This is a genomic window from Campylobacter sp. BCW_6463 (assembly GCF_001762785.1).
Classification (GTDB): domain Bacteria; phylum Campylobacterota; class Campylobacteria; order Campylobacterales; family Campylobacteraceae; genus Campylobacter_D; species Campylobacter_D jejuni.
The window spans coordinates 1-57,316 of record NZ_MJXL01000040.1 but is presented as its reverse complement, the minus strand read 5'-3'; the positions used below and the strand labels follow the sequence as shown (position 1 = coordinate 57,316).

61 protein-coding genes, 1 tRNA gene and 3 pseudogenes (1 of these 65 cut by a window edge) are annotated in these 57,316 nt (G+C 29.9%); 44 read left to right on the top strand and 21 right to left on the bottom strand.

Going from position 1 to position 57,316, the window contains the following annotated elements:
• Window positions 1-504 carry the 3' portion of a nicotinate phosphoribosyltransferase gene (locus AJ884_RS04045; RefSeq protein ID WP_074470018.1) on the top strand. Its footprint begins 870 nt before the window's first position, so 504 of the gene's 1,374 nt are visible here — the last part of the coding sequence; its start codon lies beyond the left edge, outside the window; the stop codon is at window positions 502-504.
• Here AJ884_RS04045 and AJ884_RS04040 read toward each other — a convergent pair.
• Complete coding sequence (locus AJ884_RS04040; RefSeq protein WP_002861022.1) at window positions 473-1,021, bottom strand: gamma carbonic anhydrase family protein; 549 nt, start codon at window positions 1,019-1,021, stop codon at window positions 473-475. The genes AJ884_RS04045 and AJ884_RS04040 overlap by 32 nt on opposite strands.
• Before the next feature lie 88 nt (window positions 1,022-1,109).
• Between AJ884_RS04040 and AJ884_RS04035 the strand changes: the two genes are divergently transcribed.
• Window positions 1,110-1,739, top strand: a complete 630-nt coding sequence (locus AJ884_RS04035; protein ID WP_002861021.1) for a protein-L-isoaspartate(D-aspartate) O-methyltransferase — start codon at window positions 1,110-1,112, stop codon at window positions 1,737-1,739.
• Between the two features lie 19 nt (window positions 1,740-1,758).
• Here the strand turns inward: AJ884_RS04035 and AJ884_RS04030 are convergent, their stop codons facing one another.
• The 10 genes from AJ884_RS04030 to AJ884_RS03985 all read right to left on the bottom strand — a co-directional run bounded on the left by AJ884_RS04030 (window position 1,759) and on the right by AJ884_RS03985 (window position 13,438).
• Window positions 1,759-2,946, bottom strand: coding sequence for an aspartate aminotransferase family protein (locus AJ884_RS04030; protein ID WP_079860136.1), 1,188 nt, complete (start codon window positions 2,944-2,946; stop codon window positions 1,759-1,761).
• Window positions 2,947-2,949: 3 nt separating this feature from the next.
• Window positions 2,950-3,795 (bottom strand): acetylglutamate kinase, encoded by an 846-nt coding sequence (argB, locus tag AJ884_RS04025; protein ID WP_079396354.1) that lies wholly within the window; start codon window positions 3,793-3,795, stop codon window positions 2,950-2,952.
• A 3-nt stretch (window positions 3,796-3,798) separates the two neighbouring features.
• Window positions 3,799-4,245 carry a GNAT family N-acetyltransferase gene (locus AJ884_RS04020; RefSeq protein ID WP_070233473.1) on the bottom strand — a complete coding sequence of 149 codons (447 nt, stop codon included), beginning with the start codon at window positions 4,243-4,245 and terminating at the stop codon, window positions 3,799-3,801.
• A gap of 9 nt (window positions 4,246-4,254) precedes the next feature.
• Window positions 4,255-5,283, bottom strand: coding sequence for an N-acetyl-gamma-glutamyl-phosphate reductase (argC, locus tag AJ884_RS04015; RefSeq protein WP_070233474.1), 1,029 nt, complete (start codon window positions 5,281-5,283; stop codon window positions 4,255-4,257).
• A 163-nt stretch (window positions 5,284-5,446) separates the two neighbouring features.
• Complete coding sequence (locus AJ884_RS04010) at window positions 5,447-6,538, bottom strand: DNA adenine methylase (RefSeq protein WP_070278514.1); 1,092 nt, start codon at window positions 6,536-6,538, stop codon at window positions 5,447-5,449.
• Between the two features lie 38 nt (window positions 6,539-6,576).
• Window positions 6,577-7,095 (bottom strand): translation initiation factor IF-3, encoded by a 519-nt coding sequence (infC, locus tag AJ884_RS04005; RefSeq protein ID WP_070233476.1) that lies wholly within the window; start codon window positions 7,093-7,095, stop codon window positions 6,577-6,579.
• Window positions 7,092-8,900 (bottom strand): threonine--tRNA ligase, encoded by a 1,809-nt coding sequence (gene thrS, locus AJ884_RS04000; RefSeq protein ID WP_070233477.1) that lies wholly within the window; start codon window positions 8,898-8,900, stop codon window positions 7,092-7,094. The genes infC and thrS overlap by 4 nt, the downstream gene beginning before the upstream one ends.
• A 130-nt stretch (window positions 8,901-9,030) precedes the next feature.
• On the bottom strand, window positions 9,031-9,834 hold the full coding sequence (locus AJ884_RS03995; RefSeq protein WP_002860630.1) for an undecaprenyl-diphosphate phosphatase: 804 nt from the start codon (window positions 9,832-9,834) through the stop codon (window positions 9,031-9,033).
• Between the two features lie 73 nt (window positions 9,835-9,907).
• Window positions 9,908-11,905 carry an OPT family oligopeptide transporter gene (locus AJ884_RS03990; RefSeq protein ID WP_074470014.1) on the bottom strand — a complete coding sequence of 666 codons (1,998 nt, stop codon included), beginning with the start codon at window positions 11,903-11,905 and terminating at the stop codon, window positions 9,908-9,910.
• Window positions 11,906-12,088: 183 nt separating this feature from the next.
• Window positions 12,089-13,438: a CitMHS family transporter gene (locus tag AJ884_RS03985; protein WP_070233478.1), complete on the bottom strand. Its 1,350-nt coding sequence runs from the start codon at window positions 13,436-13,438 to the stop codon at window positions 12,089-12,091.
• Window positions 13,439-13,753: 315 nt separating this feature from the next.
• Here AJ884_RS03985 and AJ884_RS03980 point away from each other — a divergent pair, with 315 nt between their 5' ends.
• The 5 genes from AJ884_RS03980 (at window position 13,754) to purF (ending at window position 18,674) form a co-directional block, all read left to right on the top strand.
• Window positions 13,754-14,101, top strand: coding sequence for a hypothetical protein (locus AJ884_RS03980; RefSeq protein WP_002915799.1), 348 nt, complete (start codon window positions 13,754-13,756; stop codon window positions 14,099-14,101).
• A gap of 134 nt (window positions 14,102-14,235) precedes the next feature.
• Window positions 14,236-15,363 (top strand): hypothetical protein, encoded by a 1,128-nt coding sequence (locus AJ884_RS03975; protein WP_002915802.1) that lies wholly within the window; start codon window positions 14,236-14,238, stop codon window positions 15,361-15,363.
• Window positions 15,363-16,544 carry a replication-associated recombination protein A gene (locus AJ884_RS03970; protein ID WP_057036093.1) on the top strand — a complete coding sequence of 394 codons (1,182 nt, stop codon included), beginning with the start codon at window positions 15,363-15,365 and terminating at the stop codon, window positions 16,542-16,544. Before AJ884_RS03975 ends, AJ884_RS03970 begins: the two co-directional genes overlap by 1 nt.
• Window positions 16,545-16,606: 62 nt before the next feature.
• Complete coding sequence (dapB, locus tag AJ884_RS03965; RefSeq protein ID WP_070233479.1) at window positions 16,607-17,335, top strand: 4-hydroxy-tetrahydrodipicolinate reductase; 729 nt, start codon at window positions 16,607-16,609, stop codon at window positions 17,333-17,335.
• 1 nt (window position 17,336) lies between these two features.
• Complete coding sequence (gene purF / locus AJ884_RS03960) at window positions 17,337-18,674, top strand: amidophosphoribosyltransferase (RefSeq protein ID WP_070233480.1); 1,338 nt, start codon at window positions 17,337-17,339, stop codon at window positions 18,672-18,674.
• A gap of 2 nt (window positions 18,675-18,676) precedes the next feature.
• Here purF and fliI read toward each other — a convergent pair whose 3' ends face one another.
• Both fliI and folE read right to left on the bottom strand, forming a co-directional pair.
• A complete protein-coding gene (fliI, locus tag AJ884_RS03955; RefSeq protein ID WP_002854283.1) occupies window positions 18,677-20,062 on the bottom strand; it encodes a flagellar protein export ATPase FliI in 1,386 nt (461 codons plus the stop codon).
• The gene (gene folE / locus AJ884_RS03950) at window positions 20,062-20,634 is read right to left on the bottom strand and encodes a GTP cyclohydrolase I FolE (RefSeq protein ID WP_002880936.1); all 573 of its coding nucleotides are present in this window, start codon (window positions 20,632-20,634) and stop codon (window positions 20,062-20,064) included. The genes fliI and folE overlap by 1 nt, the downstream gene beginning before the upstream one ends.
• Window positions 20,635-20,777: 143 nt before the next feature.
• Between folE and tig the strand changes: the two genes are divergently transcribed.
• The 10 genes from tig (at window position 20,778) to AJ884_RS03900 (ending at window position 29,551) form a co-directional block, all read left to right on the top strand.
• A complete protein-coding gene (tig, locus tag AJ884_RS03945; RefSeq protein ID WP_070233492.1) occupies window positions 20,778-22,112 on the top strand; it encodes a trigger factor in 1,335 nt (444 codons plus the stop codon).
• The gene (gene clpP, locus AJ884_RS03940) at window positions 22,112-22,696 is read left to right on the top strand and encodes an ATP-dependent Clp endopeptidase proteolytic subunit ClpP (RefSeq protein ID WP_002861003.1); all 585 of its coding nucleotides are present in this window, start codon (window positions 22,112-22,114) and stop codon (window positions 22,694-22,696) included. The genes tig and clpP overlap by 1 nt, the downstream gene beginning before the upstream one ends.
• 35 nt (window positions 22,697-22,731) lie before the next feature.
• Window positions 22,732-23,259 carry a peptide deformylase gene (gene def, locus AJ884_RS03935; RefSeq protein WP_002861002.1) on the top strand — a complete coding sequence of 176 codons (528 nt, stop codon included), beginning with the start codon at window positions 22,732-22,734 and terminating at the stop codon, window positions 23,257-23,259.
• Complete coding sequence (locus AJ884_RS03930; protein ID WP_070286471.1) at window positions 23,256-24,761, top strand: YifB family Mg chelatase-like AAA ATPase; 1,506 nt, start codon at window positions 23,256-23,258, stop codon at window positions 24,759-24,761. The genes def and AJ884_RS03930 overlap by 4 nt, the downstream gene beginning before the upstream one ends.
• A 1-nt stretch (window position 24,762) precedes the next feature.
• The gene (locus tag AJ884_RS03925; protein WP_070233482.1) at window positions 24,763-25,452 is read left to right on the top strand and encodes an NYN domain-containing protein; all 690 of its coding nucleotides are present in this window, start codon (window positions 24,763-24,765) and stop codon (window positions 25,450-25,452) included.
• A complete protein-coding gene (locus tag AJ884_RS03920) occupies window positions 25,436-26,806 on the top strand; it encodes a bifunctional ADP-dependent NAD(P)H-hydrate dehydratase/NAD(P)H-hydrate epimerase (RefSeq protein WP_070233483.1) in 1,371 nt (456 codons plus the stop codon). Before AJ884_RS03925 ends, AJ884_RS03920 begins: the two co-directional genes overlap by 17 nt.
• On the top strand, window positions 26,797-27,363 hold the full coding sequence (gene purN, locus AJ884_RS03915; protein ID WP_002870679.1) for a phosphoribosylglycinamide formyltransferase: 567 nt from the start codon (window positions 26,797-26,799) through the stop codon (window positions 27,361-27,363). The genes AJ884_RS03920 and purN overlap by 10 nt, the downstream gene beginning before the upstream one ends.
• 72 nt (window positions 27,364-27,435) lie before the next feature.
• Complete coding sequence (locus AJ884_RS03910; RefSeq protein ID WP_002851673.1) at window positions 27,436-28,155, top strand: TerC family protein; 720 nt, start codon at window positions 27,436-27,438, stop codon at window positions 28,153-28,155.
• Window positions 28,148-28,357, top strand: coding sequence for an alkylphosphonate utilization protein (locus tag AJ884_RS03905; RefSeq protein WP_002857271.1), 210 nt, complete (start codon window positions 28,148-28,150; stop codon window positions 28,355-28,357). Before AJ884_RS03910 ends, AJ884_RS03905 begins: the two co-directional genes overlap by 8 nt.
• Before the next feature lie 9 nt (window positions 28,358-28,366).
• Window positions 28,367-29,551: a metallophosphoesterase gene (locus AJ884_RS03900; protein WP_070286470.1), complete on the top strand. Its 1,185-nt coding sequence runs from the start codon at window positions 28,367-28,369 to the stop codon at window positions 29,549-29,551.
• 12 nt (window positions 29,552-29,563) lie between these two features.
• Here the strand turns inward: AJ884_RS03900 and AJ884_RS03895 are convergent, their stop codons facing one another.
• On the bottom strand, window positions 29,564-30,922 hold the full coding sequence (locus AJ884_RS03895) for a hemolysin family protein (RefSeq protein ID WP_070286469.1): 1,359 nt from the start codon (window positions 30,920-30,922) through the stop codon (window positions 29,564-29,566).
• 98 nt (window positions 30,923-31,020) lie between these two features.
• A complete protein-coding gene (locus AJ884_RS03890) occupies window positions 31,021-32,220 on the bottom strand; it encodes a putative transporter (protein ID WP_070210606.1) in 1,200 nt (399 codons plus the stop codon).
• Window positions 32,221-32,429: 209 nt separating this feature from the next.
• On the opposite strand from AJ884_RS03890, the pseudogene AJ884_RS03885 reads away from it, so the two are divergent.
• The 5 genes and pseudogenes from AJ884_RS03885 (at window position 32,430) to AJ884_RS03865 (ending at window position 37,295) form a co-directional block, all read left to right on the top strand.
• Window positions 32,430-32,545 (top strand): annotated as a pseudogene (locus AJ884_RS03885) (hypothetical protein).
• Window positions 32,542-33,546 (top strand): Fe(3+) ABC transporter substrate-binding protein, encoded by a 1,005-nt coding sequence (locus AJ884_RS03880; RefSeq protein WP_070210605.1) that lies wholly within the window; start codon window positions 32,542-32,544, stop codon window positions 33,544-33,546. Before AJ884_RS03885 ends, AJ884_RS03880 begins: the two are co-directional and overlap by 4 nt.
• On the top strand, window positions 33,546-35,162 hold the full coding sequence (locus AJ884_RS03875) for an ABC transporter permease (protein WP_070286468.1): 1,617 nt from the start codon (window positions 33,546-33,548) through the stop codon (window positions 35,160-35,162). The genes AJ884_RS03880 and AJ884_RS03875 overlap by 1 nt, the downstream gene beginning before the upstream one ends.
• Window positions 35,146-36,054, top strand: coding sequence for an ABC transporter ATP-binding protein (locus AJ884_RS03870; protein ID WP_002860649.1), 909 nt, complete (start codon window positions 35,146-35,148; stop codon window positions 36,052-36,054). Before AJ884_RS03875 ends, AJ884_RS03870 begins: the two co-directional genes overlap by 17 nt.
• 35 nt (window positions 36,055-36,089) lie before the next feature.
• A complete protein-coding gene (locus tag AJ884_RS03865; protein ID WP_070210603.1) occupies window positions 36,090-37,295 on the top strand; it encodes a saccharopine dehydrogenase family protein in 1,206 nt (401 codons plus the stop codon).
• A gap of 12 nt (window positions 37,296-37,307) precedes the next feature.
• Here the strand turns inward: AJ884_RS03865 and AJ884_RS03860 are convergent, their stop codons facing one another.
• Together AJ884_RS03860 and sodB are read right to left on the bottom strand one after the other, a co-directional pair.
• A complete protein-coding gene (locus AJ884_RS03860) occupies window positions 37,308-37,997 on the bottom strand; it encodes a class I SAM-dependent methyltransferase (RefSeq protein WP_070211435.1) in 690 nt (229 codons plus the stop codon).
• Window positions 37,998-38,066: 69 nt separating this feature from the next.
• On the bottom strand, window positions 38,067-38,729 hold the full coding sequence (gene sodB, locus AJ884_RS03855; protein WP_002851662.1) for a superoxide dismutase [Fe]: 663 nt from the start codon (window positions 38,727-38,729) through the stop codon (window positions 38,067-38,069).
• A 267-nt stretch (window positions 38,730-38,996) separates the two neighbouring features.
• Between sodB and AJ884_RS03850 the strand changes: the two genes are divergently transcribed.
• Window positions 38,997-39,179 carry a hypothetical protein gene (locus AJ884_RS03850; RefSeq protein WP_070210602.1) on the top strand — a complete coding sequence of 61 codons (183 nt, stop codon included), beginning with the start codon at window positions 38,997-38,999 and terminating at the stop codon, window positions 39,177-39,179.
• 134 nt (window positions 39,180-39,313) lie between these two features.
• On the opposite strand, the gene AJ884_RS03845 is transcribed toward AJ884_RS03850, so the two are convergent.
• Window positions 39,314-39,388, bottom strand: a tRNA-Glu gene (locus tag AJ884_RS03845).
• 147 nt (window positions 39,389-39,535) lie between these two features.
• Here AJ884_RS03845 and AJ884_RS03840 point away from each other — a divergent pair.
• The gene (locus AJ884_RS03840) at window positions 39,536-40,099 is read left to right on the top strand and encodes a manganese efflux pump MntP family protein (RefSeq protein ID WP_070210601.1); all 564 of its coding nucleotides are present in this window, start codon (window positions 39,536-39,538) and stop codon (window positions 40,097-40,099) included.
• Here the strand turns inward: AJ884_RS03840 and miaA are convergent.
• On the bottom strand, window positions 40,085-40,954 hold the full coding sequence (gene miaA / locus AJ884_RS03835; RefSeq protein ID WP_070233486.1) for a tRNA (adenosine(37)-N6)-dimethylallyltransferase MiaA: 870 nt from the start codon (window positions 40,952-40,954) through the stop codon (window positions 40,085-40,087). The two genes, AJ884_RS03840 and miaA, sit on opposite strands and share 15 nt — an antisense overlap.
• 70 nt (window positions 40,955-41,024) lie before the next feature.
• On the opposite strand from miaA, the gene mqnP reads away from it, so the two are divergent.
• From mqnP to trxB, 19 genes are all read left to right on the top strand, one after another.
• Window positions 41,025-41,909, top strand: coding sequence for a menaquinone biosynthesis prenyltransferase MqnP (gene mqnP / locus AJ884_RS03830; RefSeq protein ID WP_002851905.1), 885 nt, complete (start codon window positions 41,025-41,027; stop codon window positions 41,907-41,909).
• Window positions 41,900-42,397: a hypothetical protein gene (locus tag AJ884_RS03825; RefSeq protein ID WP_002851641.1), complete on the top strand. Its 498-nt coding sequence runs from the start codon at window positions 41,900-41,902 to the stop codon at window positions 42,395-42,397. The genes mqnP and AJ884_RS03825 overlap by 10 nt, the downstream gene beginning before the upstream one ends.
• Window positions 42,394-42,909: a DUF6115 domain-containing protein gene (locus AJ884_RS03820; RefSeq protein WP_002851715.1), complete on the top strand. Its 516-nt coding sequence runs from the start codon at window positions 42,394-42,396 to the stop codon at window positions 42,907-42,909. Before AJ884_RS03825 ends, AJ884_RS03820 begins: the two co-directional genes overlap by 4 nt.
• A gap of 12 nt (window positions 42,910-42,921) precedes the next feature.
• Window positions 42,922-43,884, top strand: a complete 963-nt coding sequence (gene moaA, locus AJ884_RS03815; RefSeq protein ID WP_002868437.1) for a GTP 3',8-cyclase MoaA — start codon at window positions 42,922-42,924, stop codon at window positions 43,882-43,884.
• Between the two features lie 2 nt (window positions 43,885-43,886).
• Window positions 43,887-44,630: a 7-carboxy-7-deazaguanine synthase QueE gene (locus AJ884_RS03810; RefSeq protein WP_002851883.1), complete on the top strand. Its 744-nt coding sequence runs from the start codon at window positions 43,887-43,889 to the stop codon at window positions 44,628-44,630.
• Window positions 44,627-45,208, top strand: a complete 582-nt coding sequence (locus AJ884_RS03805; protein WP_002858675.1) for a 6-pyruvoyl trahydropterin synthase family protein — start codon at window positions 44,627-44,629, stop codon at window positions 45,206-45,208. The genes AJ884_RS03810 and AJ884_RS03805 overlap by 4 nt, the downstream gene beginning before the upstream one ends.
• Complete coding sequence (locus tag AJ884_RS03800) at window positions 45,208-45,633, top strand: c-type cytochrome (protein WP_002851842.1); 426 nt, start codon at window positions 45,208-45,210, stop codon at window positions 45,631-45,633. Before AJ884_RS03805 ends, AJ884_RS03800 begins: the two co-directional genes overlap by 1 nt.
• Window positions 45,633-46,040, top strand: a complete 408-nt coding sequence (locus AJ884_RS03795; RefSeq protein ID WP_002851635.1) for a membrane protein — start codon at window positions 45,633-45,635, stop codon at window positions 46,038-46,040. The genes AJ884_RS03800 and AJ884_RS03795 overlap by 1 nt, the downstream gene beginning before the upstream one ends.
• 1 nt (window position 46,041) lies before the next feature.
• A complete protein-coding gene (locus tag AJ884_RS03790; RefSeq protein ID WP_002851903.1) occupies window positions 46,042-46,698 on the top strand; it encodes a 16S rRNA (uracil(1498)-N(3))-methyltransferase in 657 nt (218 codons plus the stop codon).
• Between the two features lie 78 nt (window positions 46,699-46,776).
• Window positions 46,777-46,977 (top strand): 50S ribosomal protein L31, encoded by a 201-nt coding sequence (gene rpmE, locus AJ884_RS03785; protein ID WP_002860655.1) that lies wholly within the window; start codon window positions 46,777-46,779, stop codon window positions 46,975-46,977.
• Between the two features lie 2 nt (window positions 46,978-46,979).
• Entirely contained in the window at window positions 46,980-47,804 is an 825-nt protein-coding gene (gene rsmI, locus AJ884_RS03780) for a 16S rRNA (cytidine(1402)-2'-O)-methyltransferase (RefSeq protein ID WP_070233487.1), read from the top strand.
• 13 nt (window positions 47,805-47,817) lie between these two features.
• Window positions 47,818-48,501: a 23S rRNA (guanosine(2251)-2'-O)-methyltransferase RlmB gene (rlmB, locus tag AJ884_RS03775; protein WP_070210175.1), complete on the top strand. Its 684-nt coding sequence runs from the start codon at window positions 47,818-47,820 to the stop codon at window positions 48,499-48,501.
• The gene (locus AJ884_RS03770) at window positions 48,494-49,432 is read left to right on the top strand and encodes a hypothetical protein (protein ID WP_070233488.1); all 939 of its coding nucleotides are present in this window, start codon (window positions 48,494-48,496) and stop codon (window positions 49,430-49,432) included. Before rlmB ends, AJ884_RS03770 begins: the two co-directional genes overlap by 8 nt.
• Complete coding sequence (locus AJ884_RS03765; RefSeq protein ID WP_070233489.1) at window positions 49,426-50,232, top strand: hypothetical protein; 807 nt, start codon at window positions 49,426-49,428, stop codon at window positions 50,230-50,232. Before AJ884_RS03770 ends, AJ884_RS03765 begins: the two co-directional genes overlap by 7 nt.
• 11 nt (window positions 50,233-50,243) lie before the next feature.
• Window positions 50,244-51,446 (top strand): LL-diaminopimelate aminotransferase, encoded by a 1,203-nt coding sequence (locus AJ884_RS03760; RefSeq protein WP_070233490.1) that lies wholly within the window; start codon window positions 50,244-50,246, stop codon window positions 51,444-51,446.
• Between the two features lie 3 nt (window positions 51,447-51,449).
• Entirely contained in the window at window positions 51,450-52,697 is a 1,248-nt protein-coding gene (locus tag AJ884_RS03755; RefSeq protein ID WP_044778705.1) for a homoserine dehydrogenase, read from the top strand.
• A complete protein-coding gene (locus tag AJ884_RS03750; protein WP_002851874.1) occupies window positions 52,697-53,035 on the top strand; it encodes a YraN family protein in 339 nt (112 codons plus the stop codon). The genes AJ884_RS03755 and AJ884_RS03750 overlap by 1 nt, the downstream gene beginning before the upstream one ends.
• Before the next feature lie 56 nt (window positions 53,036-53,091).
• Window positions 53,092-53,406, top strand: coding sequence for a thioredoxin (gene trxA, locus AJ884_RS03745; protein WP_002778629.1), 315 nt, complete (start codon window positions 53,092-53,094; stop codon window positions 53,404-53,406).
• A 133-nt stretch (window positions 53,407-53,539) separates the two neighbouring features.
• On the top strand, window positions 53,540-54,478 hold the full coding sequence (gene trxB / locus AJ884_RS03740; RefSeq protein WP_070233491.1) for a thioredoxin-disulfide reductase: 939 nt from the start codon (window positions 53,540-53,542) through the stop codon (window positions 54,476-54,478).
• Between the two features lie 37 nt (window positions 54,479-54,515).
• Here trxB and AJ884_RS03735 read toward each other — a convergent pair.
• Window positions 54,516-56,256 (bottom strand): annotated as a pseudogene (locus tag AJ884_RS03735) (PhoX family protein).
• Window positions 56,257-56,275: 19 nt separating this feature from the next.
• Here AJ884_RS03735 and AJ884_RS10295 point away from each other — a divergent pair.
• Window positions 56,276-56,359: pseudogene (locus AJ884_RS10295) on the top strand (hypothetical protein); the annotation flags it as partial.
• 42 nt (window positions 56,360-56,401) lie between these two features.
• Here the strand turns inward: AJ884_RS10295 and AJ884_RS03730 are convergent.
• Window positions 56,402-57,316 (bottom strand): methyl-accepting chemotaxis protein (locus tag AJ884_RS03730; protein WP_002934477.1); only part of this gene is annotated, 915 nt, incomplete at its 5' end.

Below are 57,316 nucleotides of genomic sequence, written 5' to 3'. Positions count from 1 at the left end.
GCCCTTGATGAATGGAGCATTAAAAAACTCAAAGAACAAAACGCACCTATTGATATCTTTGGTGTAGGCGAAAGATTGATCACTGCTTCAAGCGATCCTATTTTTAGTTGTGTTTATAAACTCGCAGCCTTAGAAGATCAAGGTATAAAACCTAAAATAAAAATCAGTGAAAATAACGAAAAATCAACCCTACCTCATTTTAAAAAACTTTTTAGAGTTTATGATAAAAACACGCAAAAAATCCTTTTTGATGAGCTTTATGTTTTTGACGAAAACCCAAATCAAGATGAAAATTTAGAACGCAAAGAACTTTTAGAATTAGTCTACAAAGAAAAAAGACTTCTTAAAAAGTCATCTTTAAATACTATTCAAGATTATACAAAAGAGCAAATCTCAAAACTCGATGAGAGTTTTTTAGATCTTGATCGTTTTGTGAAATTTGAAGTAAAACTCTCGCCTAAACTTCAAAATATCACTGAAGATCTTTTAAAAACTCGTTTTTAAAATCCACATAATTTAAAGCGGATTGTTTTAGAAAGCTTATTTCTTCATCGTTTAATTCACGCACAAATTTTGCAGGATTTCCAAGTATCAAAGAGCGTGGCGGAAATTTTTTACCCTTTGTTACAACGCTTCCAGCACCCACTATGCTATCTTCTTCTATCAAAGCATTATCCATGACAACAGCATTCATTCCGATTAAAACACGATTTTTTATCACACAAGCATGGATAACGCAATTATGTCCTATGGTTACATCATCTCCTATTATTGTAGGAAAACCAGCATCTTTTAACTTTCCTTTTTCGTCAAATTCCCTATGCCAAACATGCACCGTGCTAAGATCTTGAATATTGGTTCTTTTGCCAATTTTTATAAAATTAACATCAGCTCTTAAAACACAATTAAACCAAATGCTACTTTCATCTCCTATTTCTATTTCTCCTATGATTTTAGCTCCCTCTGCAACAAAAACATTTTGACCTAGTTTGGGACTATGATTTTTAAATTTTATAAGCATTTTTTTCCTTTTTATTTAAGTATAGCTAAGTTTAACTCTATTTCAACTTTTTTAGTTACAATTTTTATTTAAATTTATAGGAGAAGTAATGAACGCATTTGAACAAAAAAGATGTCAAAATATGGCTGAAGAAATTGCACAAAAAGTTTTTATCAATGAAGAGCTTTTTAATGCTTTTTGTCAAATTCCGCGTGAAATTTTTTCTCCTTTAAAAGCCCATGCTTATCGCCTTGATGCTTTGCCTTTGGCAAATTCTCAATGGATTAGTTCACCTTTAACTGTAGCTAAAATGACTATGGCTTTAGATTTTAAAAATGCTGATAGTATTTTAGAGATAGGTTGTGGAAGCGGCTATCAAGCTGCGATTTTAAGCAAAGTCATAAGGCGTGTTTTTACCATAGAACGCATAGAAAATTTAGCCAAAAAAGCCGCTCAAACTTTCAGAGAATTAGAACTTTTTAATATCAATGTAAAATTTGATGATGGACAAAATGGCTGGAAAAATTATGCTCCTTATGATAGAATTTTATTTTCTGCTTATGCGACACAAATTCCTGAAATTTTACTCGATCAATTAAGCGATGGCGGGATTTTAGTCGCTCCTATTTTACACAATGGCAAACAATTCATCACACGCCTTAGAAAAAATGGCACAAATTTACAAAAAGAAATTTTAGAAGAATGTTTATTTGTGCCTATAGTAGATGGAAAAGAATAAACTTTTTTTACAAAATTTATTAAAAACTCTTTAGAGCCTTTCTTAACTTTTCACTCATTTCATCAATATGTTCTTTTTGCAAAATCAAAGGAGGTAAAAATCTCAAATCATTCTCCCCGCAACTTATCAGCAAAAGTGCATTTTCTTGGCATTTTTGAATGACCTTGGACACTTTTACACTTTTATCAAGACTAAGCCCTTGCATAAACCCTAAGCCTTTGCGTTTTTTACAAAAATCAAATTCTTTTATCAACTCATCTAAACTTTGCTCTAAATAAGGCGTGAGTTTATTGACATTTTCTAAAATTTTTTCTTCTTTAAAAATTTCAAAAACTGCATTCACTCCTGCGCAAACCAAAGGATTTCCCCCATAAGTGCTACCATGATCGCCTGCTTCTAAAGAATTGCTTGCTACTTTTTGATTTATTACAAAAGCACCCACACTAAGCCCACAACCTAAGGCCTTAGCTGAAGTCATAATATCAGGCAAAATTTGTGCGTGCTCATAGGCAAAAAATTTTCCACTTCTACCCATGCCACATTGAATTTCATCAGCGATTAATAATATATCTTTTTCATCGCAAAGCTTTCTTAAGGCTTTGTAAAAATCTTTATTTGCAGGATTTATCCCACCTTCTCCTTGCACGCTTTCTAAGATAATGGCGCAAGTTTTTTCATTTACTAGTTTTTCAACGCTTAAAATATCATTATATTTTGCAAATTTAACCCCTGAAATTAAAGGTTTAAAAGGCTTTTGATATTTTTCATTAGCAGTAAGCGATAAAGCCCCTAAAGTACGCCCATGAAAAGAATGCTTAAAAGCGATAAATTGTCCGCCCTTAATACCTTTGTTAAAGGCGTATTTTCTAGCTGTTTTCATCGCTCCTTCTATACTTTCTGTGCCAGAATTTGTAAAAAAAACACGCTCTAAAGCACTAGCTTTGGCTAAATTTTTAGCTGCAGCGGCTATGTTTTCATTATAATATAAATTGCTAGTATGTAAAAGCTTATCCACTTGAGCTTTGATTTTAGCATTAAATTTAGCATGATTATATCCTAAAGCACAAACGCCTATACCACTTGAAAAATCAAGATATTTTTTAGCCTTATCATCAAAAAGATAAACCCCCTGCCCTTTTTCTAAAACTATATCAAAACGCTTATAAGTAGGGATAATATGACTTTGTTCTTTATAATCCATTTTCATTCTTTAACCCACCAAAGTGCCTATACCTTCATCAGTAAAAAACTCAAGCAACAAAGAATGCTTCACGCGCCCATCTAAAATATGCACCTTTTTAACTCCATTTTCACAAGCATCAATGCAAGATTTTAATTTTACATGCATACCGCCTTCTATTTTAGGAGCTAAAATTTTAGCTTGTTCAAGACTGATTTTAGAAATCAAAGAATTTTTATCATTAAAATCCTCATAAAGCCCTGCAGTATCGGTTAAAAAAGCAAGTTTTTCAGCCCTTAAAGCCTTAGCAATCGCACAAGCTGCGTCATCAGCGTTAATATTATAAGTATTAAAATCCTCATCCATGCCAATAGGAGCAATGATAGGTAAAAAATCTTTTTCTAAAAGCTCTTCTAAAATTTTCGAATTTACCTTTTGTATCGTGCCAACAAAAGCTAAATTTACATCTTTTTTCACACATTCTAAAAGTGCACCATCTTTACCACAAAGCCCTATGGCTTTAACTCCTAAATTTTGCAAACTATGAACTAAATTTTTATTGATATGATTTAAAACCATGCTTGCTACTTCAGTAGTGGCTTTATCACTAACTCTAAGACCGTTTTTAAACTCACTCTTTACGCCTAATTTTTCACACATAGCAGAAATATCTTTTCCTCCGCCATGTACAATGATAGGCTTTAAACCCACGAGTTTTAAAAGAGCTATATCTTGCATCACACAATGCTTTAGCTCTTCATCTTCCATAGCTGATCCACCGTATTTTATAAGTATAATCTTAGAATTAAATTTGCGTATATAAGGTAAAGCTTCGATTAAGACATTGGCTTTTTCTAAATATTTTTGCATGATCATTCCTTAAACATTAAAGCTAGTTTGATTATACTCATTTAAAGAAAGATCGTAATAATTCGCATCTTCTCTTAAAGTAAAACCATAATGTTTCCAAAACTCATTGCCCAAATCATTGTTTTTAAAGGCGATTAAGGCGATTTTATTGATCTTTTGAGCTTTTAAAGCCTCAAGACAAAATTTCGTCATCTCGTGTGCTATACCCTTTTTTCTATGATCTTTATGTACACATACATGATAAAATCCCCCTGTGCGTCCATCATGCCCGCAAAGTATACTTCCTACAATTTCTTCATCAATCACTGCTACAACGCTAAGATTTGGGTTTCTATCTAAAAAATTTTCTATATTTTCTTTGCTATCATCAATGCTTCTTATCCCAAAGCCTTTTATCTCGCACCAAAGCTTATAAACGACTTCATAATCGCTTTTTTGCATAGCTCGTATTAACATTTTTATCCTTTACAAATTTGCAAAGAATTTAAGTCCTTCATCTTCATCAAAATCAAACATTAAATTCATATTTTGAACAGCTTGTCCTGCTGCGCCTTTAATTAAATTATCAATAGCACCAAGCACAATAACACGCCTTGTGCGTTGATCTATACTAACATTGATATCCGCAAAATTGCTTGATTTAACCCACCGAGTCTGCGGAAACGACTGCGGCGGTAAAAGCCTTATGAATTTATTGTTTTGATAGTATTTTGTATAAATATCGCGTATATCTTGTTCTTGCAAATTCTCTTTTAAATTTGCATAAGCACTGATTAAAATTCCTCTTTGCATAGGTACAAGATGAGGGGTAAATTGTAAAGTGATTTTCTCTTTGGCCGCATAGCTTAAATGTTCTTCAATTTCAGGAGTATGACGGTGTGAAGCCAAACCATAAGCTTTGATATTTTCATTAACTTCACAAAAAAGATTTTCCACCTTTGCACTTCTTCCTGCTCCGCTTACCCCACTTTTTGCATCAATAATAACTGAGTTAAAATCAATGATTCTTTCTTTAAAAAGCGGATAAAGACTTAAGATCGAACAAGTGGTATAACAACCTGGATTTGCCACTAAACTTGCTTTTTTTATCTCTTCTTTATAAAGCTCGCAAAGTCCATAAACCGCATTTTGCAAAAGCTCTTGATTAGGATGAGTGAATTTATACCAAAGCTCATAATCTTTAGGATTTTTAAGACGAAAATCTGCGCTTAAATCAATGATTTTCATCTTTTTTAACAAATTCTCATTTAAAAGCTTAGCGCTAAATTCATGCGGAGTAGCCAAAAACAAAAGATCAAGTTCAAGCTCATCTAAATTTTTATTTTCAAAACATAAATTTAAAGGGATATTAGGATAAAGATCTTGATAATTTTGCCCCACGCTAGAACTCGAACATAGATAAGAAATTTCAACTTTGGGATGATTAAGCAAAATGCGTACAAGCTCATTACCTGCATAACCACTCGCTCCTAAAATCCCAACTTTTATTTTCATCTTTATCCTTCAAATGTAAAAGCAAGTATTATAAACAAAAAAAGTTAAAAATTTTAACTATTATTCTCTTTAACCTTATCTTTATTGCTCGAAAATCAAAACATCTGAAAAAATAAAATTAATTTAATCATGCAAAATAAAAAATAATTTTAGCAACAAGAATTTAATTTTTAACTAAAATATAAAGTTGTTCATGAAGATGGATATTACGATTTTTAAGATTGCGAGAAGCTCTAAAAGTATTATATTTTTGTTCTAAAATCCGACATTTTCCAAGAGTACTTAAACGCTTTAAAAAAATTTCTTTTTTTACAAAACCTTCACAATTATAAGAAAGTAAAATCACTCTTGCTTTTAAATCATTAATAAGTTCAAATAAAGCATCTTGGGCAAATTTTGACTTATTAAAAGTACTACGATTCCAATCTTTTGGAATGCCACTGATTTTAGAAATTTCTTCAGGTTTTTTATAATTTGCGATTAAATTTAACATAAAGTAATTAGAGCTATAAGGATGTTGATTATAAGGAGGATCAAGATAAACCACATCAAAAAAATCAAGTTCTTTTGCAAGCATGCTTGCATCCTTTTGCATCACTTCAAATTCACAAGAAAAATTTGAAAAAATAGGCATTTTAAGCTCTATTTCCCCTTTAATGCGTTTAAGTGCATTTTGTCCTTCGCCACCAAATTTTCCGATGCCATCCTTACCCTTATAAAAACCTTTAAAAACTCCACTAGTATTTGAATGCACACTAGCTTCATAAATTAAAGGGGCTATAAAAAAATGCTTTAATTCTTTTGGAATTTCATTTTCAATTCTTTGTCTCATAGTATCAAGATATAAAGCATTTTTAAAAGTATAAAAAACCCTTTCATTTTTTTTAATATTATCATCATCTTTTGGAGCATAAAGCTCACTGATAAAACCTTTTTGAAAATCTAAATTTTGGGTTAAATTTTTATAACACTTTTTTAGATTTTGGAGCAAATCTTTATCTTTATTAGCAAGATAACACTTATTGATAAGTTTTGAATAATCTTCTAAATCATTAGCTAAAATATAACTCGAGTATGCCTTTGCAAAACGACTGACAACACCTGAGCCACTAAACATATCACAAAAACTAAATTTATCCTTGCCGAGTTCTTTTTTAGCTACATTAAAGCCCTTATTTAAAAAACTTAAAAGTGCTCTTTTATTTCCAAGATAAGTTATGATTTGCTCTTTTAAAAAAAAAGGATTTTCTTTCAAAATTTAAAACCTTTAAAAGCTTTATCCACAAAAATGGATTAAGCTTTTTTTGGAGTTACAAGCATATTTACATAGCGACCTTCAAAATTTGGCTCTTTATCACGATTAGCTTCATTTTCTATCATGATCCAAATTTTTTTAAGTAAGGCTACACCTGCTTCAGGAGTTGCCATTTCACGACCTTTTAAGAATACACGAAATTTCACATGCTTACCTTGTTCTAAAAATTCTAAAGCATGTTTTACCTTGTAATTAATATCATTTTGAGCAATTTTTACAGAAAGTTTGATTTCTTTTATATCAATCACTTTTTGTTTTTTCCTTGCTTCTTTTTGTTTTTTCTCTTGTTGATAACGGAATTTACCATAGTCCATGATCTTGCAAACAGGCGGCTTAGCGTCCGCGGCTATCATTACAAGATCAAGCCCTAAACGGTTTGCAATTTCTAAAGCTTCATTGCTACTGATAATACCATAAACCTTACCATCATCGCCAACACATCTGATTTCATCCGCTCTTATTTCTTCATTAAGCAATACTTCTTTTTCCTTACTCAAAAGTGCACCTCACTCATTTTCTCCTTAACTAATTTAATAAATTCGTCCAAGCTAAGATTTTTTTGTTCTTTAGCTCTTCTATCTCTTAAAGCAACGCTACGCTTTGTCACCTCATCATCACCTAAAACTAGAATCATAGGTAATTTTTGTTTTTCAGCGATACGAATTTTTTTACTCAAGCTCTCATTTTTTTCATACACCTCACTATCGATATTAAGCTCTAATAATTCTTTTTGAATTTCTTTTGCATAAGCAATATGTGCTTCGCCTATTGGTACTATACCCACAGCAGTTGGTGCAATAAAAAATGGAAACTCGCCCGCACAATGCTCGGTTAAAATTCCTATAAATCTTTCAAAAGAACCTAAAATCGCACGATGCAACATTACAGGTTGTTTTTTTTCATTATCACTATCAGTATATTCGAGTTTAAAACGACTTGGCAGGTTAAAATCTACTTGTATGGTTCCGCATTGCCACTTTCTTTTTAAAGCATCGGTGATTTTAATATCGATCTTTGGACCATAAAAAGCCCCACCACCTTCGTCAATACCGTATTTTAAACCTTGTTCATCTAAAGCTTCTTTTAAAGCCTTAGTTGCTACTTCCCAAATTTCATCATCACCTATGGCTTTTTCAGGTTTAGTTGAAATTTCCATCTCATAGCTAAAATCAAATAATTTCATCAAATTATCCACAAAAGCTAAAATTTCTAAAACCTGCTCTTTAATCTGACTTGGCATACAAAAAATATGTGCATCATCTTGAGTGAATTCTCTCACTCTAAAAAGCCCATGCAAAACCCCACTTTTTTCATGACGATGTACCACGCCATATTCAAAAAATTTCAAAGGCAAATCACGATAACTTCTTACATCACTTTGATAAATTTTAATATGTCCCACACAGTTCATAGGCTTAATGCCATATTCTTGTTCATCAATTTGTGTAAAATACATATTTTCTTTATAGTTTGCATAATGCCCACTGATTTTCCATGCATCTGCTTTTAAAAGTTCAGGCCCACGCACAGGCTCATAACCATGTAAACGATGGATCTTATAAAGCATATGTTCAAGTTTAGATCTAAGTCTTGCACCGTTACTCAACCAAATAGGAAGACCTCCTCCGATCTCATCATCAAAAGTAAAAAGCTTAAGCTCTGTTCCAAGCTTTCTATGATCGCGTTTTTTAGCTTCTTCGATAATGGTTAAATACTCTTTTAAACTTTCCTTATCTGCAAAAGCGGTACCATAAATTCGAGTAAGCATTTCTCTTTTTTCATCGCCACCCAAATACGCTCCTGCAACACGAGTGAGTTTAAAAAAGCGTAAAAATTTCGTATTTGGAACATGAGGACCACGACACAAATCTTCAAATTCACCTTGTTTATAAATACTTACAGCTCCATCAGGAATACGCAATAAAACTTCTTGTTTTAAATCATCATTTTGAAATTTAGCCAAAGCTTCGTTTTTTGTGATTTCATATTTTAAAATTTCAATCTTTGCTTCAGCAAGTTCTTTCATCTTTTTTTCAATTTTTACTAAATCTTCTTCGCCAATCTTACTTTCCACACGAAAATCATAATAAAATCCATCTTCTATAACAGGACCAACGAAAAATTTAGCCTCAGGATACAAACTCTTAATCGCCTGTGCCATTAAATGCGCACAAGAATGACGGATTACTTCTAAACTTTCTTTAGAATTATCAAAATAAATTTCTTTTAAATTTGTATTTTTCACACTTTGAGAGTCAATTATTGTCTCATTGTCCAAATACGCAATAACTTCTTTTTCCATATTTTTAACCCTTTGTCGCTCACTTACCCTGTGAGTGTTTATAAAGTTCTAATTTTAACTTTCTAAGACTTAATTATTTTTGAAATTCAGCTTATTTTTAAAAAAATCTTAGAATAAATTTAATATTTATTTATAGCTTAAATTCACTTCCAGCATTTAAAATCCCACTATAATACAAATAAAAGAAAACAAATCCTAAAATAATACGATAAATTCCAAAAGGGATAAAGTCGAATTTAGAAATAAATTTTAAGAAAAATTTTATAACTAAAACTGCAACAATAAAAGCAGTGATAAAACCTATGCCTAAAGGAATTAAAGAATTTGCATTGCTAAGAAGCTCAGGCTCTTTATAAATGCTATAAGCTGTAGCGATAATCATCGTTGGAATGGCAAGCAAAAAACTAAACTCAGCCGCAACTTTTCTATTAAATCCTAACAAAAGCCCACCAATAATACTTGCTCCACTCCTTGAAGTGCCAGGAATCATGGCTAAAGATTGAAAAATACCTATACAAAAAGCTTGTTTAAAGCTTATTTCTTCTAAAGAATTGATACGATATTGTTTATTTTTGTGCGCAAGTTCTATAAGAATAAGCACAACACCACCAAAAATGAGCATTCCAACCACAACCCAACCATTAAATAAAGCATTTAAGTATTTTGCCACAAAAAGCCCTATAACTCCAGTAGGAAAAAATCCCACTGCAAGTTTTAACCAAATATCAAGCCCTTGAAACAATTTACGCCAAAATACAAAAATTACCGCCAAAATAGAACCAAGCTGGATAATAATCAAAAAACTTTTCCAAAACTCATCTATATCAATACCTAAAATAGTCGTACCTAAAATCATATGTCCTGTTGAAGAAACAGGTAAAAACTCAGTCAGACCTTCTATAATTCCAAGTATTAAAGCATATAAATTTTCCATTTTAATCCTTGAATGATAATTGCAAAAGAAAAATTATATCAGAATGGATTAAATGGGGTTTTAACCCCAAAAATTAAGCATCTTTTTTAACAATACGCTTAATGAAATATAATACAACTCCCACAAAAAAGATAAGTGCTAAAAGCTCGCTATCATGAAAATTTGTTAAATTTAAAGCTAAAGGATTTTCACTACCACCCATGCTTACTGAAAATACAGTAATTCCTGCGATAATTACCCCAAAAATACTTTCACCCACTATAAGCCCTGAAGCAAAAAGCGTGCCTCTTTGCTCACAACTTGCAAGTTTTTCTTCTTTATGAGAATTTTTTGCATATTTTTTAGTTAAGTATTGCATTACAATATATTTTAAAATTCCGCCTATAACTAAAGGTATATTTACAGCAGGTGGAAGGTAAATACCTATTCCAACGGCTAAAGGTGGCAAAGACATCTTCTGTGTTCTTCTTAAAATTTTATCTATAATAATCATTAAAATTCCTACAAATACACCAAAAGCCATATAACCCCACTCTATATTGTGATGAAAAATTCCTTGAGCGATAGTACTCATTAAATTCGCTTGCGGTGCTGCTAAAGCCGATGAAGCATCCATACCTTCTCTTGGCATTGCCCCAACAAAACCATAGGCTTGATAAAGCAAATTTAAAACAGGAACTATAGCCAAAGCACCAAAAACACAGCCTACAAGTAAAGCAACTTGTTGCTTCCAAGGAGTAGCTCCGACTAAATGCCCTGTCTTTAAATCTTGTAAATTGTCATTCGAAATAGCAGCTGTAGCCAAAATAACACTAGTAGTAAAAATAGCTAACGCTACTGCAAATTTAGAAAGCATAGGATCTTGAAAAAGTTCCACACCTAAAACCAAAAAAACAATAGAAGAAATAATAACACCAATAAGTCCGATTCCAGAAATAGGACTAGAAGAAGATCCTACAAGTCCTGCCATATATCCGCAAGCTGCTGCAACAAAAAAACCTATTAAAACAGAAACTAAAGTTCCAACAAATGAAAATAGCATTTGATAATAAATGCTTAAGTTAGCATCTTCAACAAAACTATAAAAAGTAATAAATAAACCCACAACCATTAAAACAAAAAGTATAAAAATACTTTTTAAAGAAAGATCTATATTTGTTCTTTCATTTTTTTCTTGATTAGTAATTTTAACATTTTTAACAATTTCTTTAATACCTTCAATAACGGGTTTTAAAAGTTCTATTAAAGTCCAAAGCGCTGCTATAGCAATAGCTCCTGTTCCTATAAGCCTTACTTTAGAACTCCATACACTAGAAGCTAAATCTACGGCATTTTTTGCACTATCGAATTCAAAATTTGAAAGATAAGGAGTAAAAATACCCCAAGCTAAAAACATACCTACAAAAAGAGCTATAGCACCTGCTAAACCGACTAAATAACCTGCTCCTAAAAGTGCCAAAGAATATCCCATAGAAAAACCAAAAGCCATTTTATTCCAAATGAAAGCAAAATTACTCTCACTTGCAGTGAGTTTAAAACCATTGCTTAATAAACTAAAAATAGCAGCTATAAAAGAGCCTAATGCTATTTCTTTAATACCTTGTTTTCCTTTTTTATTACTCTGATCTTTATTGGCTACTTTTAAAATTTCAGCTGCGGCCCTACCTTCAGGATAAGCAAGTTTGCTTTCAACTACCATAGCCCTTCTTAATGGTATAGTAAAAAGCACTCCAAGTCCACCACCACAAAGACATATCATAAAAGTTTGCCAAAGTGGAAATTCACTCCAATACCCACACATAAAAAGTCCTGGGATAACAAAAATAACTGATGATAAAGTTCCTGCTGCTGAAGCTTGAGTTTGAACCATATTATTTTCTAAAATATTTGAAGTCTTAAAAAGACTCAAAACCGCCATGGAGATGACCACAGCTGGAATTGATGATGAAAAAGTAAGTCCCACTTTTAACCCCAAATATACATTTGAAGCTGTAAAAATAATAGTTAAAATACTTCCCAAAATCAAACCCCTTAAGGTAAGTTCTGGTAAATTTTGTTTTTTGTACATCATTTCTCCGTTTTAAAATTTACTTTCAACGTTAAAAAATATTCTTATAAGTTTAAATTTATAATTTTTCTCTAAAGCAAAATAAAATAATACAAAAAAACGCTTATATTTTTATAAATTTTTGACTCAAAAATATCATAAAACAATGAACCAATCATTGAAAAATCAAAAGTTTTTTTATTTTAATTATATTATCCCAGCTACCTCAGCAAAAATCAAGCAAATAATACTTATACCCCATATATAAAAAAAGCTTCTTTTGATATGATCTTTAATATTAACCTCTGCTAAACCGCAACCTAGCAAAGTTGCAGGCACAACAGGAGAAATAAATGTCGCACAATTTCTTGCTATCACCATGATAATAGCTATAGTCAAAGGTTCAGCGCCAAAAGCCTTAGTTACACTCAAAACTATAGGCATCACTCCATAAAAATAAGAATCTGTACAAAAAATAATTGCCATTGGAACAGCTAATATCCCTACCATCAAAGGAATATAAGCGCCTAAATAATCTGGAACAAAATTTAAAATCAAAACACCCATTTTCTCCATAATACCACTTTTATCAAATACGCCTATTAATATCCCAGCACCAATTAAAGTAATATACATAAGCATTGCACCAGCACTTGCACGATCTAAAACTTTTTTAGCTATTTTTAAATTAGGATAATTAAGCGGTAAAATTATTGCAAGTCCTATCATAAAGCAAATATAACTAGGAAAAATACCACTAATTAAAAGCCCAATAACCCCAATAGCTACAAGTAAATTTAACCAAAACCATTTTTCATTATGGTGTTCGCTTTTTTCTATATTTAAATTTATTCCCGACAAGTTACCTGCGCCTGCACCTCTTTTTATTTCTATCTTAGCAATCCAAATTGCCAAAAGAAGGGATAATACCAAACCTACAATCTGAATAGGTATAATATGGTGCCAAAGCAAATTTGCATCCATTCCTATATTAGTAGCCGCTCTTAAAGTAGGACCACCCCAAGGAATAACATTCATAACCCCCATAGCCGAAGTAATAATCAATAACATTGAAGTCTTTCTTATACCTAGACGCTCATAAATAGGTAATAATGCAGGTATTACAATAAGAAAAGTAGAAGCACCTGAACCATCTAAATGCACAGCAGCAGTAATAAAAACAGTAAGAATGCAAACTTGATATACATTAGCTTTCATTTTTGATAAAAACGCATTTAAAATTTTAGTAAAAAAACCACTTGCATTTAAAACACTAAAAAAGAGTATAGAAAAAACAAACAAAGCTGCCGTATCCGTTACGCTTTTGACTCCATCTTTAATAAAAGCAACCAATGTTTTAATATCAAAAACACCTCCTTCTTTAACCCCTAAAGCTGCACCCACGCCAAAACCAAGCTGTTCAAGAATAAGTAAAATACAAGCTACACTAATACTTACACTTATAAAAGCTAATGCTGGAGTAGCATAATCTTTTAGCAAAAGCCAAACTATCAATCCTAATGAGAAAAAACCCAATAAAGCTAAAAAAATTTCCATATCCTATCCTTTTGTATCATTTTTATTCAATAATAAAATGGATATTTTAAGTCCAACTTATATGTGTTTAAATTTATAGATTTTTGGAAAAAATATATTTTTTAATGTAACTATTTTAAACAAGAATAAAAAATAATTTTTAATTATTTTTGATAAAGTATTCACTCTTTTAAATTTACAACTAGAAGTAACGATTGGTAAATATGATAAATCACATAATCTTATCAAAACTAAAAAGTCAAAATTTTTAACTTCACATTCACTTCACTTAAAAAGTTTATAATGTTATCACTTTACATTGAAGGAGAAATAATTATGAAAAAAAGTATTTTATTTGCATCAGCACTTTTAGCTAGCTCAATGCTTTTTGCAGATAGTCTAAAACTTGAAGGTACTATTGCACAAATTTATGATAACAATAAAACCTTGCTTATTGACTCAATTTATGGCGGACAAATGGCTATAAAAGTTCTACCAAATACCGAAATAGAAATGGATGATTGTGGTATTTTTGGAACAGATAAAGATGGAACTTTTAAAGACTTAAAGGTTGGAAATTTTTTAGAAAGTAAAATTTCTTATGGAACACCTGCTACGCCAAATACTCAAGCTATTCCAGTAGCTAGAAAAATTGAAATTCAATGTTATAAAAAAGCTTATTAATATAAATCCCTTAACAAGGGATTTATAAAAATCATTCTTTACTAAACTACTTCATCACTCTTAAATAAAAATTTAAACTCTTTTTTAACAAGCAATTTATAAAATAACACTTATATTTTCATCTAAGGCAAATAATGAAAAAATGGATTTTTATTGTTTTTTGTTTTATATTAGGTTTTATTATTCATATATTTTATATAGGATACACTAACGAACTTTTATTTAATAAATTTATTAAAAACAGCAATCCTGATTATACAATTACAGATATTTACTTCAAAAAAGGTTTTTTAACCTCTAAAGGAAGTTTTACTTTAAATCACTCTCATACACAGCTTTCAACTAAAATCAACCTTAAATTTAATAATTATTTTTTCTTAAATAAAATTATAAAAGGAAATTTTACAAATCCTTTTGATTTTTTAGATGAAGTGTTAAAAAACAATAAATTAGGAACTTTTACTCTCAAATTACACGATAACAACTCTAAAATATTTCTAAATATTAAAGATATAAATTTAAGCAATGAAGGCGGAGATACCATCATAAACGGCGGATATATTGAAGCTTTAATAAATAAAAATTTAGAAATTAAAAACATTAAAATACATTTTGATATGATTAATTTTTCTCAATTTTATACTAAATTTGTATTGCAAAATTTAAATTACGAACAATTTTTTAACAATCCTGTACAATTTTATGAGTTAAATTTATTTAGTGATAGCCAACAACAAATCAACTTTGATTATCTTGTACTAGATAACAATAAAATCAATTCTTTTTATAGCAAAAACCAAGTAAATTTTAATGAAGAAAATTCAACAATAAACTTAAACATACAAGGAGAATCCAATGAAATTGATATTGATCTTAAATCTTTATTGGGTCAGAATTTAAATTTTGACAAAACAAAATTTAATATAACCATAAATAAATTTCTTAACTCAAATTTCAATATCTCTCATTTTATTCAAAAAAATCTTGATCTAAAAATACAAAATTTAATTCTTGAAAAAAATAAACAAAACATCAGTCTACAAGGCAATTTAAATATCAACAACTCTTATCAAGCAAAATTACAAGTTATCAGTTTAGATGAGCCTGATGAAATTTTTCCTTGGACAAAGGATTATGGAGGTTTAAATCAATATTTTTTAAAAGAAAATAATAACTTTTTTCTAAATTTATCTTATGATAGCTTAGCCAATCCTCAGCTAAAAATTAATGGTAGTGAATTTTCAAATATGGATTTAAATTAATGAGCCTAGCTTTGACCTTTCGCCCTGAAAATTTTGATGATATTTTAGGACAATATGAGCTTATAGAAATTTTCAAAAAATTTACTGCTTTACAAAAACTTCCTCATAGCATTTTTTTTGGAACAGCAGGTTCTGGAAAAACAACTTTTGCTAGAGTTGTAGCCAAAGAATTTGGCTTAGATTTTTATGAATTTGATGGAGGAAATTTTAAACTCGAAGAACTAAGAAAAATTTTAGATAATTACAAAAATAGTCTTTATAAACCTTTAATTTTTATTGATGAAATTCACCGCCTTAGCAAAACCCAACAAGAAATGCTTTTAATTCCTATGGAAAATTACCGTTTAATTTTAATCGGCGCAAGCACTGAAAATCCCTATTTTGTTTTAAGTTCTGGTATAAGAAGCCGTTCCATGCTTTTTGAATTTAAATCTTTAGGGGTAAAGGAACTTGAAACTTTACTCTTGCGTGTACAAGAAAAAATGAAATTTAATATTGATAAAGAAGCTAAAAATTTTCTACTTAAAAGTGCTGATGCAAGAGCTATGCTAAATTTGCTTGAATTTGTCTTGGTTTTAGATGAAAAACATATCAGTCTTGAAAATCTTAAAAAACTTCGCAACACCATAAGTAGCGAAGGTGCTAGCTCAAAAGATACACATTATATTTTAGCAAGTGCAATGATAAAAAGTTTACGTGGAAGTGACGTTGATGCAGCTATTTATTATCTTGCAAGACTTATTGATGCAGGAGAAAGTGCGGATTTTATCGCTAGGCGTTTGGTAATTTTTTCAAGCGAAGATATCGGAAATGCCGATCCAAATGCTTTAAATTTAGCAGTTTCGACTCTAGAAGCTGTTAAAAATATAGGTTATCCTGAAGCAAGAATTATCCTAGCCCAATGTGTAGTTTATTTAGCAAGCACAATCAAATCCAATGCAAGCTACAAAGCTATCAATGAAGCTTTAAACTATGTAAAAAATAATGAAGCTTTAGAAATACCTAATTATCTTAACAACAATCATCAAGAAAAACAAAACTATCTTTATCCACATGATTTTGGTGGCTGGGTAGAGCAAAAATATCTTAGTAAAAATTTAAAATTTTATCATAGCAAGGGCTTAGGAGAAGAAGCAAAATTGTTAGATAATTTATATAAATTAAAAAACCATAAAGCTTAATTTTATTATTTAAAATTTACAAAATAAATGCTAAAATCAATATTTTATTTTCAAGGAAAAAGATGATTAAAATAGGAATTTATGGCGCTAAAGGACGCATGGGAAAACAGATTGAAGAATGTTTAAAAGGCGAAACGCAAGCACAAAGTTCGATGCTTTATGATAAGGGTGGAAATTTAGAAGAACTTTTTGAAAAAAGCGATGTGATTATTGATTTTTCTTCCCCAAGTGGAACTCATGAACTTTTAAATTATGCAAGAACCATGCCTAAACCTTTGGTAATAGGTACAACAGGACTTGATGAGAAAATTTTACATTTGATGCAAAGTGCTAGTGAAGTGATGCCGATTTTTTATGCGACCAATATGTCTTTAGGTGTTGCAGTTTTAAACTATCTTGCTAGCAAAGCAAGTCAAATGTTAAAAAATTTTGATATAGAAATTTTAGAAATGCATCATCGCCATAAAAAAGATGCACCAAGTGGTACGGCTATGACTTTAGCCCAAAGTGTAGCAAAAGCTAGAAATTTAGAACTTGAAAAAGTAAGAGTAAGTGGAAGAGATGGCATTATAGGTGAAAGAAGCAAAGATGAAATTGCTGTGATGAGTTTAAGGGGTGGCGATATAGTAGGACGCCATACAGTAGGTTTTTATGAAGATGGTGAGTTTTTAGAACTTAATCATACCGCTACTTCAAGGGCGACTTTTGCTAAAGGTGCGATTAAAATCGCTATTTGGCTTAGTAAGCAAGAAGCAAAAATGTATTCAATCAATGATTTTTTAGGAATTTAAAATGTGTGCAGTTGTAGGAGTTATCAATTCAAAAAATGCTAGCACTTATGCGTATTATGCGCTTTTTGCTATGCAACACCGTGGGCAAGAAGCAAGTGGTATTAGTGTGAGTAATGGTAAAAATATTAAGACTATTAAAGCTAAAGGTGAAGTGAGTCAAATTTTTAATCCTGATAATCTAAAAACTTTAGAAGGTGAAATCGCTATAGGGCATAATCGCTATTCTACAGCAGGAAATTCAAGTTTAAACGATGCTCAGCCCATAGTGGCTACTTCAGTTTTAGGTGATATTGCTTTAGCACATAATGGAAATTTAGTCAATAAAGAAGAAGTAAGATCAAGACTTATTCAAGATGGGGCTATTTTTCAAACCAATATGGATACAGAAAATGTTGTTCATCTTATTGCAAGAAGTAAACAAGAAAGCCTAAAAGATAGATTTATTGAGAGTTTAAAAGAATGTATAGGGGCTTATTGTTTTGTTTTAGCAAGCAAAGATAAACTTTATGTTGTAAGAGATCCTCATGGGGTGCGTCCTTTATCTTTAGGCCGTTTAAAAGATGGAGGCTATATAGTTGCTAGTGAAACTTGCGCTTTTGATCTTATAGAGGCTGAATTTATTCGTGATGTTAAACCAGGGGAAATGCTTATTTTTACTCAAGGAAATGATAAATTTGAAAGCATAGAACTTTTTTCTCCAACTCCTAGAATTTGTGCTTTTGAATACATTTATTTTGCTAGACCTGATAGCATAGTAGAAGGCAAAAGCGTGTATGAAGTGCGTAAAAAAATGGGTGAAACTTTAGCTAAAAAATTTACTTATAAAGCAGACTTTGTTGTTCCCGTGCCAGATAGTGGAGTAAGTGCAGCTATAGGTTTTGCACAATATTTACAAATCCCTCTTGAAATGGCAATAGTAAGAAATCATTATGTAGGAAGAACCTTTATAGAGCCAACTCAAGAGCTTAGAAATTTAAAAGTAAAATTAAAGCTTAATCCTATGCGTAAAGTTTTAGAAGGTAAAGAAATTGTAGTCATTGATGATAGCTTGGTGCGTGGCACTACTTCTAAAAAAATAATTTCTTTGCTTCGTGCTGCAGGAGCAAGCAAAATCCATCTTGCCATAGCTTGTCCTGAGATCAAATTTCCTGATACTTATGGCATAGATACTCCAACTTTTGAAGAACTTATCAGCGCAAATAAAAATACTGAAGAAGTGCGTGAATATGTAGAAGCTGATACGCTAAGTTTTTTAAGCATAGAAGAATTAACCCAAAGCATAGGCGATGAAAGGAAATATTCTTTAATCAGTTTTGATGGAGATTATTTTATTAAATAATTTTATTTTAAATTAGGATTAGGCAAGGTTGCACTTGCACTTCCTACATTTATATTTTGAGTTGGTGGCAAAGGAGTATTTGGTGTATCAATTTGACTTAAAAGCTCTAAAGTTTGATTAAATTCAAAACTTTCTTCAGGATTTTGCCCTAAGAATTTTTGCATAAATTCTTTTTTAGAAATAGCTTCATCAAGTTCTTTATCACTTCCTTTTTGATAGGCGCCGATGCGAAGCAATACTTCATTTTCTTTTAAAAGCGAGTTTAAACGCTTAAATTTTCTTGCCCAAAGTTTATGCTCAGGACTTATAATATCGCTCATTACCCTTGAAGCGGAGTTTTGTATATTGATAGGAGGATAAATTCCAAAGTCTGTTAATTCACGACTTAAAACAATGTGTCCATCTAAGATAGAACGACTTTGATCGGCGATTGGATCACTCATATCATCGCCATCCACCAAAACGGTAAAAAAGGCCGTTATAGTGCCTTTACCTTCTTCTTTACCCGTTCTTTCCATGAGTTGAGGCAAAAGACTTAAAACACTTGGTGGATAACCTTTGGTTGTAGGAGGCTCCCCAAGAGCTAGTCCTATTTCTCTTTGCGCCATAGCAAAACGTGTTACACTATCCATGATAAAAAGTACATCTTTACCTTGTTCTTTAAAGTACTCTGCCACACTCATTGCGCAAAAAGCACCGTATTTACGCATTAAAGCACTATCATCACTTGTAGCAACAATAATCACTGTATCATCGAGCTTTCCACCTAAATTTTTTTGTATAAATTCAGGAATTTCACGCCCCCTTTCTCCTATGAGTGCCACTACTTTTATAGGAGCTTTGGAATTTTTAACTATCATTCCCATAAGAGTGGATTTTCCCACTCCGCTTCCTGCAAAAATACCAAGTTTTTGCCCTACACCACAAGTTAAAAGTGCATCTATGGTTTTAACCCCAACAGGAAAAACTTCTTCTATAAGCCCTCTTTTCATCGCATCAATAGGTGCACGCATTATAGGCATATATTTACTTACTTCTATAGCTCCTTTACCATCTTTTGGACGCATAAAAGGATCTACTACCCTGCCTAAAAGTTCATCGCTAACGCCTATTTGCATACCTGCATCACTTATGAAAGCACGATCGCCTATTTTAAAACCTTCTATAAAAGAAAAAGGGCTTAAATAGCTAAATTGTTCTTTGATTTCTACAACCATAGCTAGAGTGTTTAAATTTTCATTTTCATTGGAAACTAACTTCACTATATCTCCAACCCCTGTTTTAAGCCCACGAATTTCTATACTTGTAGCAGAAATTTTTGTAATCTCTCCAAAAATAGCACTTAAATTTTCTTTACCAAGTTTGGAACGTAGTTTTTCAAGATTCATTAAAATCTTACCTGTTTAGCAGAGTTTATGAGAGAAAAAAATTCCTCTCTAGTTTTTTCATTTTTCAAGAAAATTCCACGCAAAGCTGAAGTTGTAGTGGTGGAATTAGCTTTTTGTACTCCACGCATTTCAACACACATATGTCTTGCTTCTATGACTACACCCACACCTTTTGCATCGACATTTTCCATTAAAGCTTGTGCGATTTGTTCGGTAAGTTGTTCTTGAATTTGAAGTCTTCTTGCAAACACTTCTACAAGGCGTGGAATTTTGCTTAAACCTACTACTTTTTTATTAGGGATATAGGCTACATGAGCACGCCCAAAAAAAGGTAAAAGATGATGTTCGCAAAGACTGTAAAATTCTATATCACGCACCAAAACCATTTCATTATTAGAGCTTTCAAATAAAGCATTATTTAAAATATCTTTGACATTTTGCGTATAACCACTAGTAAGAAATTCATAAGCTTTAAAAACACGATTTGGTGTTTTAATCAGTCCTTCACGATTTGGATTTTCTCCTATAATTTCAAGCATAGTTTTAACACAATCTTCAAATTTTTTTTGCAAACTTTTCTCCAAAAATATTTTTATTATTTTAATAATAATGTAATATTGCAATTTTATCATAAATTACTTTAAAATTTTATGCAAGTAATAAGGAAAAATTTGCTATGATTGAAAGCAAATTTTATTTTATAAGGAAAAAAACTATGGAAGTAAAGGCAAAGCAACTAGATTCTGTTAATGCGACTGCTAGTGTAAAAATTCCTTCAGGAATCATTAAAAATGAAGTAGAAAATTTAGCAAAAAAAGCTTCTAAAAGCGTAAAAATGGATGGGTTTAGACCAGGAAAAGTTCCTGTAAGTGCTGTGCTTAAAAGATATGAAAGAGAACTCACTCAAGACGCGGAACAAAATCTTTTTAAATCTGCTGTAAATAGTGCTTTACAAGAACTTAAAAAAGAAAGTAAAGAGCTTGTAGGTGAGCCATATTTTGAAAAATTTGATCGTAAAGATGGAGAAATTATTGCTGAGTTAATACTTTCTTTTAAACCTGAAATTAAACTTGAGGGTTATGAAAAACTCATCCCTGAATATCAAACTCCAAAAGTAAGTAAAAAAGAAATTGATGAGAAAAAAGACGAACTTTTAAAGCGTTTTGCTACTCCTGAAGCTATAAAAACAAAAAGAGCTTTAAAAGAAGGTGATTTTGCAAAATTTGATTTTGAAGGTTTTGTAGATGATAAAGCTTTTGAAGGTGGTAAAGCTGAAAATTATGTTTTAGAAATTGGTTCTAAGCAATTTATTCCAGGTTTTGAAGATGGTATGATAGGAATGAAAATAGGTGAAGAAAAAGATATCAAAGTAACTTTCCCTAAAGAATACGGTGCAGCGCATTTAGCGGGTAAAGATGCGGTATTTAAAGTAAAACTACATGAAATTCAAGAGCTTAAAATTCCAGAGCTTGATGATGAAATGCTTAAAAAACTTTTACCAGGAGAAGAAAAAACTAGTGTTGAAGTTTTAGATGAAAAATTAAAAGAGCAAATCAAAAATGAAAAACTTTTTAAACTTGTAAATGACGAATTAAAAGGTAAATTTGCAGATGCTTTGATTGAAAAATATAATTTTGATTTACCTAAAGGGATAGTAGAACAAGAAACTGATATGCAAATGCGTGCAGCTTTTAATACTTTTAGTGAAAAAGAAATTGAAGAGCTTAAAGCAAGTAAAGAAAAATATCAAGAAAAACGTGATTCTTTTAAAGAAGAAGCGCAAAAAAGTGTAAAACTTACTTTTATTATTGATGAGCTTGCAAAATTGCGTAAGATTGAAGTAAATGATCAAGAATTGATCCAAGCGATTTATTTTGAAGCATATCGCTATGGTATGAATCCAAAAGAGCATTTAGAAAACTATAAAAAACAAGGAGCTTTACCTGCTGTGAAAATGGCTTTAATTGAAGAAAAACTTTTTAATGATATTTTTATGCCAAAAACAGAAAAATCGGAAAAAGCGAGCAAAAAAGAGAAAGAAGATAAATAATGTTTATTCCTTATGTTATTGAAAAATCCAGTCGTGGTGAAAGAAGTTATGACATTTATTCACGCCTTTTAAAAGATAGAATTATTATGCTAAGTGGCGAAATTCATGATGAACTTGCTGCTTCTATCGTAGCACAACTTCTTTTTTTAGAAGCTGAAGATCCTACAAAAGATATTTATCTTTATATTAATTCTCCAGGCGGTGTCATTACAAGTGGTTTTAGTATTTATGATACTATGAACTATATCAAACCTGATGTTTGTACGATTTGCATAGGACAAGCTGCTTCTATGGGAGCATTTTTGCTTAGTTGTGGCGCAGAAGGAAAACGTTTTGCTTTGCCTAATTCACGCATTATGATTCATCAACCTTTAGGTGGAGCTAGAGGTCAAGCCACAGATATTGAAATTCAAGCTAAAGAAATTTTAAGACTTAAAACTATACTTAATGATATTTTGGCAAAAAATACTAAGCAAAAAGTTACAAAAATAGCAAAAGATACAGAAAGAGATTTTTTCATGTCAGCACAAGAAGCTAAAGAATATGGACTGATTGATAAGGTTTTGGAAAAAAGTTTTAAATGATTTCTTTGGAGATCATTTAAAACAAAGGTTTTTTAATGGTTAGAAAAATTATCACTTATCCTAATCCTAGACTTTTTTTAAACTCTGAAATTGTAAATAAATTTGATACAGAACTTCACACCTTGCTTGATGATATGTATGAAACTATGATAGCAAGTAATGGAGTAGGTTTAGCAGCTATTCAAGTGGATATTCCTTTGCGTGCTTTACTTGTGAATATTTTTGATGAAAATGATGAACAAAAAAAAGAAGATTTGCTAGAGATTATTAATCCTGAAATTATTCCTTTAGATGAAGAAATGATCACTTGCACAGAAGGGTGTTTGAGTGTGCCAGATTTTTTCGAAGAAGTAAAACGCTATAATCATATCTTACTTAAATATCAAGATCGCTTTGGAGAATTTAAAGAGCTTGAAGCAAAAGGTTTTTTAGCTGTGGCCATTCAACACGAAAATGATCATTTAAATGGACATTTATTTATAGAAAAAATTTCTTTTGCTAAGCGTCAAAAATTCGATAAAGAATTTAAGAAAAAGAAGAAAAATCATAAAAAAGAGAAATGAAAAAACTAAAGTGCATAAGCTTTCATGAAGGCTTAGACATTATAGAGGTAGAATCCACTTTTACAAGAGGTTTGCCAAATTTAAGCATAGTAGGACTTGCAAGTGCAGCGATTAAGGAAAGTATCGAACGCATCAAAGCCACGCTTTTAAGTTGTGATTTTGCTTTTCCTGCTAAAAAAATTACTATCAATCTTAGTCCTTCAGGCATCCCAAAAAAGGGATCGCATTTTGATTTGGCTATTGCTTTATTAATCCTTTTGCAAAATGAAGAATTAGATGACTTTTTTGTAGTAGGAGAATTAGGACTTGATGGAAGTATTAAAAGCACAAATGAGCTTTTTTCTTTACTTTTGTTTCTCTCTGCTAAAATTAAAAAAGCTAAAATCGTTGTTCCAAAAAGCATAGCGCAAAAAGCTTCCATGATACCAAATTTGGAGGTTTATGGACTTGAAAATTTAAATGAAGCAATAGAGTTTTTTAAAGAAAAAAATTATGAAAATTTTCACTTCTCGCACAATCATCCTTTATTTACAAACCCTTTGCAAATAGAAAATGAAATTTTTTTACAAAATATGGATTTTAAACTTGATTTTAAAGACATCAAAGGGCAGGAAAAGGCTAAAAGAGCTTGTATGATAGCTGCTTTAGGTATGCATAATATCTTATTTGAAGGAAGTCCAGGAAGTGGTAAAAGTATGTGTGCTAAACGCCTTGTTTATATCATGCCTCCTCAAAGTTTAAGTGAAATTTTAATGCAAAATGCTTATATGTCTTTAGATTCAAAAGATTGTGAATTTACTAAAATTCGTGCTTTTCGTCATCCTCATCATACTTCTACAAGAGCAAGTATTTTTGGCGGAGGAACAAAAAATGCTAGAATTGGAGAAGTCGCACTTGCAAATGGTGGAGTATTGTTTTTTGACGAATTTCCACATTTTAACAAGCAAATCATAGAGAGTTTAAGAGAGCCTTTAGAGGATCATAAAATTCATATTTCAAGAGTAAATTCCAAAATCACTTATGAAACAAAATTTAGCTTTATAGCTGCTCAAAATCCTTGTCCTTGCGGAAATTTATTTTCTAAAAATCTTTCTTGTGTTTGTAGTGAAAATGAGATTAAAAAATACAAAAATCACATTTCAGCTCCTATTATGGATAGGATTGATCTTTATGTAGCTATGGATGAGATTAGTAAGGATGATAAAACAAGTATAAGTTCTAAAGAAATGAGTGAAAAAATTTTGCAAGCTTTTATTTTTGGTAAAAAACGAGGGCAAAAAGAATTTAATGGGAAATTAAAAGATGAAGATTTAAGTCGTTTTTGTGTATTGGAAAAAGATGCTAAAGATACGCTAGATTTAGCAATTTCACGTTATAATCTTTCTTTGCGATCGCTCAATAAAATTTTAAAAGTTTCAAGAAGTATAGCGGATTTAGAACAAAGTTTTAATATTAACAAAACCCATGTTTTAGAAGCTTTAAGCTTTAGAGCAAGGAGTTAAAATGGAAAATAAAAGTATAGCTATCTTTATAGATGCAGAAAATATCCCTGCAAAATATGCTAAAAGTATTTTTGATATCGCTTCAGATTACGGAGAGGTTATCATTAAACGCATTTATGGAGACTGGACTCAAAAAAATATACAAGGTTGGAGAGAGCAAATTGCTGAATATTCTTTAATCGCTATGCAACAATTTAATTTTGCAGCCAATAAAAACTCAAGCGATATGTATTTAATCACTGAAATCATGTCTATATTTTATGAAAAAAACATAGATATTTTTGTTATTGTTTCAAGCGATAGTGATTATACTTCACTTATTCAAAAATTAAGAGAAAATAAAAAACAAGTTATAGGAATGGGGCTTGAAAAGTCTATAAAATCCTATGTAAATGCTTTTAGTGAATTTTTTTATTTAGATAAAGATAAAGAAGATATTTTAAGCAAGGATTATTTAAGAGCTTTAATCAATATCACCGAACAGCTCATCGATGAAAAGGGGCGTGCCGAATACGCACTAATACGCACTAATATGAACCGCAAATACTCGGATTTTCATCCGCAAAATTATGGTTTTAAGAATTTTCGTGCTTTGATCCAGAAATTTTTACCTAAAATGAAAAAATTTGAAGAAGAAAGAGAAAAAAATATATATTTTTTGGTGAAAAAAGATTATGAAAGCTATTATTGATAATATAAACATTTTAGAACAAAATACTATAAATAAAGGCTTAGATGAGCTTATTTTAATGGAAAATGCGGGATTAAATTTAGCCAAACTAATTAAAAAAGAAGCTAAAAAAATCTGCATTCAACGCAAGATTAAAAAAGTAAAAATACTTTTTTTATTAGGCGGGGGTAACAACGCTTCAGATGGCTTGGTGGCTTTAAGAAATTTAAAACACGCTAAAGCTTATAAAATAGGATTTAAAGAAAATACGCTTTTTAAAAAACAAGAGCAAATTTTACAAAATTATGCTTTTAAATTTTGTAAAAAAGAACCCAATTTTAAAAAATTTCATATTATTATTGATTGTATTTTAGGTACAGGCTCAAATCGTTGTTTAGATGAAAAAACAAGTTTAATAATTCAAAAAGTTAATCAAAGCAAGGCTTTAAAAATAGCTTGTGATATGCCTACAAATTTGGGATTTTATCCTTGTTTTAAAGCTGATATTACACTTTGCATGGGAGCTTTAAAGGAAATTTTACTTGAAGATTTTGCTAAGGAATTTGTAGGAAGGATTAAAATAGCCAATTTAGGCATTAGCTCTAAGAAATTTTACCCTAATTCTCAAGCTTTTTTGCTTGAAAAAAAAGATTTAAAAACTATAGATAGAAAAATCAACACTAATAAAGGAAATTTTGGCCATATTTATATAGTTGCCAATGCAAGCGCTGGAACTTTAGCAGGACTTGGAGCCTTAAATTTTGGAGCAGGTCTTGTTTCTTTAGTAGCACAAAAAAGTTTCTCACCTCTTTTGATGTTAAAAGAAAAAATTGAAAATAATGCAAGTGCTATTGCTTTAGGTATGGGGCTTGAAAATTTGGATTTTCTAAAAGATGAAATTTTGCAAAACACTCCTTTGATCTTGGATGCAAACTGCTTTTTAAGTGAAGCTTTGCTTTGGTATTTAAACAGAAAAGATGTTGTTATAACCCCTCATCCAAAAGAATTTATAAAACTTTATAAAATGTGCTTTGATGAGGATTTAGATATAGAAGCATTGCAAAAAAATCGCTTTTTCTATGCTAGAAAATTTTCGCAAAATTATGATTGTGTTCTTGTTTTAAAAGGAGCAAATCCTATTATTGCGCAAAAAGAAAAATTATTTGTTGTAAATTTGGGAAATCAAGCCTTAGCTAAAGGTGGGAGTGGAGATGTTTTAAGTGGAATGATTGCTGCACATTTAGGTTTTGGTTTTAGTGCTTTAGAAGCAGCAAAAAATGCTACTTTAGCTCATGGGCTTGTTGCAAAAAAATATAAATTTAATAAAAATAGCTTTGACGCTTTAAAACTTATCAAAGGATTAAAATGCTTGTAAAATTAGCTGTACTTTTTAGCGGAAATGGAAGTAATTTAGAAAATATTTTAGAAAAACTTCATAAAAAAACCATAGGGGAAAATACCTATGAAGTAGTACTTTGCCTTTGCAATAAAAAAGATGCTTTTGGTATACAAAGGGCAAAAAAATTTGGTCTTGATACTGTCATTGTTGATCATAAGGCTTATAATACTCGTGAAGAATTTGATACGATTTTAGTACAAAAAATCAAAGAAAGTGGAGCAAATCTTACTGTATTAGCAGGTTTTATGAGAATTTTAAGTCCTGTTTTTACAAAAAATATTAAAGCGATCAACCTTCATCCTTCTTTATTACCCCTTTTTAAAGGAGCACATGCAATTAAAGAAAGCTATGAAAGTGATATGAAAGTGGCTGGCGTGAGTGTGCATTGGGTCAATGAAGAACTTGATGGTGGGATGATTATAGCTCAAAAAGCTTTTGAAAAAAGAAATTTGAGTTTTGAAGAATTTGAAGAAAAAATTCATAGCCTAGAACATGAAATTTTACCCTTAAGTGTGATTGAAATTTTTTCTTAAAGAATTAAAGGCATTTGCTTTAAAACTATAAAATATCGCTTTAAAAAAATTTTAAAATTTTCAAGGAAATTTATGTTTGAATGGATATTTAGTATTGATGCTTGGATTACTTTAGCTACTTTAAGTGCTCTTGAAATTGTACTAGGGATAGATAATATCATTTTTTTAGCTATTTTAGTAAGTAAACTACCCCCTGAACATCGCGATAAAGGACGTATCTTAGGTTTAGCTTTTGCAATGATTACAAGAATTTTACTTCTTTTGTCTCTTTTTTGGGTGATGAAACTTGTAACACCTTTGTTTAGTGTATTGGGCAATGAAATTTCAGGTAGAGATCTAGTTCTTTTACTAGGTGGGCTTTTCTTGATTGTAAAGTCTATTAAAGAAATTAAAGAGCAAATTTCTCATCAAGAAGAAAGCCAAAGTCATTTTAAAGCAAGCAATAAACTTTGGATAGTTGTAGCTGAAATTGCTGTGATTGATATAGTATTTTCACTTGATAGTGTTATTACCGCAGTAGGAATTGCTCAAGATGTAACCATCATGATTATCGCTGTTATTATCGCAGTAGCTGTGATGCTTTTTGCTTCTAAACCTATAGCAGATTTTGTTGAAAAATATCCAAGCATTAAAATTTTAGCCTTAGCCTTTTTGGTGCTAATAGGCGTAGTTTTAGTTGCTGAAAGTTTTGATATTCATATTGATAAGGCATATATTTATACTGCTATGGCTTTTGCTTTAGTGGTGCAAATTTTAAATATTTTAGATCAAAGAAAGGAAAAAAATGGCTAAAGACGCTAATGGAACAGAACTTAACGCAGGTGATAGCGTGAGTGTAATAAAAGATCTTAAGGTTAAAGGTGCAAGTACAACTTTAAAACGTGGAACTACTATAAAAAATATTAAGCTCACTTCTAAAGAAGGTGAAATTGAGGCTAGAGTAGATAAATTTGGCGTTATTGTTTTAAAGACTGAATTTTTAAAGAAAATCTAGGCAAAGAATGTGCGAATCTTACTTGTTTTAAGAGGGAATTATTACGCAGGACAAGAAGAATTTATCAAAAATAATAAACTTCAAAATTATACACTTGATTTAAATGCTTTGCGTCTTTTATCAGGAAGCGTTAAAAATATAGTCAGTGAATATAAAATTTTAAATGTTAAAAATGATGAAGATTTGAGTAAAATTTTACTCAAACTTCTAGAAATGCGTATGCAAAAAGGTGAGTTTTGCATCATAAACGCTTACAATGAAACATTAAAAATTTACAAAGACTTAGCTAAACAATATCGCTATAAAATGTATGTTATTGTTTTTGATAGCTCTTTAAAACAATGTCAAGAAAAAAATCTTTTAGAAGCTAAAAAAAATGGATATATCATCCCTTATGCTCTTTTGGAAAAAACTCAAGATTTACTCAAAAAAAATCCAAAAAAATATCCAATTTTAGACTCAAATGACTGGAAAAAATGTCTTTACCAAATGCCAAATTTAAGTAAATATAAAAAAATTCATCATATAGGAGATTTACAAGGTTGTTATAGTGTTTTAAAAGAATACATTAAAACAATCAAAGAAGATGAATTTTATATATTTTTGGGAGATTATATCAACAGAGGTATAGAAAATGGCAAAGTAATAAAATTTCTTTTAAAAATTTGCGAAAAAGAAAATGTATGCTTATTAGAAGGAAATCACGAAAGACATCTTATAAAATGGGCTAATGGAGAATTGTCAAATTCCAAAGAATTTAATGAAAATACTTTAAAGGATTTTAGAAAAGAAAAACTTACTCTAAGAGATGCTAGAAAACTCTATCCTCATCTAAAAGAATGTTTATACTACAAATTCCAAAATAAATTCATATTTTGTTCACATGGAGGAGTAAATTTTATACCCTCCAAACCTGAAAAAATAAGCTTTATACCAAGCCATGATTTTATTTATGGTGTAGGTGGATATGAAGACAGTCAAAAAGTGGCAAATCAATTTTGTAATTTCACCTCGGACAATCTTTATCAAATCTTTGGACACAGAAATAAAGAAAAACTTCCTATGAAAATAGCCAAAAGGGTATTTTTATGCGAGGGTAAAATAGATGATGGTGGATATTTACGCGTAGTTACACTAGATAAAAAAGGTTTTGAGTGTATAGAAATTAAAAACCAAATTTACAAAAAGAAATAAGCCTAAAGAGACTTATTCTTCATCTTTATTGGTTTTTTTAACCACCTTAACACGCTCTATAGAATTCCCATTCATTTTTTTAACTTCATAGTAACAAAGTTCATCTTCAATGCGATCTCCTACCATAGGTAAGCGTCCTAAAAGATTAAATACATATCCACCTATAGTAACTTGTTCTAAATCCTCATCATAGTTTATTACAAGCATTTCTTCAACAGTTTCTATATCGCATCGTCCTTGAAATTCATAGATATTTTCAGCAAGTTTTTTATAGCTGTCTTCTTCATGCTCGCTTTTAATTTCACCAATAATTTCTTCCATGATATCTTCCATGGTTAAAATTCCAGCAGTTCCACCATACTCATCAACTACTAATGCAGTATGAGAGCGTTCTTTATTCATCATTACAAGTACTTTTGAAATGCTGATATTTTCAGGAACCAAAATCAAAGGTTTAACAAAAGTATCTAAATTTTGACTTTTATGGTTTAATTCATTTTGTATTATATCTCGTATGTGTATCATCCCTAAAATAGTATCTTTAGAACCGTCAATATAAGGAAAGCGAGTATGTTTATATTCACAAATGATTTGCATATTTTCTTTGTAACTTTTTTGTTTATTTAGACAAATCATATCTTTTCTAGGAGTCATAATCTCTTTAGCAACAGTATCTGAAAAATCAACAGCATTGCGTATGATCTCTGTTTCAAATTCATCTAAAACTCCACCTTTTTGACTCTCACTTGCTATGATTTTAATTTCTTCTTCGCTATGAGTTAGCTCGCTTTCTTTAGCAGGTTTTATTCCAAAAAGTTTCAAACTTATAGCTGCTAAAAAATCGAAAATTTTAATACAAGGCAAAAAGAGTATCCAAAACCAATGAAGCGGTCTAGCTATAAATAAAACCGCTTTATCCGCAACTGCAATAGCTATACTTTTTGGCACAAGTTCTCCTAAAACCACATGTAAAAGAGTAATAATGCTAAAAGCAATAATAAAAGCTATAGTATGGATAACAACAGTGTTAAAACCAAGATTAATAAGCGGAATTTCTAGCATTTTTGCAATAGCAGGCTCACCTATCCAACCAAGAGCTAGAGAACTTAAAGTGATTCCTAATTGACAAGCACTAAGATAAGTATCAAGTCTTGAAGTAACCTCCAAAGCTTTCTTGGCACCAGCTTTTTTTTCTTTTACCATCTCTTCAAGCTTGGAACGACGTACTTTAACAATACTAAATTCAGACAAAACAAAAAAACCATTTAAAAACACTAGAGCAAGTGCAACAACAACCATAAGTATAGAATATCCTGCATCAAAAGATGCTGTAGAAGTTTGGTTTAAATCCAAAACCTGACTGGGGTCCAATGAAGCTCCTTAAGAAATAAAATATTATTAAACCTTATTATACACAATTAAAAGTAAATTTAATATTTGAATTTTTTCTTGTATTTTATAAGAAAAAACTAAGACTTATAAGAAATATTTTTCTCAAATTCTTTTAAACGCTTATATATACTTCTAAGTTGAGTGATAGTTGTCCAGTTTGTGATAAAAACACTAAAAGAGCTTCGTACTTGATCAAAAGCATTGTTAATCTGCATTACAATACCAAGTCCTATAGCTCCAGCAAAAAGCCCTGGTGCCATGATTAAAAATGGCACTATAACTATCATTTGCTCAAATAAAATGAGCCAAATATTAAAATATCCATAATGTAAAAAAAGTCTTTTATAGTTAAATTTAAGCCCTGTAAAAAGCTCTATCATAGTCTCATTTTTAGCGTATTCTTTGCGATTATCCTCAGCATAAACAAGCTCTTTTCTAAAAGCTGCTTCAGCTTTTTGATTGTTATATTCAAGTCCAGGAAGTTTAATACCTACAAACCATGACACAACCAAGCCTCCTAAAGAAATCAAAAGTGCAACATAAACAAGCAAACCATCAATATTTTTTAAAAAATAAAAAGAAGAATTTTCGCTTAAATTTGCAAATAAAGCTTTACTCACAACATCACTTAAACTCCATAAAATCGGAATAAATGCTACAAGGGTCATCAAAGCTTTTATAAAACTAAGTCCTAAACTCTCTACGATTTTGGAAAAATTATAAGTATCTTCTTGAATTCTTTGCGAACTTCCTTCTATATTGTCATCTTTATTTTTCCAAAATTTTAAATAAGAAAAAGTCATAGCCTCACGCCACTTAAAAGCATAGACACTAGCAAAATAGATATTAATCGTAGCGATTAAAACATAAGGAATAGCAATAGCCAAAAAAACTAAAATCAAAGCATAAAAATCATTTGCTGAATAATTTGGCTTTTCAATCATAGCCCTAGAGTTGAAAAAATATTCTAATAAATTTTGATAATAATACAATGCGCCTTTATTGATAAAATTAGCTTTTTGGAAATTTTGCTCAGCTCTTTGATTAGCCTCTTGGATTAAAGTGGCATTATTTTCGAAATTAGTTTCTATTTTTTGCGTAGAATTAGAATCCAAAAGTTCTATTTTTGGCTTTTGTAAAACATTGTAAAAATCACTATACCATGAATTTATAGCAACATTAAGACTTGTTTGAATAAAAAGAAAAAATAAGAGTAAAAAAAGTCCTAAATAAGCCCATAAAGCCCATTTTTTACTTTTAAAAAATGAAGAAAACATGCTACCACCTTTTAAAAGAAAAATTTTAATCAACTTTATTTAATCAAGAGTTTATTAAAAATCATAAATTTATCAATATATGTGTCAAAAATAAACCTCTTTATTCTTTAAAGAAATATAAAAATATAAATATTACGTCATATTTACTTTTTAATATTAATATTTCTTATCAAAATATCTAAAAAAGGAATTAATGTCTATGAAAAAAAATAATTTTATTTTTACTATGCGTTGGCTTTGCTTTTGCTTGCTCTGAACATTCTCATACTGATTTTAAAGATCTTAATAAAACCAAGTATAATTCTCAATAAAGGATAAAATATGAAAAAAATCTTCTTTATGTTTTTAACGGCTTTTTCATTGTTAGGTGCTAGCGAGCTTAATATTTACTCAGCAAGACATTATGATGCTGATTTTGAAATCATAAAAAAATTCGAAGAAAAAACAGGCATTAAGGTCAATCATACTCAAGCTAAAGCTTCAGAACTTATTAAAAGGCTTTCTCTTGAAGGAAATAACTCTCCTGCTGATATTTTCATCACAGCTGATATTTCAAATCTTACAGAAGCTAAAAATTTAGGACTTTTATCCCCTGTTTCATCAAAATATTTAGAAGAATTTATACCTGCTCATTTAAGAGATAAGGATAAAGAATGGTTTGCGATTACAAAAAGAGCAAGAATTATTGCTTACAATAAAAACGCAAATATCGACATTAGCAAAATGAAAAATTATGAAGATTTAGCAAAAGCTGAATTTAAAGGAGAAATTGTCATGAGAAGTGCTACAGCTCCTTATAGCAAAACTCTTTTAGCATCTATTATAGCTAATGATGGAAGTAAAGAGGCTAAAGCATGGGCTAAAGGTGTACTTGAGAATCTTGCGACAAACCCAAAGGGTGGGGATAGAGATCAAGCCAGACAAGTATTTGCAGGCAAAGCTAAATTTGCAGTTATGAATACTTATTATATAGGGCTTTTAAAGAATTCTAAAAATCCAAAAGATGTAGAAGTGGGGAATTCTTTGGGTATTATTTTTCCTAATCAAGACAATAGAGGAACGCATATTAACATTAGCGGTATTGCTATGACAAAATCAAGTAAAAATCAAGATGCGGCTAAAAAATTTATGGAATTTATGTTAAGTCCTGAAATTCAAAAAATTCTTACTGATAGTAATTATGAATTTCCTATAAGAAATGATGTAGAATTAAGCCAAACGGTAAAGGATTTTGGAACTTTTAAAGAAGATCAAATTCCTGTGAGTAAGATAGCAGAAAATATTAAAGAAGCTGTTAAAATTTACGATGAAGTCGGTTTTAGATAATGTATAAAACCTTAAAATACTATAAACTCGGGGCAATTTTACTTGCCCTTTTTCTTGCTTTGCCTATTTTTGGTATTTTTGCTGAACTTTTTTATATTTTATTTCAAAATTTTAACACAAGTGATTTAACCCAATTTTCATCTATTAAAGAAAATTTGAGTCATTTTTTTGATTATTTATTTTTAAAATTCATCAAAGATACTTTTATAATTAGCGTGGGAGTATTGTGTTTAAGCTTGATTTTGGGTGTGAGTTCTGCTTATTTGATCGCAAATTATGATTTTTATTTCTGTAAAATTTTAGAAAAATTACTCATTTTACCCTTGGCCATACCTGCTTATATTTTAGTCTTTGTTTATGTGGGAATTATGGATTTTCAAGGATTTTTTCATGAAAATTTTGGCTTTAGGATAGATTTTTTCAATCATTATGGTGTTATTTTTGTTTTGGCTATTTCTTTATATCCTTATATTTATTTATTTGCTAAAACAGCTTTTAAAAGTGAAGCTAAAGAGGCTTATGAAGTAGCTAAAATCATGAAATATTCTGAATTTAGAATTTTTACACGCGTGGCACTTTTGAGTGCAAGACCTGCCATTTTTTCTGGAGCTTTATTGGTTTTAATGGAAACTTTGAGTGATTATGGTGCAAGTGCTTATTTGGGAGTGGATACTTTTTCGGCTGGAATTTTTAAACTCTGGTATGATTTGAATGATTCTTATTCTTCTAGTGTTTTATCGGGTATTTTAATGCTTTTTGTATTTTTGATTATGTATGTGGATTATTATTATAAAAATAAACATCATTATAGTTTTAATCAAAATTTAGCTCTTTTTATCAAAAAAAGAAAATTAAATCCTATTAAACAAATTCTATCCTGTATTTATTGTTTTATGATTGCTTTTGTAGGTTTTATTTTACCTTTTATTTGGCTAGTTTATTGGGGACTAAAAGATCATAAGCTTTTTGAATCGCAATTTTATATTATCAGTTTTCAAACTATAATCTTAGCTTTAATCACTGCTTTAATTACCACTTTTTTAGCTTATTTTTTGATGTTTAGCTCTAGGATAGTTAAAAATCATTTTTTTAATTTATTTATTTTAAAAATAAGTTCTTTGGGTTATTCTATACCTGCTGCTGCTTTAGGGATTAGCATTATAGTGCTTTTTGTATTTTTGGATAAATTTTTTCACATGAGTTTATTGGAAAATTCTTTACTTGTTCTTGTTTTTGCTTATATAATTCGTTTTTTAGCGAGTGCAATTTATTCTTTAGAGGGAGGATATAATAAAATTCATCTAAATATTGATGAAGCAAGTTTAAATTTAAGAACGAGTTATTTTATTTTATTTTTTAAAATTCACGCACCTTTAATGAAACATTTTTTATTTTTGGCTTTTATTATTGTTTTTATTGATACGATTAAAGAACTTCCTTTAAGTAGAATTTTAGCGCCTTTTGGCTTTGAAACTTTAAGTGTTAAAGCTTTCTGGTTTGCAAGTGATGAAAGAATTTATGATGCAGCTTTGCCTTCCTTGTTTATCGTTTTTCTTTCTTTAATGGTTGTTGTTTGGATGGATAAAATCACAAGGAAAGATGATGTTAGAAATTAAAAATTTATCTAAAAATTTTGGAAAAATACAAGCTTTAGAAAATATCAATCTTCATGTCAAAGAAGGAGAATTTTTAAGCATTTTAGGAGGTAGTGGAAGCGGAAAAAGCACGCTTTTAAGGATTATTGCTAAGCTTGAACAAGCTAGTTCTTATGATTTGTTTTCTTGCAAAGGTGAAGTGGCTTTGATGTTTCAAAATTATGCTTTATTTCCTCATTTAAATGTTGAGAAAAACATACTTTTTGCACTTTACGATAAAAAAGATAAAAATCAAATTTTAAATCATTTGCTTAAAACTTTTGAAATTGAAGATTTAAGATATAAAAAAATCGATGAAATTTCAGGAGGGCAAGCGCAAAGAGTGGCTTTTGCTAGAGCTATAGCAAGAGGATGTCAGCTTTTGCTTTTAGATGAACCTTTTTCTAATTTGGATCAAAATTTAAAACAGGATTTAAGAAGAGAATTGAAAAAAATGATAGAAAATCAAGGCATTACGGCTATTATGGTAACTCATGATATTGAAGATGCTTATTGTATGTCTGATCAAATCGCTTTTTTAGAAAAAGGAAAAATTTTAGCTCATGCAAATCCTAAAGAGCTTTATTTTAAGCCCGATTTTAAAAGTGCGCAAATTTTACCTGATTTAAATATCATAGAAGAAAAACTTGATTTAGAAGATGAATTTTTTGCTTGGATAGCTTCAAAAAATTATATTTTTGGTTATGCAGAACTTAAAATAGGAAATCGCTTTGAGGCTAAAATTTTACAAAAAGAATTTTTAGGGGCTTTTTATAGACTTAAGTTAAGATATAAAAATATAGAATTTTTTATGTTATTAAGCTCAAATTATAACTTAGAAGAAAAAATAAATTTTGATATTATCAATTTTTAGTTAAAATTCCTAAAAATCTTTTAAGGACAAATTTCATGAAAAATCTTTTAATCATAGGCGCAGGTGGAGTAAGTCGTGTGGCTACTGTAAAATGCGCAATGAATTCTGATACTTTTAGCAAAATCACTTTAGCTAGTAGAACAAAAAGCAAATGTGATGAAATCGCTGCTTTTATCAAAGAGCGTTTAGGGGTTCAAATCGAAACAGCGCAAATTGATGCTGATGATAGCAATGCGGTTGTAGAACTTATCAAGAAAACAGGAGCACAAATTTTACTCAATGTTGCTTTGCCTTATCAAGATTTGAGTTTAATGGATGCTTGTATAAAAGCAAGGATTGATTATGTAGATACGGCAAATTATGAACATCCTGATTTAGCTAAATTTGAATACAAAGAGCAATGGGCAAGAAATGATGAGTTTAAACAAGCAGAAATTTTAGGACTTTTAGGAAGTGGATTTGATCCTGGTGTAACTAATGTTTTTTGTGCTTATGCACAGCAAAATTTATTTGATGAAATTTCTTATATAGATATTTTAGATTGCAATGCAGGTGATCATGGCTATGCTTTTGCGACGAATTTTAACCCTGAAATCAATCTGCGTGAGGTTTCTGCTAAAGGGCGTTATTGGGAAAATGGCAAGTGGATAGAAACAGAGCCGATGGAAATAAAAATACAGTGGGATTATCCAGAAGTAGGTGTGAAAGATAGCTATTTGCTTTATCATGAAGAACTTGAAAGCTTGGTAAAAAATATCAAAGGTTTAAAAAGAATACGCTTTTTTATGACCTTTGGACAAAGTTATTTAACTCACATGAAATGTCTCGAAAATGTTGGAATGCTAGGGATTAAACCTGTGATGCACCAAGGAAAAGAAATCATTCCTATAGAATTTTTAAAAACCTTGCTTCCCGATCCTGCGAGTTTGGGGCCACGTACTAAAGGTTATACCAATATAGGTTGCGTAATTCGTGGTAAAAAAGATGGAAAAGATAAGCAAGTTTATATTTATAATGTTTGTAATCATGAAGAATGCTACAAAGAAACTGGCGCACAAGCTGTAAGCTATACTACAGGTGTTCCTGCTATGATAGGCACGAAATTAGTCGCTAAAGGAATTTGGCAAGGAAAAGGCGTATTTAATATGGAAGAATTTGACTCTAAGCCTTTTATGGAAGAGCTGAATTCTCAAGGACTTCCTTGGAAGATTATCGAAATGACTCCAAGTTTAGGAGAGTAAGTGCTTTAGCACTTACTTTTGTCCTATATAAATAAAGTGCTCCACACTGCCTTCAAAATTATACAGATTAATTAATTCATAATCTCCCCAAAATAAAGGTTTAAAAGGCTTAAAATCTTCTTTTAATTCTTCTATGTCTTTAGTAAAGCGTATATATGAAGAACCGCTCAATCTACCACTTGGACATCCTTTTACTTCACGTAATCCATTATCCATAAGTTCTCCTCTTTCATACATACTATAGCCTTTATCACTCATCATAGTTGCAAATATAATAGCTCCTTCATTGCATAATTCATAAAATTCTTGCACAGCTTCTTTAAAAGCTTGCTTTGTAAGATAATATAAGCTTTGATTTGCAAATATAAAATCCATTTTTGTATTGAAGAGTTTTTTAAAGCTAGAATTAGGAGATATGATGTGAAAATTTTTAGAATCTAAGCAAGGATCTTTTTCCCAAAACTTTTTTAAACTAGGAACTATATCAATACCATAAGGCTCTATACCCCCCCCCGTTATATTTTTAAAATACTTAGAATGCACTCCATTTCCACAACCAAAATCAAGTAATTTTCCACTTGTTTTACTTAGTTTGTATTTTAAGATTCTCTCGTAAAATCTTATAACATGACCATCAGGATATTGAAGTCCATAACCTTCTTTGTCATATTTTTGAGTATATGCAGATAAGGAATTATCCATTTTTTGCTCCTTTTCGTATAGAATTTTGACATTAAGCCAAAATTCATTCTAACACAAAAAGGATTAAAATTATTTTACAGGGTGAAGTTCATTTGCATAAAAACTAACTGATCCCATACCTTCTTTTAAAGCCCATTCATAAGCTTTTGCAACAAATTCCCAATTGATATGAGCATAGAATTTCTCTAAATAAGCAGGGCGTGCATTACGATGATCTACATAATAAGCATGTTCCCAAACATCTACAACAAGTAAAGGAACTTTATCTTCAGTAATCGGTGTAGCTGCGTTTGAAGTGCCTACAAATTCTAGTTTTTGATTTTTAGTATTATAAACTAACCAAAACCATCCTGAACCAAAAACTCCTGTAGCACCTTTGATGAATTCAGCTTTGAAATTTTCTAAAGATCCAAATTCTTTTTCTAGTGCCGCTTGTAAATTAGCATCTATACTTTGACATGAACCGCCACAACCACAGCCTGTACTTGGCTTAATGCAATCAAAATAAAAATCATGATTATAAACTTGAGCTGCGTTATTAAATACGCCCCCATTTGAAGTTTTGATAATACTTACAAGATCTTTACCTGCAAATTCAGTATCTTTAATAAGATTATTTAGATTTGTAACATAAGTATTGTGATGTTTTCCATGATGATAGCTAAAAGTTTCAGCACTCAAAAAATCACCAAAAGCATTGGTATCATAAGGTAATTTTCTTAATTCAAACATAATTTCTCCTTTATTTTTAGTTTGATATTGAAAATATTACCATAATAATATTAAAAAGAGTAAAAATATCTTAAAAGCTTAGTGGGTAAAATTTCTATTTATTTAATCTAAATAAAATAAGATATATTTATAATATATTTTAATAATAATTTAAATGTATATAAAAAATTATATTTTTTTGAAATATTTTTACAAAAAATATCTATTTGTTGGTTTTTAATAATTACAATTAATTTGCAACTAAAAATTATTCATAAGGAGGAAAATATGAAAAAAGTTGTACTAATCTCAGCATTACTAGGTGCTCTCGTAGCTAATGTTTTTGCAGCTAATACTCCAAGCGATGTGAATCAAACACATACAAAAGCTCATCATTCAAAAGCTAAAGCTGATAAAAAACATGAAGCTAAAACTCACAAAAAAACAAAAGAGCAAACACCAGCTCAATAATGCCCAGCCTTGATATAAGTCTATAATAGACTTATATCAAAAGCTATCCGTATTCTACAAAATAAATTATTAATATTTATTAAATTTTAATAGAAAAATGAAAAAATAGTTATTTTAAAAGAAAAATTAAAAAGTGGTGACCCATACGAGACTCGAACTCGTGTTACCGCCGTGAAAGGGCGATGTCCTAACCGCTAGACGAATGGGCCACTTTTAAGGAGTAAAAAATAAAAATGAAATTGAATTATATATATTTATTTCTTAAAATTTAATTAAATATATCAAAATTATGTGATTTTTATCTTTGTTTGATTATAATTTCATCTTCAATTTTTTATAAAATTTTAGGATTTATTATGGATTTTTATAGTCTTATTTTTTTATCCTGTGCTTTAGGAATGGATGCTTTTGCTGTATCACTATGCAAAGGTTTTAGTGTTAAAAAACTACATTTAAAACATTATCTTATTGTTGGAATTTATTTTGGTGGATTTCAAGCCTTGATGCCAACTATTGGTTATTTTATAGGTATAACTTTTGCATCTTTTATTGCGAGTATTGATCATTGGATAGCTTTTATTTTACTTTCTTTAATAGGATTAAAAATGATCAAAGAGTCATTGGAAAATGAAAATTGCGATAGTAATGCCAACCAATTTGGCTTTAAAACCATGCTAGCTTTAGCAATTGCTACGAGTATCGATGCACTAGCAGTTGGTGTGAGTTTTGCATTTTTAAATGTAAATTTATTATTAGCCATATTTTTAATAGGTATTATTACCTTCATTTTATGTATCATTGCTCTAAAAATAGGAAATAAATTTGGAATTTATCTTAAAAATAAAGCTGAACTTTTAGGCGGATTGGTTTTAATTATATTAGGAGTAAAAATTCTAGTAGAACATTTATTTTTCGATTGAAAATTTCATTCTTAAAGTAGCTAAAGCTTTATCAAATTCCAAGGCTTTACTTTGAAATTTTTTATTAAAAGTTCTTTGTCTTTTGGCAAGTTGCGTAGTATGTATCGTGATTAAATTTTCAAGCTCTTTAAAGGAAATTTCTCCATCTAAATATTCTTTACACTCTTTCAAACCTATAGAATTTAATGCTTTAAGCTTATGATCAAATTTAGAAAAAAGAATTTTTGCTTCATCTAAAAGTCCATTATCAAGCATTTCTTTTGTTCTAGTTTGAATACGTTTTTTTAAAATTTCTTTATCCCACTCAAGCTCATAAATTTCTATATCTTTAAGCACCCCAGTTTTTTGTGTTCTTTTTAAAAATTCACTAGGAATTTCTCTTGTTTGCTCATAAATACCCAGCCATTTTTTTAATCTATAAGTATCATTTTTTTCTATTTTATAGTTTGGATCAATATTTAATAAAAGAGCATAAATTTCATCGTTATTTAAAGAACTCTTTGACTCTAAGGTTTTTTCACTTAAACCATCTATCATAGTTTTTAAATAAAATCCAGTTCCACCTACTATAATTAGAGGTAAATTTCTAGCTAAAGCAAATTCTTTTGCTTTTTGATATTCTCTTATGAATAACTCAACATTAAAATGTTCATTCACGCTCAATAAATTTACCCCAAAGTATTTTATACTCGCAAGATCATCTTGTGAAGGCTTGGCACTTGCTATATTAATCTCTTTATAAACACAAAGACTATCAAGACTTAAAACAACAGCATTAAATTCTCTTGCTAAAGTATTGGCTATGTATGTTTTTCCACTCGCGGTTGTTCCTATTAATGCTATTTCAAAAAACATTTTAATATTTATCCTAAAATTTATAAAAATTTTAGTAAAATCATAGCAAAAAATATTTTAAAGTAGAAAAATGAACACATTCTGGATAAAATTTAAAGATATTTTAGAACTTGTAGTATTTAAGCATTCTATTTTTGCTTTGCCTTTTTTATTTTCCTCTATGATTGTAGCATCAAAACTTGCAAATGACACTGCTTGGTTTGGTTTTAAGGCGTTGATTTTAGGCATTATTTGTGCAGTAAGTGCAAGAAATTTTGCCATGGCTACAAATCGTTTAATGGATGAAGATATAGATAAGGATAATCCTCGTTGTGCAAATCGCCCTAATGTCAGTGGAAAAATAGGTAGAAAAAGTGTATGGATTTTTATTATTATTAATGCACTTATTTTTATATCATGTTCTTATTTTATTAATACCTTGGCTTTTTATTTGTCTTTTCCTGTGCTTTTGGTATTGGCTATTTATTCAGCTTTTAAGCGCTTTAGTTCTTTAGCACATTTAGTTTTAGGATTTTGTTTAGGACTTGCGCCTATTGCAGGAAGTGTTATAATTATGGGTGAAATTCACATTTATAGCGTTATTTTATGTTTAGGTGTAACTTTTTGGACAGCTGGGTTTGATCTGCTTTATTCTTTACAAGATATGGAGTATGATAAAAAAATAGGACTTCACTCTATTCCTGCTAAATTTGGTTCAAAGGCTACTTTATTTATATCATCTTTTTGCCATATTTTAGCGGTATTATTTTGGCTTCTTTTTGTGTGGGAAGTTTGGGGTGTAGCACTTGGAAAAATAGCACTTATTGGGGTAATTATAAGCGGTATTATTTTAGCCTTGGAACATAAAATTGTTCATAAGAATTTTGCTCATATTGATAGAGCATTTTTTACTCTAAATGGTTATTTAAGTATTATCTTTTTTATTTTTATTTGGATTGATTTATTATGGAATTAGCACTTTTTAAAGCAGGATTTGAAGCTCATTTAGAATGTTGTGAAATAGAAAATAACCGTTTTCTTGGAGAATACCTAAAACTTGGAGCAATTTCTCAAATTTTAAAATGGAAAAAACTTGCTTTACGCATTGATTTTGACGAGGGTGAAAAAATTATTTTTGATCTTCTTTTAAGTCTAAAAGAAGATATTTTAAGACTTGAAAATTCTTTAGATAAAAATAAAGAACTTATACCACTTAAGCAAAAAGGGGTAATAGAATCTTTAAATTTTGAGTATCTAAATTTTTTGGATACTATTTTAGAAGAAGATAAAGAATATTATTTAAGATTTGATTTAAATAATCAAAAAATAGCTATTTTTATCAAAGCTCAAAGTCAAACATTGGCAAAAATTATCAAAATTAAGCCTGAAGACAAAATGGCTTTTGATGCTTTTGTTGTTGAAATCCAAAGAAATATGATAAGAAATAAGAAAGGCCAAGAATGAGTGATGATGTACTTTATTTAGTTTTTATAATTGTGCTTTTAATTGCAATGCTAGCCTACATGAATATCAAAGAAAGAGAAAATAATGCAAAAATAGCAAAACTTCAAAATGTGATAGAAGATATTACCAAAGAACTTCATTATTTTCGTAAAGAATTAGGAGTTAAAGATGATAGCGAAGAGGATGAAGACTATAAAACCTCTCTTTTAAAAGAAGAAATTATGATTGAACTTGATAAACAAATCAGTTCAAAAATCACTCCTGTTTTAAGAACACTAAAAACTATGGAACATATCATAGAAGATTTTCAAAATGAACAACAAAATCGTCTTTTAAATTTGGAACAAAAAGCACAAAGCATGGCTAAACTTACACCAAATTACGATACAGAAGAACAAAAAATAGAAAATCTTTTCAAAGAAGGAAAAAGCATAGAACAAATCGCTAAAGATTTACGCATTGGCACTGGAAATGTAGAACTTGTCTTAAAATTTAAGAAATTAATAAAATAGAATGGAAAATAAATGCTTATAGATCAATTCGGTAGAAAGATAAATTATCTTAGAATTTCAGTTACACAAAGATGTAACTTTCGCTGCCTTTATTGTATGCCAAAAATTCCTTTCGATTATCAGCCAAAAGAAAATTTATTAAGCTTCGAAGAACTTTTTTTATTTGTTAAAGCAGCTATAGACGAAGGAATTGAAAAAATCCGTATAACAGGTGGAGAACCTTTATTAAGAAAAGATTTAAGTATTTTTATAAAAATGATTAGCGATTATAAAAGCGATATTGACCTTGCTATAACTACAAATGGATTTTTACTAAAAGACTTTGCTAAAGACCTAAAAAATGCTGGACTTAAACGACTTAATATTTCACTTGATACCCTAGATCACAAAAAAGCAAAAACTCTTGCGCAAAAAGATGTATTAGATAGTGTTTTATCTGGAATTGATGAAGCTTTAAATCTAGATTTGAAAGTAAAACTTAATACTGTAGCTCTTAAAAATTTAAACGATGATGAACTGATATCTCTTTTGGAATTTGCAAAATCAAAAAAAGCTCAAATTCGCTTTATAGAATTTATGGAAAATACTCATGCTTATGGTAAATTACAAGGATTAAAAAGAGATGAAATTATACAAATTTTGAGTCAAAAATATCAAATTCAACTTATAAAAAAAGATGAAAAAGCACCTGTGAGTATTTACAAGGCAGATGATTATGAATTTGGAATTATAGATCCTCATAGCCATGAATTTTGCGATTCTTGCAATCGCATACGCTTAAGTGCTGAAGGCTTGTTAATACCTTGCCTTTATTTTGATGAAGCATTAAGCATAAAAGAAGCGGTTCGAAAAGGTGATATTAAAGCCGCTGTAGAAATATTACAAGAAGTATTAAGAAATAAACCAGAAAAAAATAAATGGAGTGTTGTTGATAATGAAACCTCATCTCGTGCTTTTTATCAAACTGGAGGTTAATTTTGCAACTTGTTGAAAGTTTCTTAAGCATTCAAGGAGAAGGCAAATATAATGGAAAATTAGCTATTTTTATGCGTTTTGCTGGTTGCAATTTCAACTGTTTAGGTTTTAATGTAAAAATATCAAAAAACGATAAAACTCTCATTGGATGTGACACGATAAGAGCTGTTTTCACAAAAGATTTTAAAGAAAGTTATGAAACTTTAAATGCTAATGAACTTTTAAAAAGAGTGATAAAATTAAAAAAAGACTTTGATCCTATAGTTGTTATCACAGGTGGAGAGCCATTAATCCATTATGAAAATCCTGAATTTATAGAATTTATCCAAATGTTATTAAAAAATAAATTCGAAATACACTTTGAAAGCAATGGAAGCATAGAAATTGATTTTGATAGATATCCTTTTTACAAAGAATGTATTTTTGCTTTAAGCGTTAAACTCCAAAATAGTGGGATAAAAAAAGATAAACGATTAAATTTTAAAGCTTTAAAAGCATTTAAAAATTACGCAAAAGATAGTTTTTATAAATTTGTTTTAGATGCCAATACTCTTGATAATTCATTTTTAGAAATCAATGAAATTCTAAAAGAAGCTCCAAATCAAATTTTTTGTATGCCTATGGGTGAAAATGAGCAAAACCTTAAAAAAAATGCTCAAAAAATTGCTGAATTTTGTATTAAGAATGGTTATAATTATTCTGATAGAATTCATATTCGTCTTTGGAACGATAAAGAGGGTGTATGATTATAAGAAAATTATTTGAATTTGAAAACGCACACATTGTTAGATTTTGTTCTTCTAAGCGTTGCAAAAGTAGCATTCATGGACATTCTTACAAAGTTGAAGTTTTACTTGAAAGCAAATATTTAGATAATGCTGGAATGGTCTATGATTTTGGACTTTTAAAAACCTATATACGCCAAATTATTGATAGTTTTGATCATGCTATCACTCTTTTTAAATATGATGACGCAAAATATTTAGAAGAAATGAAAAAATATTCAAGTCGTTGGATTTGCCTGCCTGTTAATGTAAGTGCTGAAAATTTTTGTCGTGTATTTTTCATACTTATAGATGCTTTATTAAAACAAACAAAAATGGTAAATGGAGAACAAGGAGTGACTTTACAAAGCATCATTGTTCATGAAACAAGAACAGGCTATGCACAAGGTTTTAGAGAAGATGCCTATAGTGAGCTAATGCCAAAAATTTCACTTCAAGACATAGAATTTTCCAATGGCATTAAAGCAGAATGGAATGATATAGATTTTTATAACAAATTAAAAAATGAAGAAATTTTTATAAATCCAAAGGAGATTTAATGCAAAAAGCTAAAATTTTAATTGCCTTAAGTTTTTTTTTATTAGTTTTATCTGCCTGTTCTAATGATGAAAAAAATATTTCCAAGACTCAAAATACAGATCAAGAAGTAGTCCAAATAGAACAAAACGATGAAAAAACAGAATTAAGTGACTCCAACCTGCCTTTACCTGTAGATGATGAAGCACAAAGTTCAAATGATGAACATGAAGTCAATCCTAGTATTATCAACTCTTTATATAAACAAAAATGCGCCACTTGTCATGGAGAAAAAGGGGAATTAAAACCTAAAAACAGCACGGCCATTAAAACCTTGAGCAATAAAATTTTTATACAAAAAATAAAAACGATAAAAGATAAAAACCATAGTTTTTTAAGTGATGAACAAATTCAAAATTTAGCTGATTTTATAAACAAAGGAAAATAATGGATCAAAGTTACGAATTCTTTTTAGCTTTACATCTTTATAGTCTTTATGCGAGCGGTTTTTTAATGCTTTTTTATCTTATACTAACACAAGGAAATTTTAAAACCGAATTCATTTTTATTCGCAGAATACGATTATTTTTACCAATTTATTATTTATTTTTAGCTTTGATTATTTTTACAGGTTGTTTGTTATCAGCAATGAAACAATTTCAAATGAATGTCAATATCTGGGTAATGATTTTTTCTTGGATCTTAATTTTTGCCTTAGCAATTTTTCACTTTGTTTGTTTTAAAAAAGCAAGAAGATTTAGAAAATATGCCACTTTTAGATGGATTAGTTGTTTGATTTTACCTTTTGAAATTTTTTTATTGTTTTTGCCTTTTTTAATAGAAAGATATCTATAAAATGCAATTTTTGTATAACAAGCAAGCTGGAGAAGAGTTTATACAACTTCAAGGTGAAAACTTTAACCATTTAAAAGTAAGAAGAGTAAAGGAAAATTCGGAGCTAAATCTTAGAAATTTACAAGATAATTTTCTTTACAACTATACAATCACAAATTTAACAAGAAATTCTTGCACTTTAAAATTTTTAAACAAAAAATCACAAAATATAAAACAAAGTGAATTAAACTTAGCCTTAGCCATTATAGATATTAAAATTTTAGAAAAAACTCTACCTTTCTTAAATGAACTTGGAGTAAAAAAGTTACATTTGGTTTTTACAAATTTTTCACAAAGAAATTTTAAAATCGATTTAGAAAGATTTGAAAAAATCATTATTTCTTCTTGTGAACAATGCGGTAGAAATACTAAAATGGATTTAATTATCCACCAAAGCACTCAAGAATTTGTTCAAAAATTTCCAAATGCAATTATGGTTGATTTTCAAGGAGAACAACAAAGTCATTTCGATGAAAAAGAATTATATTTTATAGGTCCTGAAGGTGGATTTAACAATGATGAGAGATTATTGTTTAACCGGAAAATCTCTCTTAAAAGCTCTAATATTCTAAAAAGTCAAACAGCTATTATAGCTATAGCTTCAAAAATTTTGCTTTAACTTTTCTTAAATTAATCTCTTTTTTATGTTAAATAATTTATAATCACGGCTTATTGTTTTAATTTTTAAGGAAAACTAATGAAAAAAGAAATTCACCCAGAATATATAGAATGCAAAGTAAGTTGTGCTTGTGGAAATACTTTTACAACAAAGTCAAACAAAGCAGAATTAAGAGTAGATATTTGTTCAAATTGCCATCCTTTTTTTACAGGCAGTGAAAAAATTGTAGATGCTGCAGGTCGTGTAGAGAAATTTAAGAAAAAATACGCAATGCAATAATTATGCTTTATTTTATTCCTACTCCCATAGGAAATTTAAGCGATATTTCTTTTAGAGCCTTAGAACTTTTAAAGACTTGCGATCTTGTGTTTTGCGAAGATACAAGAGTAAGTAAGTCTTTGATTTCGTTATTAAATACCAAATTTCACACTGATATACATATTTCTAAATTTATAGCCTTACACTCCCATAATGAAAAAGAAGTTTTAGCAAGTATTGATTTAAAGATATTTGAAAAAAATGTAGCTTATTTAAGCGATGCAGGAATGCCAGGGATTAGCGACCCTGGAAAGGCTTTGGTAGAATTTGCACAAGAAAATAATATCACCTATGAAATTTTACCAGGTGCAAATGCAGCCTTAGTTGCTCTTGCAAGCTCAGCATTTTGTCAAAAAGAATTTATCTTTATTGGTTTTTTAGCAAATAAAGGCAAAGAAAGACAAAAAGATATAGAAAAAATTTTAAACTTTCCTTATCCAAGTATTATTTACGAATCCCCCAAGCGTATTTTATCTTTGATAGAACAAATTATGATTCTAGACAGCCAAAGAGAAATTTTTTTGATTAAAGAAATCAGTAAAAAATTTGAAAATAAATTTAAAGGCAATGCCAAAGAGCTTTTTGAAATTTTAAAAAAGTCTAATTTAAACGGCGAATGGGTTGTAGTACTGCAATCAAAAGAACAAAATTTTTTGCAAAATACTCTTTGTGAAAAAGATATTATGGATTTAGAGCTGCCTTTAAAAGCAAAAGCAAAATTATTATCAAAGTTCAATGGAAAAAATGCAAAAGAAATTTATCAAAAACTGCTTTTAAGTCAAGATTAGGTAAAATTTTAATATGATAGTTTATGGGAAGCAAATATTTTTTTATATTTTAGAATATCATAAAGACTATATCAATGAGCTTTATTTAGCAAAAGAATGTGATAAAACTACTTTTTCCAAAATCGCAAAATCAGGTTTTAAAATCAAAAAACTTGATTTTAAAACTGCTCAAGCTTATGCGAAAGGTGGAAATCATCAAGGTTTTTTGCTAGATATTAAAGAAAGTTCTTTTGCGAATTTAAATGAGATTAAAAAAAATGATTTTATTGTTATGCTTTATGGAATTAGCGATGTAGGAAATATAGGGGCTATCACGCGTACAGCTTATGCTTTAGGGGTTGGGGCTTTAATTTTTATTGGTGAAAAATTAGCCATGGAAGGAGTAATTCGCACAAGCAGCGGAGCGGCTCTTGATTTACCTATTGTGATAAGCAACGATGCTTTAAGTGTAATAAATGAACTAAAACAAGTGGGTTTTTATTTTTATGCGAGCGATGGCTCGGGAAAAGAAATTCACAGTGTAAAAATAAGCAATGGTAAAAAAGTTTTAGTTTTGGGTAGTGAGGGTTTTGGTTTAAGCTCTAAAATTGTAAAAAAATGCGATGAATGTGTGGGCATTGCGATGAAAAATAATTTTGATAGTCTTAATGTCAGCGCTGCTTTTGCAATACTTTGTGATAGGATGTTAAATGCTTAATTGGAAAAAAATACAAGAATTAAATTTAAAAGAAGTTGCAGCAAAAACGCAAATTGAACTTGATTTTCTTGAAGCTTTAGCAGAAAAGAATTTTGCTGTTTTAAGTCGTTTTAATGTTAAAGGTTTTGTTAAAATTTTAAGCAGAGAATACGAACTCGACTTTAGTGATTTTAATGAAGAGTATGAAGCTTATCTTAACGAAAACAATCCTACTCCACAAACAAAATCAAAAATGATAACCCCAAAACTAGATGCTTATAGTCAAAAATCCTCTAATGCTTGGCCTTTTTTGATTGTTCTTATTGTTTTAGTGATTATAGGAAGTGGAATTTATTATTTTGATACACTTAAAACTTTTTTCAAAGATGAACAAAATAATACTAGCACAACAGTTATAGATATCATAGGACAAGCACAAGAAAATTTAAAATCTTTAGGTGGAAATAATGTTGTTGTTATAGACAACAATAAAGCACAAGAAACAAATCAAACAGAGAGCGTTTTACCAAGCCAAAACATCTCGTTACAAGAAAATGATAAAAACATAAGCATAGAAAATAATATCAGTGAAAATAACACAACCTTACTCGATGAAGAAAAAAATACCCAAATCCAAGAAGACATAAATACACCAAAAACTAATTCTTTAAAAGAAGCACATTTTAAAACCTCTACCAAGATTTGGATAGGTTTGATAGATTTAAAAAGCCTTAAAAAAACAAGCTTTGTTAAAGAAAAAGATTTTAATATTTCTTTAGATAAAGATCAGTTAATTTTAACAGGAGCTGCAGCTTTAACAATATTTGATCAAGAAAATAAAGAACAAAAATTTCCTGCAGGAATTTCAAAACGTTTCTTGATTAAAGACGGAAAAATTACAAGTATTTCAGCTGCTGAATTTGCAAAATTAAATAAAGGTAAAGAATGGTAAAAAAAATTATTATTCTTACTCTTTATGTTAATATATCTTTTGCAATCTCAAGTCTTGATTTGGCAAAAAATTTAATAAACAATCCTAGTAAAAATTCTCAACTAGAATTATTATTTTCAAATAATTCTTACATAGATAATAATGGAAATTGTGATATTGCAAAAATATCTCAAATATTAAAAACCAACTCTTTAATTACCTTAACACTATCAAATCCTCAAAGTCTAAGACTAAATTTTAAAGCAAAAGCTGATGAAGTTATGTTTTTTAAAATTTTATCCGATGTTTTAACAGATGCCGGATATATATATTTTATCCCTACAGATTTGATTTTAAGAGAAGGAAATATTGACTATACCATACAAGTAGAATCTCAATATGTTTTAGATCCTGGAACGCTTTACAATCTCTTAAAAGAAAATTCTGTCTATATAAATAATATTAAGCGTATTGGGGCATATGATTATGAATATGATTTAAATTTTTCCAATGCTGTATTAAAAACCAATACAAATGTTAATTTAAATACTCCAAAATCATTAGAAAAACCCCTTAAAGACTATGTGCTTGATTTAAAAAATGCTACAAATTTGATTATTGATGCAAATGATTTAGACAATTGGTTTCCTAAAATCTTCTTTTTAGATAAAAATCTAAATCTAATTAAAGCAGTAAAAAGTGAAAATAAAAATAATCATTTTTCAGAACTTATTCCAAATGGTGCTATATATGCTATTGTAAGCGATATGTATAGTTTAGATAATATACGCAGGGGTTTAAAAATCACACTTAAAAAATAAAGGATTAAGAAATGTTTGATGAAATCCGTTTTAATACCATAGAAAGACTTCCAAATTATGTTTTCGCAGAAGTAAATGCGATAAAAATGGCAGCAAGACGTGCTGGAGAGGATATCATCGACTTTTCAATGGGAAATCCCGATGGTAAAACTCCACAACACATTATAGATAAACTTTGTGAAAGCGCTAACAAAGATAAAACCTCGGGATATTCTACATCCATGGGGATTTATAAACTTCGCTTAGCAATTTGTAATTGGTATAAAAGAAAATATAATGTCAATCTAGATCCTGAAAATGAAGTTGTAGCTACCATGGGTTCAAAAGAGGGTTTTGTAAATCTTGCAAGAGCGATTATAAATCCTGGAGATGTTGCTATTGTGCCAACTCCTGCTTATCCTATACATACTCAAGCTTTTATTATAGCAGGAGGCAATGTAGCAAAAATGCCTTTAGCTTATAATGAAAAATTTGAGCTTGATGAAAATCAATTTTTTGAAAATTTACATAAAACTTTAAATGAAAGCATCCCGCGTCCAAAATATGTCGTTGTTAATTTCCCGCATAATCCAACAACAGTAACTTGTGAGAAAAGTTTTTATGAAAGATTGATAGCAACGGCAAAAAAAGAAAGATTTTATATTATTTCAGATATTGCATATGCAGATTTAACTTATGATGACTATAAAACTCCTTCTATTTTGGAAATTGAAGGTGCAAAAGATGTAGCGGTAGAAACTTACACTCTTTCAAAATCTTACAATATGGCAGGCTGGCGTGTAGGTTTTGTAGTAGGAAATAAACGCTTAGTCAGTGCGCTTAAAAAAATAAAATCTTGGTTTGATTATGGTATGTATACGCCTATTCAAGTATCAGCTACCATAGCTTTAGATGGAGATCAAACTTGTGTGGATGAAATCCGTGCAACTTATGATAAAAGAATGCACATTTTACTTGAAGCTTTTGAAAACGCAGGCTGGAAACTTCAAAAACCAAGAGCAAGTATGTTTGTTTGGGCAAAACTCCCTGAAAGCAAAAGACATTTAAAAAGTTTAGAATTTTCAAAGCAACTTTTACAACGTGCTAGTGTTGCAGTAAGTCCTGGGGTAGGTTTTGGCGAAGCAGGTGATGAGTATGTAAGAATTGCTTTAATTGAAAATGAAAATCGCATACGCCAAGCTGCACGCAATATCAAAAAATATTTAAAAGAGTAAGTTATGAAAGTAGCAATTCTTGGTTATGGCACTGTTGGAAGTGCAGTGGTTAAATTTCTTTTAGAAAACAATAAACTTATTCGTGCGAGATGTGGGCAAAGCATAACTCCTGTGATCGCTCTTGCTAGAAGTCCTAAAAAAAACGCTTTAATTCCAATTACTCATAGCGTTGAAGAAATTTTAAATGCTGATGTAGATGTTTTTGTAGAGTTAATGGGTGGAGTGGATGAAGCTTTTAAAATAGTGAGTGAAATTTTAAAAAAGAAAAAAGCTGTTGTTACTGCAAATAAAGCTATGCTTGCTTATCATCGTTATGAACTTGAAAATTTGGCTAAAAATTTAGCCTTTGGTTATGAAGCAAGTGTGGCTGGGGGAATTCCTATTATAAAGGTTTTAAAAGAAGGTTTAAGTGCAAATAATATTTTGGCTATAAAAGGGATTTTAAATGGTACGAGTAATTATATTTTAAGTTCTATGAGTCAAAAAAATATGAGTTTTAAACAAGCCTTACAAATAGCTCAAAATTTAGGCTATGCAGAAGCTGATCCAACTTTTGACATAGAAGGACAAGATGCAGCTCATAAACTGCTTGTTTTATCAAGTATCGCTTATAATCTTAAAGCTAAACCTGAAGATATTTTGATCGAGGGTATTAGCGAAATTGCGCCTGAAGACATGTATTTTGCTAATGAGTTTGAATTTACCATAAAACTTTTAGGTATAGCCAAGGTGCGTGAAGATAAAGTAGAATTAAGAGTGCATCCTACTATGATAGATAAAGAAAAAATGCTTGCAAAAGTCGATGGAGTGATGAATGCTATAAGTATTAATGGAGATTTGTTGGGTGAAAGTTTGTATTATGGAGCAGGAGCAGGAGGAGAGGCCACTGCAAGTGCTGTGATTTCAGATCTTATGGATATAGCAAGAGATCAGGTAAAAGCACCAATGCTTGGTTTTGTGAATACTTTAGAATACGAGCTTTTAAGCAAAGATGAAATTTATACAAAATATTATTTAAGGGTGAAAGTTGAAGATAAAATAGGGGTTTTATCTAAAATCACACAATTGATGAGTGAAAATAATATTTCTATCGATAGTTTTTTACAAAAACCTAAAAAAAATGATGAAAATTACAGCACTTTATTTTTTACTACGCATTTAACTTATGAAAAAAGCATACAAAATTTGCTTGAAATTTTGCGCAAACAAGATTTTATAAAAACCAAGCCTTTTATGATGCGTATAGAATAATGGGTGTAAAAGCTTATTTAGATGGAATTTTAGGTGAAGATAAGGCTTGTAAATTTTTAAAAAAACAAGGCTTTGAAATTTTAAAAAGAAATTTCCATTCTAAATTTGGAGAAATCGATATAATAGCCAAAAAAGATGAAATTTTACATTTTATAGAGGTTAAATTTACTCAAAATGATTATGAAGTTTCTGAGCGTTTGGATAGAAAAAAACTTGAAAAAATTTTAAAAACTATAGAATTTTATCATCTTAAAAATGGAATTTCATCGGATTTTCAGATTGATCTGATTTGCATTAAAAATGATGTGATACAATTTTGCGAAAATATAAGTTTTTAAGCTGATATTTAAAAAAATAAAATACAATTAGACAAAAATTAAAGAAAGGAAAAATTATGGGAAAATATATTGAATTAACAAGTGATAATTTTGCTCAAGCAAAAGAAGGTGTAGCTTTAGTTGATTTTTGGGCTCCATGGTGCGGACCTTGTAGAATGCTTGCTCCAGTTATTGATGAACTTGCAAACGACTTTGATGGTAAAGCTAAAATTTGCAAAGTAAACACAGATGAACAAGGTGATTTAGCAGCTGAATTTGGTGTTCGCTCTATTCCTACGCTTATTTTCTTTAAAAATGGTGAAGTTGTAGATCAACTCGTTGGTGCACAATCTAAACAAGCAATTAGTGATAAACTAAACTCTTTACTATAAACTAAAGGCTAGTATAACTAGCCTTCTTCTTAAAAATTTCAAATTTATACTAAATAATAATTTTTATTAACTACTATTAAGAATAATTTTTATATCATTATTAATAATAAAATTCAATATAAAGGAAATGTAAATGTTAGATGTAGCAATCATAGGTGGAGGTCCTGCTGGACTTAGTGCCGGACTTTATGCAACTAGAGGTGGTCTTAAGAATGTAGTAATGTTTGAAAAAGGTATGCCTGGCGGACAAATTACCTCAAGTTCTGAAATAGAAAATTATCCAGGTGTAGCCCAAGTTATGGATGGAATTTCTTTTATGGCTCCTTGGAATGAACAATGTATGCGCTTTGGTTTAAAACATGAAATGGTTGGAGTAGAACAAATTTTAAAAAATAGTGATGGAAGTTTTACCATCAAATTAGAAGGTGGTAAAACAGAACTTACTAAAGCTGTGATAGTTTGTACAGGTTCAGCTCCAAAAAGAGCAGGTTTTAAAGGCGAAGATGAATTTTTTGGAAAAGGTGTAAGCACTTGTGCAACTTGTGATGGATTTTTTTATAAAAATAAAGAAGTTGCAGTTTTAGGTGGTGGAGATACGGCTTTAGAAGAAGCTTTGTATCTAGCAAATATTTGTTCTAAGGTTTATCTTATCCACCGCAGAGATGAGTTTAGAGCAGCTCCATCTACAGTAGAAAAAGTTAAGAAAAATGAAAAAATAGAACTCATTACTAGTGCAAGTGTAGATGAAGTATATGGTGATAAAATGGGTGTTACTGGTATAAAAGTAAAATTAAAAGATGGTAGTATTAGAGATTTAAATGTTCCAGGAATTTTTACTTTTGTTGGTCTTAATGTAAGAAATGAAATTTTAAAACAAGACGATGGTAAGTTTTTATGCAATATGGAAGAAGGTGGGCAAGTAAGCGTTGATCTTAAAATGCAAACTAGTGTTGCTGGACTTTTTGCCGCAGGAGATCTTAGAAAAGATGCACCTAAGCAAGTGATTTGTGCTGCAGGTGATGGAGCTGTAGCTGCATTAAGTGCTATGGCTTATATAGAAAGCTTGCATTAAGATTTTATAAAGTTGCTAAAAGCAACTTTATTTTTATTTAGCTTCCTATCACTCCACCATCAAGTTTTCTTATCATCATTACACTCGATCTTGGCGTTTTTCCATAAGGAAAAGTACTACCTTTTAAACCTTCTCCTGGATGTTGTATGCCTACAAACATTGTAGTATAATCCTCACTAAAAGCAATCCCTGTTAATTCACAAGCAATAGGTCCTGTTAAAAAGCGTCTGATTTCCCATGCCTTCGTATTCATCTTTATTAGAATAAGATCCATCTATTTGTATCCAAAGTCTTCCATCTCTATCAAATTTAAGTCCATCAGGAGAATTAAATTTATTTTCACTTGTAATATTATTTGAGCCTTTATATAAGCCTTGTTGGTTATCAGGATTTCCAGCAAGAGCAAAAATTTCCCAAGTAAAATCATCGTCTTTATGAGAATTTCTTGGCATCCATTTTAAAATTTGTCCATAAACATTTTTAGTTCTTGGATTTGCTGCATTAGGTTTTTGGCGATTTTTGTTGTTCGTTAGTGTTGCAAATACCTCTTTAGAACCACTTTGTCTATAGCTTGCTATCCATTCACATCTATCCATGGGAGTTGCACCTACAATGCTTGCGGCAAGACGCGTATTGATGAGTACTTGAGCTTGAGACTTAAAACCATTTTTTTCATCTAGGTCGTTTTTGCCATATTCTAAGGCTATCCATTTTCTCTGTCCTTTAAAATCTCCCACATTGCCGTTAAACTGTCCTACATACAAAGTGCCTTCATCTAAAATTTTACTTGTATCAGCACCTTTTTTGTATTTATGTTTGCTAACAAATTTATAAATAAATTCATTCATCTCATCATCACCCATATAAACTATAACAGAACCATCTTTTTCTACGATAATTTCTGCATTTTCATGTTTAAAACGCCCTAAAGAAGTTCTTTTAACAGGTGTGCTTTTTGCATCAAAAGGATTGATTTCCACTATCCAACCAAAACGATTGGCTTCATCGATATTTTTAGCTCAATCGAATCTTTCATCAAATTTTTCCCATCCATAAAGACTAGTTTTGTTAAATCCATAGCGCTTAAAGGCATCATTAAATTCTAGATTTTCATCTGAACTTCCAAAAAAATCGTCAAAATTTTCTTCACAGGTGATATAAGCTCCCTAAGGTATTTGTCCATTTGCATAATTTGCAAAAGTTCCATGAATAAATTTTTCATTTTTTAAAACTTCTTTTTTAGCTGCTCACTTACTTGCATTTTAGTGTTTACATCGATTCTGTGGTTATACTTAGAGTCTAAAAACAGTCCAATCATCATCTTTTTTTCGATTTCTAAGATACTCACACCCACACTAGCTTGCTCATATAAAAAAATATCTTCTTTGCTTAATTTTTACCATGATGATTAAATATGATTTCAGGATTTATATATTCATTATTAACGGCTAAAATTCCTCTGTTTTTTGAAAGTGGAAAAAATTCATACCATCATCATTATCTCCAAAAAACCAAATGAGCATTTTTAACCGCATTCATATCGATGATTTTATTTTTATCATAAGGTTTTGCTTTGCTAAAAAGTGGATCATCTCAAGAAATTAAAACCCTTGCTTCATAACCTTGTGGTGCTATAACTTTATCTTGTGTGCTTGCATCAACAACTTTAAAACCTAGAAAATCCTTATCCTTAAGCATAGCAGCACTTAAATTTGAACTTAAAAAAAAGCCACCACAGAACCTAAAGCTGAACCTTTTAAAAACAATATTCTTTCCATTTATTTTTACTCCATTTAAAATTTAAAACAATGTCTTGAAATCAAAAGTGTTTCAAATTGGCAGAATTTATGTAAGAGTAAAAATCAAATTTTAAATCAATAAGTAAATTTAGAGATAACTAGCTTTTTAGCTAGTTATCTAAGGTTAAAACCTCTTCTTCTTAACATCTTCTAAGATATTATTAGCTATATCACTTACTGTACTAGAAATAATAGCTGATTCATTAGCAATTTCAACATTATCTTTAGTAGTTTGATCAATTTGTGCTACGCTATCATTGATTTGAGTAATACCTGCAGTTTGTTCTTTAATACTTTCTGCCATATCATTGATAGATTGAACAAGTAAATTAGTATTAGCTTCTATTTCAGATAAAGACTTTTGAGTTCTCTCAGCTAGTTTTCTAACTTCATCAGCCACAACAGCAAAGCCTCTACCATGTTCTCCAGCACGTGCAGCTTCAATAGCTGCATTTAAAGCTAGAAGATTAATTTGATCTGCAATATCTCCTATAATACCTGTAACATTTTTAATCTCTTCAGATTGAGTGATAACATCACTAGTTTTAACTGAAACATTTTGCATAGAAGAAGTGATCTCTTCTAAAGCTGCTGCAGTTTCTTCTAAAGATTGAGCTTGAGAATTTGAAGAAGTGGTTAAGCTTTGAACAGCAGTTTGTAATTTTCCACTTTCATTAGCTAAAGCATTAGCAAAGTCTGAACTTTGTTTTAGCATTTTAACTATTTCATCGCCTAAAGCATTAGTAGTTAATTCAACACTTCCTGAAGCATTAGAGATTTTATTTCTAAAATCTAAGCTTTTGTATTCTTCAAATATTTTATGAATAACATTCATATCAGAACCTACTCTAGCTTGTAAAACATCAAGAAGTTTATTTAGAACATTTTTAAGTTCAATAAGTTGTGGGTTTCTTGGATTAGCAGTAATTCTTGCTGTTAAATTACCACCTTCTACAACTGATACGGTTTGAACTGATTCTTTAACAGCTTGATTGTCTTGTTCTAAACCTTTTTTAGTAGCAAGGATGTTTTCGTTGAT

Excerpts from the sequence above, each read along its gene's own strand:
- trxB (WP_070233491.1), top strand. The coding sequence starts at position 53,540 with ATGTTAGATGTAGCAATCATAGGTGGAGGTCCTGCTGGACTTAGTGCC.
- AJ884_RS03860 (WP_070211435.1), bottom strand. The coding sequence starts at position 37,997 with ATGGATAATTCCTTATCTGCATATACTCAAAAATATGACAAAGAAGGT.
- AJ884_RS03890 (WP_070210606.1), bottom strand. The coding sequence starts at position 32,220 with ATGTTTTCTTCATTTTTTAAAAGTAAAAAATGGGCTTTATGGGCTTAT.
- miaA (WP_070233486.1), bottom strand. The coding sequence starts at position 40,954 with ATGTTTTTTGAAATAGCATTAATAGGAACAACCGCGAGTGGAAAAACA.
- AJ884_RS03985 (WP_070233478.1), bottom strand. The coding sequence starts at position 13,438 with ATGGAAATTTTTTTAGCTTTATTGGGTTTTTTCTCATTAGGATTGATA.
- AJ884_RS03840 (WP_070210601.1), top strand. The coding sequence starts at position 39,536 with ATGGATTTTTATAGTCTTATTTTTTTATCCTGTGCTTTAGGAATGGAT.
- moaA (WP_002868437.1), top strand. The coding sequence starts at position 42,922 with ATGCTTATAGATCAATTCGGTAGAAAGATAAATTATCTTAGAATTTCA.
- def (WP_002861002.1), top strand. The coding sequence starts at position 22,732 with ATGGTTAGAAAAATTATCACTTATCCTAATCCTAGACTTTTTTTAAAC.
- AJ884_RS04020 (WP_070233473.1), bottom strand. The coding sequence starts at position 4,245 with ATGTTAATACGAGCTATGCAAAAAAGCGATTATGAAGTCGTTTATAAG.
- AJ884_RS03795 (WP_002851635.1), top strand. The coding sequence starts at position 45,633 with ATGGATCAAAGTTACGAATTCTTTTTAGCTTTACATCTTTATAGTCTT.
- AJ884_RS03805 (WP_002858675.1), top strand. The coding sequence starts at position 44,627 with ATGATTATAAGAAAATTATTTGAATTTGAAAACGCACACATTGTTAGA.
- purF (WP_070233480.1), top strand. The coding sequence starts at position 17,337 with ATGTGTGCAGTTGTAGGAGTTATCAATTCAAAAAATGCTAGCACTTAT.
- argC (WP_070233474.1), bottom strand. The coding sequence starts at position 5,283 with ATGAAAATAAAAGTTGGGATTTTAGGAGCGAGTGGTTATGCAGGTAAT.
- AJ884_RS03980 (WP_002915799.1), top strand. The coding sequence starts at position 13,754 with ATGAAAAAAAGTATTTTATTTGCATCAGCACTTTTAGCTAGCTCAATG.
- purN (WP_002870679.1), top strand. The coding sequence starts at position 26,797 with ATGCTTGTAAAATTAGCTGTACTTTTTAGCGGAAATGGAAGTAATTTA.
- AJ884_RS03975 (WP_002915802.1), top strand. The coding sequence starts at position 14,236 with ATGAAAAAATGGATTTTTATTGTTTTTTGTTTTATATTAGGTTTTATT.
- AJ884_RS03865 (WP_070210603.1), top strand. The coding sequence starts at position 36,090 with ATGAAAAATCTTTTAATCATAGGCGCAGGTGGAGTAAGTCGTGTGGCT.
- AJ884_RS03790 (WP_002851903.1), top strand. The coding sequence starts at position 46,042 with ATGCAATTTTTGTATAACAAGCAAGCTGGAGAAGAGTTTATACAACTT.
- AJ884_RS03760 (WP_070233490.1), top strand. The coding sequence starts at position 50,244 with ATGTTTGATGAAATCCGTTTTAATACCATAGAAAGACTTCCAAATTAT.
- thrS (WP_070233477.1), bottom strand. The coding sequence starts at position 8,900 with ATGGAAAAAGAAGTTATTGCGTATTTGGACAATGAGACAATAATTGAC.
- tig (WP_070233492.1), top strand. The coding sequence starts at position 20,778 with ATGGAAGTAAAGGCAAAGCAACTAGATTCTGTTAATGCGACTGCTAGT.
- rlmB (WP_070210175.1), top strand. The coding sequence starts at position 47,818 with ATGATAGTTTATGGGAAGCAAATATTTTTTTATATTTTAGAATATCAT.
- AJ884_RS03750 (WP_002851874.1), top strand. The coding sequence starts at position 52,697 with ATGGGTGTAAAAGCTTATTTAGATGGAATTTTAGGTGAAGATAAGGCT.
- AJ884_RS03770 (WP_070233488.1), top strand. The coding sequence starts at position 48,494 with ATGCTTAATTGGAAAAAAATACAAGAATTAAATTTAAAAGAAGTTGCA.
- clpP (WP_002861003.1), top strand. The coding sequence starts at position 22,112 with ATGTTTATTCCTTATGTTATTGAAAAATCCAGTCGTGGTGAAAGAAGT.
- AJ884_RS03930 (WP_070286471.1), top strand. The coding sequence starts at position 23,256 with ATGAAAAAACTAAAGTGCATAAGCTTTCATGAAGGCTTAGACATTATA.
- argB (WP_079396354.1), bottom strand. The coding sequence starts at position 3,795 with ATGATCATGCAAAAATATTTAGAAAAAGCCAATGTCTTAATCGAAGCT.
- AJ884_RS03800 (WP_002851842.1), top strand. The coding sequence starts at position 45,208 with ATGCAAAAAGCTAAAATTTTAATTGCCTTAAGTTTTTTTTTATTAGTT.
- AJ884_RS03755 (WP_044778705.1), top strand. The coding sequence starts at position 51,450 with ATGAAAGTAGCAATTCTTGGTTATGGCACTGTTGGAAGTGCAGTGGTT.
- AJ884_RS03970 (WP_057036093.1), top strand. The coding sequence starts at position 15,363 with ATGAGCCTAGCTTTGACCTTTCGCCCTGAAAATTTTGATGATATTTTA.
- AJ884_RS03990 (WP_074470014.1), bottom strand. The coding sequence starts at position 11,905 with ATGATGTACAAAAAACAAAATTTACCAGAACTTACCTTAAGGGGTTTG.
- AJ884_RS04040 (WP_002861022.1), bottom strand. The coding sequence starts at position 1,021 with ATGCTTATAAAATTTAAAAATCATAGTCCCAAACTAGGTCAAAATGTT.
- dapB (WP_070233479.1), top strand. The coding sequence starts at position 16,607 with ATGATTAAAATAGGAATTTATGGCGCTAAAGGACGCATGGGAAAACAG.
- AJ884_RS03995 (WP_002860630.1), bottom strand. The coding sequence starts at position 9,834 with ATGGAAAATTTATATGCTTTAATACTTGGAATTATAGAAGGTCTGACT.
- AJ884_RS03910 (WP_002851673.1), top strand. The coding sequence starts at position 27,436 with ATGTTTGAATGGATATTTAGTATTGATGCTTGGATTACTTTAGCTACT.
- mqnP (WP_002851905.1), top strand. The coding sequence starts at position 41,025 with ATGAACACATTCTGGATAAAATTTAAAGATATTTTAGAACTTGTAGTA.
- AJ884_RS04035 (WP_002861021.1), top strand. The coding sequence starts at position 1,110 with ATGAACGCATTTGAACAAAAAAGATGTCAAAATATGGCTGAAGAAATT.
- AJ884_RS03765 (WP_070233489.1), top strand. The coding sequence starts at position 49,426 with ATGGTAAAAAAAATTATTATTCTTACTCTTTATGTTAATATATCTTTT.
- AJ884_RS03820 (WP_002851715.1), top strand. The coding sequence starts at position 42,394 with ATGAGTGATGATGTACTTTATTTAGTTTTTATAATTGTGCTTTTAATT.
- AJ884_RS03925 (WP_070233482.1), top strand. The coding sequence starts at position 24,763 with ATGGAAAATAAAAGTATAGCTATCTTTATAGATGCAGAAAATATCCCT.
- AJ884_RS03920 (WP_070233483.1), top strand. The coding sequence starts at position 25,436 with ATGAAAGCTATTATTGATAATATAAACATTTTAGAACAAAATACTATA.
- AJ884_RS03880 (WP_070210605.1), top strand. The coding sequence starts at position 32,542 with ATGAAAAAAATCTTCTTTATGTTTTTAACGGCTTTTTCATTGTTAGGT.
- rsmI (WP_070233487.1), top strand. The coding sequence starts at position 46,980 with ATGCTTTATTTTATTCCTACTCCCATAGGAAATTTAAGCGATATTTCT.
- AJ884_RS03825 (WP_002851641.1), top strand. The coding sequence starts at position 41,900 with ATGGAATTAGCACTTTTTAAAGCAGGATTTGAAGCTCATTTAGAATGT.
- sodB (WP_002851662.1), bottom strand. The coding sequence starts at position 38,729 with ATGTTTGAATTAAGAAAATTACCTTATGATACCAATGCTTTTGGTGAT.
- AJ884_RS03905 (WP_002857271.1), top strand. The coding sequence starts at position 28,148 with ATGGCTAAAGACGCTAATGGAACAGAACTTAACGCAGGTGATAGCGTG.
- AJ884_RS03850 (WP_070210602.1), top strand. The coding sequence starts at position 38,997 with ATGAAAAAAGTTGTACTAATCTCAGCATTACTAGGTGCTCTCGTAGCT.
- trxA (WP_002778629.1), top strand. The coding sequence starts at position 53,092 with ATGGGAAAATATATTGAATTAACAAGTGATAATTTTGCTCAAGCAAAA.
- AJ884_RS03870 (WP_002860649.1), top strand. The coding sequence starts at position 35,146 with ATGATGTTAGAAATTAAAAATTTATCTAAAAATTTTGGAAAAATACAA.
- AJ884_RS04030 (WP_079860136.1), bottom strand. The coding sequence starts at position 2,946 with ATGAAAATGGATTATAAAGAACAAAGTCATATTATCCCTACTTATAAG.
- fliI (WP_002854283.1), bottom strand. The coding sequence starts at position 20,062 with ATGAATCTTGAAAAACTACGTTCCAAACTTGGTAAAGAAAATTTAAGT.
- AJ884_RS03875 (WP_070286468.1), top strand. The coding sequence starts at position 33,546 with ATGTATAAAACCTTAAAATACTATAAACTCGGGGCAATTTTACTTGCC.
- rpmE (WP_002860655.1), top strand. The coding sequence starts at position 46,777 with ATGAAAAAAGAAATTCACCCAGAATATATAGAATGCAAAGTAAGTTGT.